At 60.4% G+C, this 55826-nt stretch carries 53 protein-coding genes, 1 tRNA gene and 3 pseudogenes (1 of these 57 only partly in view); 30 read left to right on the top strand and 27 right to left on the bottom strand.

Annotated elements, in window-relative coordinates; genetic code table 11:
* The 6 genes from U5G49_RS08025 to U5G49_RS08000 form a co-directional block, all read left to right on the top strand.
* Positions 1-83 carry the end of an ANTAR domain-containing response regulator gene (locus U5G49_RS08025; protein WP_018241751.1) on the top strand. Its footprint begins 505 nt before the window's first position, so the window shows 83 of its 588 coding nt (coding positions 506-588); its start codon lies beyond the left edge, outside the window; the stop codon is at positions 81-83.
* A 34-nt stretch (positions 84-117) separates the two neighbouring features.
* A complete protein-coding gene (locus U5G49_RS08020; RefSeq protein ID WP_193444227.1) occupies positions 118-1398 on the top strand; it encodes a CmpA/NrtA family ABC transporter substrate-binding protein in 1281 nt (426 codons plus the stop codon).
* Between the two features lie 481 nt (positions 1399-1879).
* On the top strand, positions 1880-3148 hold the full coding sequence (locus U5G49_RS08015; RefSeq protein ID WP_065276422.1) for an MFS transporter: 1269 nt from the start codon (positions 1880-1882) through the stop codon (positions 3146-3148).
* Between the two features lie 16 nt (positions 3149-3164).
* On the top strand, positions 3165-5615 hold the full coding sequence (nirB, locus tag U5G49_RS08010) for a nitrite reductase large subunit NirB (protein WP_193444226.1): 2451 nt from the start codon (positions 3165-3167) through the stop codon (positions 5613-5615).
* Between the two features lie 4 nt (positions 5616-5619).
* The gene (gene nirD / locus U5G49_RS08005) at positions 5620-5955 is read left to right on the top strand and encodes a nitrite reductase small subunit NirD (protein ID WP_018241748.1); all 336 of its coding nucleotides are present in this window, start codon (positions 5620-5622) and stop codon (positions 5953-5955) included.
* Positions 5956-8613 (top strand): nitrate reductase, encoded by a 2658-nt coding sequence (locus tag U5G49_RS08000; protein WP_193444225.1) that lies wholly within the window; start codon positions 5956-5958, stop codon positions 8611-8613.
* A gap of 37 nt (positions 8614-8650) precedes the next feature.
* On the opposite strand, the gene U5G49_RS07995 is transcribed toward U5G49_RS08000, so the two are convergent.
* On the bottom strand, positions 8651-9328 hold the full coding sequence (locus U5G49_RS07995; protein ID WP_130716268.1) for an HAD family hydrolase: 678 nt from the start codon (positions 9326-9328) through the stop codon (positions 8651-8653).
* 118 nt (positions 9329-9446) lie between these two features.
* A complete protein-coding gene (locus U5G49_RS07990) occupies positions 9447-9764 on the bottom strand; it encodes a hypothetical protein (RefSeq protein WP_193444224.1) in 318 nt (105 codons plus the stop codon).
* A gap of 213 nt (positions 9765-9977) precedes the next feature.
* Here U5G49_RS07990 and U5G49_RS07985 point away from each other — a divergent pair, with 213 nt between their 5' ends.
* The 5 genes from U5G49_RS07985 to U5G49_RS07965 all read left to right on the top strand — a co-directional run bounded on the left by U5G49_RS07985 (position 9978) and on the right by U5G49_RS07965 (position 15438).
* Positions 9978-10304: a hypothetical protein gene (locus U5G49_RS07985; RefSeq protein WP_193444223.1), complete on the top strand. Its 327-nt coding sequence runs from the start codon at positions 9978-9980 to the stop codon at positions 10302-10304.
* Positions 10305-10458: 154 nt separating this feature from the next.
* The gene (locus tag U5G49_RS07980; protein ID WP_130716266.1) at positions 10459-11910 is read left to right on the top strand and encodes a cryptochrome/photolyase family protein; all 1452 of its coding nucleotides are present in this window, start codon (positions 10459-10461) and stop codon (positions 11908-11910) included.
* Positions 11907-13238 carry an NAD(P)/FAD-dependent oxidoreductase gene (locus U5G49_RS07975; RefSeq protein WP_130716265.1) on the top strand — a complete coding sequence of 444 codons (1332 nt, stop codon included), beginning with the start codon at positions 11907-11909 and terminating at the stop codon, positions 13236-13238. The genes U5G49_RS07980 and U5G49_RS07975 overlap by 4 nt, the downstream gene beginning before the upstream one ends.
* On the top strand, positions 13235-14086 hold the full coding sequence (locus tag U5G49_RS07970; RefSeq protein ID WP_193444222.1) for a DUF1365 domain-containing protein: 852 nt from the start codon (positions 13235-13237) through the stop codon (positions 14084-14086). The genes U5G49_RS07975 and U5G49_RS07970 overlap by 4 nt, the downstream gene beginning before the upstream one ends.
* A gap of 92 nt (positions 14087-14178) precedes the next feature.
* Positions 14179-15438: an SAM-dependent methyltransferase gene (locus U5G49_RS07965; RefSeq protein ID WP_018241741.1), complete on the top strand. Its 1260-nt coding sequence runs from the start codon at positions 14179-14181 to the stop codon at positions 15436-15438.
* On the opposite strand, the gene U5G49_RS07960 is transcribed toward U5G49_RS07965, so the two are convergent.
* The gene (locus U5G49_RS07960) at positions 15439-16272 is read right to left on the bottom strand and encodes an SDR family NAD(P)-dependent oxidoreductase (protein WP_131604967.1); all 834 of its coding nucleotides are present in this window, start codon (positions 16270-16272) and stop codon (positions 15439-15441) included.
* A gap of 99 nt (positions 16273-16371) precedes the next feature.
* The gene (locus U5G49_RS07955; protein ID WP_018445695.1) at positions 16372-17031 is read right to left on the bottom strand and encodes a ChrR family anti-sigma-E factor; all 660 of its coding nucleotides are present in this window, start codon (positions 17029-17031) and stop codon (positions 16372-16374) included.
* Between the two features lie 225 nt (positions 17032-17256).
* On the opposite strand from U5G49_RS07955, the gene U5G49_RS07950 reads away from it, so the two are divergent.
* From U5G49_RS07950 to U5G49_RS07935, 4 genes are read left to right on the top strand one after another with little or no spacing between them, the layout of a single operon-like run.
* Entirely contained in the window at positions 17257-18294 is a 1038-nt protein-coding gene (locus tag U5G49_RS07950; RefSeq protein ID WP_018445696.1) for a cysteine synthase A, read from the top strand.
* Positions 18295-18300: 6 nt separating this feature from the next.
* Entirely contained in the window at positions 18301-19038 is a 738-nt protein-coding gene (locus tag U5G49_RS07945; RefSeq protein ID WP_130716261.1) for an alanyl-tRNA editing protein, read from the top strand.
* An 18-nt stretch (positions 19039-19056) separates the two neighbouring features.
* The gene (sseA, locus tag U5G49_RS07940) at positions 19057-19926 is read left to right on the top strand and encodes a 3-mercaptopyruvate sulfurtransferase (RefSeq protein ID WP_047622328.1); all 870 of its coding nucleotides are present in this window, start codon (positions 19057-19059) and stop codon (positions 19924-19926) included.
* 5 nt (positions 19927-19931) lie between these two features.
* On the top strand, positions 19932-20492 hold the full coding sequence (locus U5G49_RS07935) for a GNAT family N-acetyltransferase (protein WP_017963991.1): 561 nt from the start codon (positions 19932-19934) through the stop codon (positions 20490-20492).
* Positions 20493-20522: 30 nt separating this feature from the next.
* Here the strand turns inward: U5G49_RS07935 and U5G49_RS07930 are convergent, their stop codons facing one another.
* The gene (locus tag U5G49_RS07930; RefSeq protein ID WP_193444221.1) at positions 20523-20759 is read right to left on the bottom strand and encodes a hypothetical protein; all 237 of its coding nucleotides are present in this window, start codon (positions 20757-20759) and stop codon (positions 20523-20525) included.
* A 77-nt stretch (positions 20760-20836) separates the two neighbouring features.
* On the opposite strand from U5G49_RS07930, the gene U5G49_RS07925 reads away from it, so the two are divergent.
* Positions 20837-21340, top strand: a complete 504-nt coding sequence (locus U5G49_RS07925) for a DUF1203 domain-containing protein (RefSeq protein WP_193444220.1) — start codon at positions 20837-20839, stop codon at positions 21338-21340.
* A 126-nt stretch (positions 21341-21466) separates the two neighbouring features.
* On the opposite strand, the gene U5G49_RS07920 is transcribed toward U5G49_RS07925, so the two are convergent.
* The 5 genes from U5G49_RS07920 to ald form a co-directional block, all read right to left on the bottom strand.
* The gene (locus U5G49_RS07920; RefSeq protein ID WP_168299106.1) at positions 21467-21751 is read right to left on the bottom strand and encodes a DUF1330 domain-containing protein; all 285 of its coding nucleotides are present in this window, start codon (positions 21749-21751) and stop codon (positions 21467-21469) included.
* Positions 21752-21812: 61 nt separating this feature from the next.
* Entirely contained in the window at positions 21813-22361 is a 549-nt protein-coding gene (locus U5G49_RS07915; RefSeq protein WP_193444219.1) for a flavin reductase family protein, read from the bottom strand.
* A 66-nt stretch (positions 22362-22427) separates the two neighbouring features.
* On the bottom strand, positions 22428-23177 hold the full coding sequence (locus U5G49_RS07910) for an SDR family oxidoreductase (protein WP_193444218.1): 750 nt from the start codon (positions 23175-23177) through the stop codon (positions 22428-22430).
* A 256-nt stretch (positions 23178-23433) separates the two neighbouring features.
* Entirely contained in the window at positions 23434-24363 is a 930-nt protein-coding gene (locus U5G49_RS07905; protein WP_193444217.1) for a helix-turn-helix domain-containing protein, read from the bottom strand.
* A 225-nt stretch (positions 24364-24588) separates the two neighbouring features.
* Positions 24589-25707, bottom strand: coding sequence for an alanine dehydrogenase (gene ald / locus U5G49_RS07900; protein WP_193444238.1), 1119 nt, complete (start codon positions 25705-25707; stop codon positions 24589-24591).
* Between the two features lie 156 nt (positions 25708-25863).
* Here ald and U5G49_RS07895 point away from each other — a divergent pair, with 156 nt between their 5' ends.
* The 4 genes from U5G49_RS07895 to U5G49_RS07880 all read left to right on the top strand — a co-directional run bounded on the left by U5G49_RS07895 (position 25864) and on the right by U5G49_RS07880 (position 30014).
* Positions 25864-26325, top strand: a complete 462-nt coding sequence (locus U5G49_RS07895) for an Lrp/AsnC family transcriptional regulator (protein WP_112902639.1) — start codon at positions 25864-25866, stop codon at positions 26323-26325.
* 71 nt (positions 26326-26396) lie between these two features.
* Complete coding sequence (locus U5G49_RS07890; RefSeq protein ID WP_018445707.1) at positions 26397-27278, top strand: DMT family transporter; 882 nt, start codon at positions 26397-26399, stop codon at positions 27276-27278.
* Between the two features lie 85 nt (positions 27279-27363).
* The gene (locus tag U5G49_RS07885) at positions 27364-27768 is read left to right on the top strand and encodes a PilZ domain-containing protein (RefSeq protein WP_018241727.1); all 405 of its coding nucleotides are present in this window, start codon (positions 27364-27366) and stop codon (positions 27766-27768) included.
* A gap of 257 nt (positions 27769-28025) precedes the next feature.
* A complete protein-coding gene (locus U5G49_RS07880) occupies positions 28026-30014 on the top strand; it encodes a bifunctional 2',3'-cyclic-nucleotide 2'-phosphodiesterase/3'-nucleotidase (protein WP_193444216.1) in 1989 nt (662 codons plus the stop codon).
* Positions 30015-30062: 48 nt separating this feature from the next.
* Here U5G49_RS07880 and U5G49_RS07875 read toward each other — a convergent pair whose 3' ends face one another.
* The gene (locus U5G49_RS07875) at positions 30063-31031 is read right to left on the bottom strand and encodes a LysR family transcriptional regulator (RefSeq protein WP_018445709.1); all 969 of its coding nucleotides are present in this window, start codon (positions 31029-31031) and stop codon (positions 30063-30065) included.
* A 138-nt stretch (positions 31032-31169) separates the two neighbouring features.
* Between U5G49_RS07875 and U5G49_RS07870 the strand changes: the two genes are divergently transcribed.
* The gene (locus tag U5G49_RS07870; protein ID WP_018241724.1) at positions 31170-31784 is read left to right on the top strand and encodes an FMN-dependent NADH-azoreductase; all 615 of its coding nucleotides are present in this window, start codon (positions 31170-31172) and stop codon (positions 31782-31784) included.
* 48 nt (positions 31785-31832) lie between these two features.
* Here U5G49_RS07870 and U5G49_RS37090 read toward each other — a convergent pair.
* A pseudogene (locus U5G49_RS37090) lies at positions 31833-31922 on the bottom strand (TetR/AcrR family transcriptional regulator); the annotation flags it as partial.
* Between U5G49_RS37090 and U5G49_RS07865 the strand changes: the two are divergent.
* Positions 31923-32089, top strand: a pseudogene (locus U5G49_RS07865) (SDR family oxidoreductase); the annotation flags it as partial.
* 76 nt (positions 32090-32165) lie between these two features.
* Here U5G49_RS07865 and U5G49_RS07860 read toward each other — a convergent pair.
* From U5G49_RS07860 to ilvA, 4 genes are all read right to left on the bottom strand, one after another.
* The gene (locus U5G49_RS07860; RefSeq protein WP_018445711.1) at positions 32166-33359 is read right to left on the bottom strand and encodes an MFS transporter; all 1194 of its coding nucleotides are present in this window, start codon (positions 33357-33359) and stop codon (positions 32166-32168) included.
* Positions 33360-33707: 348 nt separating this feature from the next.
* Positions 33708-34979: a GGDEF domain-containing protein gene (locus tag U5G49_RS07855; RefSeq protein WP_018241721.1), complete on the bottom strand. Its 1272-nt coding sequence runs from the start codon at positions 34977-34979 to the stop codon at positions 33708-33710.
* Positions 34980-35216: 237 nt separating this feature from the next.
* Positions 35217-35543, bottom strand: coding sequence for an HlyU family transcriptional regulator (locus U5G49_RS07850; RefSeq protein ID WP_018241720.1), 327 nt, complete (start codon positions 35541-35543; stop codon positions 35217-35219).
* Between the two features lie 37 nt (positions 35544-35580).
* Positions 35581-36831: a threonine ammonia-lyase gene (ilvA, locus tag U5G49_RS07845; protein ID WP_193444215.1), complete on the bottom strand. Its 1251-nt coding sequence runs from the start codon at positions 36829-36831 to the stop codon at positions 35581-35583.
* A 236-nt stretch (positions 36832-37067) separates the two neighbouring features.
* Between ilvA and U5G49_RS07840 the strand changes: the two genes are divergently transcribed.
* Positions 37068-37442, top strand: coding sequence for a VanZ family protein (locus U5G49_RS07840; protein WP_193444214.1), 375 nt, complete (start codon positions 37068-37070; stop codon positions 37440-37442).
* A gap of 286 nt (positions 37443-37728) precedes the next feature.
* Here the strand turns inward: U5G49_RS07840 and U5G49_RS07835 are convergent.
* Together U5G49_RS07835 and wrbA are read right to left on the bottom strand one after the other, a co-directional pair.
* Positions 37729-37813 (bottom strand) — tRNA-Leu (locus U5G49_RS07835).
* A 219-nt stretch (positions 37814-38032) separates the two neighbouring features.
* A complete protein-coding gene (gene wrbA, locus U5G49_RS07830) occupies positions 38033-38629 on the bottom strand; it encodes an NAD(P)H:quinone oxidoreductase type IV (protein WP_018241717.1) in 597 nt (198 codons plus the stop codon).
* A 300-nt stretch (positions 38630-38929) separates the two neighbouring features.
* Here wrbA and U5G49_RS07825 point away from each other — a divergent pair, with 300 nt between their 5' ends.
* The 4 genes from U5G49_RS07825 (at position 38930) to U5G49_RS07810 (ending at position 42117) form a co-directional block, all read left to right on the top strand.
* Positions 38930-39706, top strand: coding sequence for a competence/damage-inducible protein A (locus tag U5G49_RS07825; protein WP_193444213.1), 777 nt, complete (start codon positions 38930-38932; stop codon positions 39704-39706).
* 108 nt (positions 39707-39814) lie between these two features.
* The gene (locus U5G49_RS07820; RefSeq protein ID WP_193444212.1) at positions 39815-40657 is read left to right on the top strand and encodes a universal stress protein; all 843 of its coding nucleotides are present in this window, start codon (positions 39815-39817) and stop codon (positions 40655-40657) included.
* 181 nt (positions 40658-40838) lie between these two features.
* Positions 40839-41333, top strand: coding sequence for a xanthine phosphoribosyltransferase (gene gpt / locus U5G49_RS07815; protein WP_018241714.1), 495 nt, complete (start codon positions 40839-40841; stop codon positions 41331-41333).
* A 193-nt stretch (positions 41334-41526) separates the two neighbouring features.
* Positions 41527-42117 (top strand): hypothetical protein, encoded by a 591-nt coding sequence (locus U5G49_RS07810; RefSeq protein WP_193444211.1) that lies wholly within the window; start codon positions 41527-41529, stop codon positions 42115-42117.
* A 186-nt stretch (positions 42118-42303) separates the two neighbouring features.
* Here the strand turns inward: U5G49_RS07810 and U5G49_RS07805 are convergent, their stop codons facing one another.
* The gene (locus U5G49_RS07805; RefSeq protein ID WP_155295871.1) at positions 42304-42585 is read right to left on the bottom strand and encodes a hypothetical protein; all 282 of its coding nucleotides are present in this window, start codon (positions 42583-42585) and stop codon (positions 42304-42306) included.
* Positions 42586-42706: 121 nt separating this feature from the next.
* Here U5G49_RS07805 and U5G49_RS07800 point away from each other — a divergent pair, with 121 nt between their 5' ends.
* Positions 42707-46522 carry a vitamin B12-dependent ribonucleotide reductase gene (locus U5G49_RS07800; protein ID WP_193444210.1) on the top strand — a complete coding sequence of 1272 codons (3816 nt, stop codon included), beginning with the start codon at positions 42707-42709 and terminating at the stop codon, positions 46520-46522.
* Between the two features lie 259 nt (positions 46523-46781).
* Here U5G49_RS07800 and U5G49_RS07795 read toward each other — a convergent pair whose 3' ends face one another.
* The 3 genes from U5G49_RS07795 to U5G49_RS07785 form a co-directional block, all read right to left on the bottom strand.
* Positions 46782-48047: a patatin-like phospholipase family protein gene (locus U5G49_RS07795; RefSeq protein WP_193444209.1), complete on the bottom strand. Its 1266-nt coding sequence runs from the start codon at positions 48045-48047 to the stop codon at positions 46782-46784.
* Positions 48048-48130: 83 nt separating this feature from the next.
* Positions 48131-49441, bottom strand: a complete 1311-nt coding sequence (locus U5G49_RS07790) for a COG3904 family protein (protein ID WP_193444208.1) — start codon at positions 49439-49441, stop codon at positions 48131-48133.
* A gap of 174 nt (positions 49442-49615) precedes the next feature.
* Positions 49616-49792 carry a hypothetical protein gene (locus tag U5G49_RS07785; protein ID WP_165506562.1) on the bottom strand — a complete coding sequence of 59 codons (177 nt, stop codon included), beginning with the start codon at positions 49790-49792 and terminating at the stop codon, positions 49616-49618.
* A 90-nt stretch (positions 49793-49882) separates the two neighbouring features.
* On the opposite strand from U5G49_RS07785, the pseudogene U5G49_RS07780 reads away from it, so the two are divergent.
* Positions 49883-50277 (top strand): annotated as a pseudogene (locus tag U5G49_RS07780) (MEKHLA domain-containing protein); the annotation flags it as partial.
* Positions 50278-50455: 178 nt separating this feature from the next.
* On the opposite strand, the gene maiA reads toward U5G49_RS07780, so the two are convergent.
* From maiA to hppD, 4 genes are all read right to left on the bottom strand, one after another.
* Positions 50456-51088 carry a maleylacetoacetate isomerase gene (gene maiA / locus U5G49_RS07775; protein ID WP_193444207.1) on the bottom strand — a complete coding sequence of 211 codons (633 nt, stop codon included), beginning with the start codon at positions 51086-51088 and terminating at the stop codon, positions 50456-50458.
* Complete coding sequence (locus U5G49_RS07770) at positions 51085-52110, bottom strand: fumarylacetoacetate hydrolase family protein (protein ID WP_193444206.1); 1026 nt, start codon at positions 52108-52110, stop codon at positions 51085-51087. Before U5G49_RS07770 ends, maiA begins: the two co-directional genes overlap by 4 nt.
* 40 nt (positions 52111-52150) lie before the next feature.
* Positions 52151-53512: a homogentisate 1,2-dioxygenase gene (hmgA, locus tag U5G49_RS07765; RefSeq protein WP_028732251.1), complete on the bottom strand. Its 1362-nt coding sequence runs from the start codon at positions 53510-53512 to the stop codon at positions 52151-52153.
* A gap of 63 nt (positions 53513-53575) precedes the next feature.
* Entirely contained in the window at positions 53576-54685 is a 1110-nt protein-coding gene (hppD, locus tag U5G49_RS07760; protein ID WP_028732252.1) for a 4-hydroxyphenylpyruvate dioxygenase, read from the bottom strand.
* Positions 54686-54814: 129 nt separating this feature from the next.
* On the opposite strand from hppD, the gene U5G49_RS07755 reads away from it, so the two are divergent.
* On the top strand, positions 54815-55315 hold the full coding sequence (locus U5G49_RS07755) for an Lrp/AsnC family transcriptional regulator (RefSeq protein WP_193444205.1): 501 nt from the start codon (positions 54815-54817) through the stop codon (positions 55313-55315).
* A 32-nt stretch (positions 55316-55347) separates the two neighbouring features.
* Here the strand turns inward: U5G49_RS07755 and U5G49_RS07750 are convergent, their stop codons facing one another.
* Complete coding sequence (locus tag U5G49_RS07750) at positions 55348-55809, bottom strand: Lrp/AsnC family transcriptional regulator (protein ID WP_003547665.1); 462 nt, start codon at positions 55807-55809, stop codon at positions 55348-55350.
* Between the last annotated feature and the right edge of the window lie 17 nt (positions 55810-55826).

Genomic DNA, 55826 nt, shown 5'->3' with positions numbered 1-55826 from the left:
TGCGCCAGACAGCGATGAACGAAAAGAAGAAGATGTCGGAAATCGCCCAGAGCGTCGTCACTGCCGCGGGGCTGTTGATGTAATGGCCGACCTGATGAATTTCCGGAGGAAACCGGAGTGGATATGATGACAACGACCTCCAACTCCGGCGGCGACATGCCCTCGCCCGTGCGGGTGAACAACGAAGGACCGAAAGTGCTGCGGGCCGGTTTCATTCCGCTCGTCGATGCATCGGTGCTGATTGCCGCCACAGAATTCGGCTTCGCGCGGAAGGAAGGCCTGACGCTCGATCTCGTCAAGGACGTCTCCTGGGCGAATGTGCGTGACCGCCTGGCATTCCGCCAGTTCGACATTGCCCACATGCTGTCGCCGATGCCCGTCGCCTCCATGCTCGGCCTCGGCTCCAATCCCTCACCGACGATCACGCCATTTTCGCTGGGGCGCGGCGGCAACGCGATCACGCTGTCGACGCGGTTCTTCGACAGGATGCGGAATGACGCGGGATTGCCGGAAACGGCAAGCGCGCTCGACAATGCCCGCGCCCTGGCAAAAATATTGGCGGCAATGAAGGCCCGCGGCGAGCCGCTGCCGACTTTCGGGGTCACCTATCCCTTCTCCTCGCACAATTACGAATTCCGCTACTGGCTGGCGGCCGGCGGCATCGATCCCGACAAGGACGTCAGGCTTGTCGTGGTGCCACCGCCCATGACTTCGGATGCGCTGGCAGCCGGTGCGATTGACGGTTTCTGCGTCGGCGCACCGTGGAACATGGTCGCTTCAGAGCGCGGCGTCGGCCGCATCGTCGCCGCCAAACAGGATATCTGGCCGTCGGCACCGGAAAAGGTAATCGGCATGCGGCCGGACTGGGCGGAAAGCCATCCGGAAACCGTTTCCCGGCTGATCGTGGCCCTCGACGCAGCAGCCCGCTGGTGCGACCGGCCGGAAAATCACGACGCGCTGGCGGCAGCTCTAGCCGACCCGCGCTATATCGCTGCCCCCGTCGAGATTATTCGCCGTGTGCTCGCCGGCGAATTCAGCCTCGACGCAAAAGGTAACCGCCGCATCATCACCGATTATTTCATGTTCCATTCCGGCTTCGCCAATTATCCCCGGCCAAGCCATGCGCTGTGGATTTACAGCCAGATGATCCGCTGGGGACAGGCCGAGGTCAGCCTTAACATGGCAAGGGCCGCAGCATCCGCCTACCGCCCGGATCTCTACCGGACGGCTCTCGGCGACGGCAACGCACCCGACGATGCCGATATCCGCATCGAAGGCGGCGACGAGGGCGACCGCTTCATGGACGGCCACGTCTTCGACCCGGCTAGGTTGCCTGATTATGTCGCAGGCTTTGCCGTTAAAAGCGCCCTGCCCTTCATGTCCGACGACGAGGCCTGATTGACGCCGGCCTGCACAAAACGCCAGCAAGGATCTGCCTGCCTCACAACAAGCGCACAAAAGATTTGCACGACTGATGGCGGCCTGAAAAACATGCATCCGTCAGATTTTTGAATAATATGATTTACATTCAATGGCTTGTACAAGTGACAACAAACTGGCACGCGGTTTGCATTGTCATTGTTGCACCGGTCAATGGCGATCAGCGCAGAATGAGCGCGCGATAGGCGCTCATAGGAGACACAGAGGTTACCCCTTCAGATCGAAGATGTAATCTAAGCTTGAGCAAGCCGGCATACGGATTGCTTCCAGGCAACAGGGCTAGAAGGCCCAAGAATTCGGCGTCCAACGGCGGGCGCCACCAGCAAAGCCGCTGATCAGGATGTTTCGCGCACCTCGTGTATGCGCGTCCTGACCAGCGGCTTTTTGTTTTAACCCTCAGCGATGGATCGGCACGACCTTGTCGGGCCCCGGAGAAGTTATGTCTGTCATCGAGAAAGCACATCCCATGTCGGCCGGCGAACCAGCCAAAGCATTGTGGATCTCCACTGTAGCCTTCACCCTCTGTTTTGCCGTGTGGACGATCTTCGCGATCATCGGCATTCGCATCAAGCAGGATCTCGGGCTGAACGAGGCCGAGTTCGGATTGCTGGTCGGCACCCCCGTGCTGACCGGCTCGCTCGTGCGCATCGTCCTTGGCATCTGGACGGGGCGCTACGGTGGCCGTCTCGTTTACACGCTCACCATGCTGGCCGCCGCATTGGCGACTTTCCTGCTCTCCTACGCCCAGACTTATACGCAGATGTTGATCGCCGGCCTTGGCGTCGGCCTCGCCGGCGGCTCCTTCGCGGTCGGTGTCGCCTATGTCTCGCCTTTCTTCCCGGCTGAGAAGCAGGGAACCGCGCTCGGCATCTTCGGTGCCGGCAATGTCGGCGCGGCTGTGACCAAATTCGCTGCGCCTTTCGTGTTGCTCGCATGGGGCTGGCAGGCGGTTGCCGAGATCTGGGCCGTCTGTCTGGCACTGATGGCAATCGTCTTCTGGTTCACCACGACCGATGATCCGGCCTACCGTCTCCGCCGCGAACGCCGCGTCGCCACCAAGAGTTTTGCCGAGGAATTCGCGCCGCTGCAGAACGTCCAGGTCTGGCGCTTCTCGCTTTACTATTTCTTCGCCTTCGGCGGTTTCGTCGCCCTGTCGCTGTGGCTGCCGCGCTATCTGGTCGGCGTCTACGGCTTCCACCTGGAAACCGCCGGCATGATCGCGGCCGCCTACTCCATCCCGGGCAGCATCTTCCGCGCCTTCGGTGGCGTGCTGTCGGACAAGAAGGGCGCGCGCAGCGTGATGTATACGATGCTTGCCGTATCGGCCGTGGCCACCCTCATCCTTTCGCTGCCGGCTGCTTCTGGGGCCGGGACAGGTCCGGCCTTCGGTATCACCCCCGTCATCTTCATCGTCGTCATCTTCGTGCTCGGGTTCTTCATGAGCCTCGGCAAAGCTGCCGTCTACAAGCACATTCCGGCCTACTACCCAGAAAACGTAGGCGCAGTCGGCGGCATCGTCGGGATGATGGGCGGCCTTGGCGGCTTCATCCTTCCGATCGCCTTTGGCCTCCTCAAGGACATGACCGGCCTCTGGTCCAGCTGTTTCCTGCTGCTCTTCGCGATCGTCGTGATCTCTCTCATCTGGATGCACCTGTCCGTCAAGCAACTGTCGCGCCAAGGGCACTCGGCGCCCCTGGCTGCAACCTGATCAAGGACCTGGAAATATGACCGAAAAACTTGTCATCATCGGCAATGGCATGGCGCCCGGGCGCATGCTGGAGCACCTCTTCGAGCAGGCGCCGGGTCGCTATGAAGTTACGATCTTCAATGCCGAGCCGCGCGTTAATTACGACCGCATCATGCTGTCGCCGGTTCTCTCAGGAGAAAAGGACTACGAACAGATCATCATTCACGGCGACGGCTGGTATATCAAGCATGGCATCATGCTCTACAAGGGCCACAAGATCGTCAACATCGATCGCGCCGCCAAGACCGTCACCTCCGACCACGGCGTCACCGAAAGCTACGACAAGCTGGTGATCGCAACCGGTTCCGTGCCTTTCATCATTCCCGTTCCCGGCAAGGATCTGCCCGGCGTCATCACCTATCGCGATCTCGATGACGTGCAGGCGATGCTGCTTGCCGCTCAATCGCGCGAAAAGGCTGTCGTCATCGGCGGCGGTCTGCTTGGCCTTGAAGCGGCAGCCGGCCTTGCCCAGCGCGGCATGGACGTCACCGTATTGCACGTCATGCCGACGCTGATGGAACGCCAGCTCGACCCCGCCGCCGGCTACCTGCTGCAGAAGGCGGTCGAGGAACGCGGCATCAAGGTCATCTGCAAGGCCAATACCAAGGCGATCGTCGGCAACGGCAAGGTCGAGGGCATCGAGCTTGACGACGGCCGCATCATCCCGGCAACGCTGGTCGTCATGGCCGTCGGCATTCGCCCGAGTGTCGGCCTGGCGAAGGACGCCGGCATTGCAGTCAATCGCGGCATCGTCGTCGATGCCGGCATGCAGACCTCGGATGGCGACATTCTCGCGCTCGGCGAATGTGCCGAGGTCGGCGGCATGGTCTATGGCCTTGTTGCGCCACTCTATGAAATGGCCCGCATCGCCGCCGCGCATCTCTCCGGCGATCGCTCGCCCGCCTTTGTTCACGCGGATACGCCGACCAAGCTCAAGGTCACCGGCATCGAGCTTTATTCACTCGGCGACTTCGCCGACGGCGACGACCGCGAGGAGATCGTGCTGCGCGATGCCAGCGCCGGCGTCTACAAGCGCCTGGTGCTGAAGGACAACAAGATCATCGGCACCGTGCTTTACGGTGAGACCGCTGATGGTGCCTGGTTCAATGACCTGAAGAAGAAGGCAACCGATATTTCGGAGATGCGCGAGACGCTGATCTTCGGACAGGCCTATCAGGGAGGGTCGCCGCTGGACCCTATGGCGGCCGTTGCAGCCTTGCCGGATGACGCGGAGATCTGTGGCTGCAACGGCGTATGCAAGGGCAAAATCACCTCGACGATTTCGGGCAAAGGGCTGACGTCGCTCGACGACGTGCGCGCCCATACCAAGGCATCCGCCTCGTGCGGCTCCTGCACCGGCCTCGTCGAACAACTCATGGCACTGACGCTCGGCGACAGCTACAACCCGGCTGCGGTCCAGCCGATGTGCACCTGCACCGAACTCGGCCATGACGATGTCCGCCGCTTGATCAAGGCGAAGGGTCTGAAGAGCATCCCTGCCGTCATGCAGGAGCTCGAATGGAAGACTTCCTGCGGCTGCGCCAAATGTCGGCCGGCGCTCAACTATTACCTGGTCTGCGATTGGCCCGACGAATATGCCGACGACTACCAGTCGCGTTTCATCAATGAGCGCGTGCACGCCAACATCCAGAAGGACGGCACCTACTCCGTCGTTCCGCGGATGTGGGGCGGCGTCACCAATGCGAACGAGCTGCGCGCCATCGCCGATGTCGTCGACAAGTTCGAGATTCCGATGGTGAAGGTCACCGGCGGCCAGCGCATCGATCTGCTCGGCATCGAGAAGGAAGACCTGCCCGCCGTCTGGGCCGATCTCGGCAAGGCCGGCTTCGTCTCCGGCCAAGCCTATGCCAAGGGTCTGCGCACGGTGAAGACCTGCGTCGGCTCTGATTGGTGTCGCTTCGGCACGCAGGATTCCACCGGTCTCGGCATCCGCATCGAGAGGTTGATGTGGGGCTCCTGGACGCCGGCCAAACTGAAGATGGCCGTGTCCGGCTGCCCGCGCAACTGCGCGGAAGCAACCTGCAAGGACATCGGCGTGATCTGCGTGGATTCCGGTTTCGAGATCCATTTCGCTGGTGCAGCCGGGCTCGACATCAAGGGCACGGAGGTCCTTGGGCTTGTCCGGACCGAGGACGAGGCGCTGGAGCATATCGTGGCACTGACGCAGATGTACCGCGAGCAGGCCCGCTATCTCGAGCGGATCTACAAGTGGGCCAAGCGCGTCGGCCTGGAGGAAATCCGCCGCCAGATCATGGGCGATGCCGAAAAGCGCAAAGCCTATTACGAACGCTTCGTCTTCAGCCAAAAATTTGCCCAGGTCGATCCCTGGTCGGAGCGTGTCTCCGGCAAGGACAAGCACGAGTTCAAGCCGATGGCGACGATCGGCTATCCGCAGGCTGCAGAGTAAGGAGATGGACATGAACTGGATCGCAATCGGTGACATCTCCGATATCCCGCTGCGCGGTGCGCGCTGCGTGAAGACGCCGCAGGGCAAGATTGCCGTCTTCCGCACGGCCGAAAACGAGGTCTTCGCCATCGAGGATCACTGCCCGCACAAGGGCGGCCCGCTCTCCCAGGGCATCGTCCACGCCAAGTCAGTCACCTGCCCGCTGCACAACTGGGTGATCTCGCTGGAAACAGGCAGGGCGCTCGGCGCCGACGAAGGCGAGGTCCGGACGATACCGGTGCTGAACGAAGACGGCCGGCTGTTCATCGCCTTGGAAAGCCTGATGATGGCGGCGGAGTAGATGGCGGCTGAGGTCAAAACCACCTGTCCCTATTGCGGCGTCGGCTGCGGCGTTCTCGCCACGATCGACGAGGCAGGCGCAGTCAGCGTCAAAGGAGATCCCGAGCATCCGGCGAATTTCGGCCGGCTCTGCTCGAAGGGTTCTGCCCTTGCCGAAACCATCGACCTCGATGGCCGGCTTCTCTACCCCGAGATCGCAGGCGAACGGAGCGACTGGGACGAGGCGCTTGATCTGGTCGCCCGGCGTTTTTCTGAAACGATCGCCGAACACGGGCCTGACGCGGTTGCCTTCTACGTCTCGGGCCAGTTGCTGACCGAGGATTACTACGTTGCCAACAAGCTGATGAAGGGCTTCATCGGTTCCGGCAATATCGACACCAATTCAAGGCTCTGCATGTCCTCTTCCGTGGCGGGGCATCGCCGCGCCTTCGGCGCCGATACGGTGCCTGGGACCTATGAGGATATCGAGCTTGCGGATCTGGTGATCCTGACCGGCTCCAATCTTGCCTGGTGTCATCCCGTCATCTACCAGCGGCTTGCCGCCGCAAAGACGGCGCGGCCAAACATGCGGATCGTCGTCATCGATCCGCGCCGGACGATGACCTGCGATATTGCCGACCTGCATCTCGCCATCCGTCCGGACGGCGACGTCGCGCTGTTCATGGGACTGCTTGCCCATCTCGCGACCAGTCCGGCAATCGACCAGAATTATATCGCCGCCCATACCGAAGGTTTCGCCGAAGCTTTTGCGGCGGCGGCAGCGCTTGATATCAACGATCTCCTGGAGCGGACCGGCCTGCCGGCCATGCAGATCAGGGAGTTCTTCCGCCTGTTCGAGACGACGCCGAAGGTCGTGACCTGCTACAGCCAGGGTGTCAACCAATCCTCCTCCGGCACCGACAAGGTCAATGCAATCCTCAACTGCCACCTGGCGACCGGTCGCATTGGCCGTCCCGGCATGGGACCGTTCTCGCTGACCGGCCAGCCCAACGCCATGGGCGGGCGCGAGGTCGGCGGTCTCGCCAATATGCTTGCCGCCCATATGGCGATCGAGAATGCCGACGATCGGGATCGCGTGCAGCGCTTCTGGAACTCGCCCGTCATCGCCGCAAAGCCCGGCCTGAAGGCAGTCGACATGTTCCGCGCCGTGGCCGACGGGCGCATCAAGGCGCTCTGGATCATGGCGACCAATCCCGTCGTCTCGATGCCGGATGCCGACAGCGTCGAAAGCGCGATCGCCGCCTGTCCCTTCGTCGTCGTGTCGGACATCCTCAAAGAGACGGACACGACCCGGCACGCAGATGTGCTTCTGCCCTCGCTCGGCTGGGGCGAGAAGGATGGCACCGTCACCAATTCCGAACGGCGCATTTCAAGGCAACGGCCGTTTCTCGACATTCCCGGCGATGCGAGGGCGGACTGGTGGCAGCTTGCAGAGGTCGGACGCCGCATGGGATTTGCTGGCGCCTTCGATTTTGATGCGCCGGACGCAATCTTTGCGGAGCATGCCGCGCTTTCGGCCTTCGAAAATAACGGCAGCCGCGATTTCGACATCGGCGCGCGCGCCGGCATGAGCGGCGGCGCCTATGAGGAGCTGTCGCCCTTTCAGTGGCCGCACGCCGCAGGGACCGCACCCAGCGTCACCCGCTTCTTTGCCGAGGGCGGTTTCTTCCATCCCGATGGCAAGGCGCGCTTCGTCGCGGTCAAACCGCCCGCAACCGATCGCACCAATGCCGAGTACCCCTTCACGCTGAATACCGGGCGCATCCGCGACCAGTGGCACACGATGACGCGAACCGGAAAAAGCGCGCGGCTTTCTGCCCATATCGCCGAACCTTTTGCGGAAATCCATCCGCGCGACGCGATCGAGACCGGTATATCAAGCGCGGGCCTCGTCGAAATCGACAGCCCGCACGGCAAGGCAATCGTCAGGGCGCTGGTCACCGATCGCCAGGCACGCGGCGGCATCTTTGCGCCGATGCACTGGAACGACCAGTTCGCCGCAAGAGCGCGGATCGACGCCGTGGTCGCACCGATCACCGATCCTGTTTCCGGTCAGCCGGCATCGAAGAACGTTGCCGTCGCCGTCCGGCCGTTTCGCGCCACCCATTACGGTTTCGCCGTCTCCGCCACAAAACCCGCCACGCCTGACGCCGCCTATTGGGCACTGGCAAAAGCCGCCGGCGGCTGGCGGCTGGAGCTTGCTTTCGGCGAAAACGTCGAAGACTGGACGGCCTGGTGCCGCGCGGTTTTCGCCATTCCGGCAGAGATCGAACCGCTTGGTTATGCCGACCGGCAATCCGGCGACCTGAGGCTCGCCTTCTTCGATGGCGAGGTCTTGCTTGCCGCGCTGTTTCTCGCCCGCGAGCCCGTCGCCGTCGCACGCAACTGGGCGATCTCGCAGCTTTCAGCCTCGCATGGCGACCTCAGGAAACGCTTTGCGCTCGTTGCAGGCCGTCCCGGCGCCGGCAGGCCGGATCCAGGTGCCACCGTCTGCTCCTGCTTCAGTGTCGGGGTCAACCAGATCGCTGCTGCCGTGCGCGGCGGATGTCACAGCGTCGAGGCGGTCGGCAAGGAAACGAGCGCTGGAACCAATTGCGGCTCCTGCCGCAGCGAAATCGGCAGGATCATCGATCGCTGTCTTGCCGCAGCCGCGGAATGAACCGTACAAAAGCAAGCAGGACGCAGCCGGAGCATTGTCAGGCCCTGTTCGGGACGATCAGCATCCTGTGTTCGGCCGCGATGCGGACCGAGACCTCGTCATAGGATGAGAGGGTCGGGTGCGGCGTCTCCATCTTGTGGTGATGTGTTGCCGTGATGACCATGACATCGGCACCCGCCGCCTCGCCGGCGGTGATGCCGGCTGCGACATCCTCGAACACCAGGCAATCCTGCGTGCTGACGCCGAGGCGTTCGGCTCCGAGAATATAACATTGCGGGTCGGGTTTTCCGACCTTGACGTCCTCAGCCGTCACCATAAATCTCGGCACCGGCAAGCCTGCTGCCTCCAGTCGCCGGTGAGCAAGGCGCAACGGCGAGGAGGTGACGATCGCCCAGCGATCCGGGGGCAATGAACTCAGAAAGGTCGCGGCGCCGGGAATGGCAACGACATCCCTGACATCGGCGATTTCAGCCTCGGTCACCAGTCTTGATTCATGTTCGGGATCGACGCCGGGCAGGTTCAGCCGGGTGATCGTGTCAATGCCGCGCGACCCATGCATCTTCGGCAAAAAGGTGGCGACATCGAGCCCATGGCGCCTTGCCCAGTCACTCCATGCACGCTCGGCCGCATGGATCGAATTGAGGATGGTGCCGTCCATATCGAACAGGAAGGCGGCATAGGGCTTCTCGAAGCCGCGGGGCATCGGCATAGACAAAAGGCTGAATCCTTCAGGGAAAGAGTCGAACGGTGGTCGCTGTCTCGATGAAACGGCAAATCATGGCGTTTTGCAAGCTTTCGGGAGGATGGCGGTGACGCCTTCCAACCGCCTTCGCCTAGAAGGCCGCCGTACCCGAGGTGACGATCAAGTCGCAGGAAAGCCGGAGGCCAATCGGGTCGTGGCAGAGGTCATCGGCACCATCGGCGAGTTCCAGTGCGGCCGAAGCATCGGCGCGCAGGTAGGCTTGCGTAGCCGGATCGACGCGCATCGGTGCGGCGGTCCAGAGCGAGGGACGGCTGACGTCGATTGCGGAAATTTTAGCCTTGTCATTCCTGACGGCGTAGGAGGCGACCGCCATGCCACCCATCGTTAGGGTGAGCACAAGTGCGATCTGGAGACCGAGATCTGCGGCTTCGCGAAAGGAGATGAACATAGCGGCCTCATGCCACGGTTTTTTAGTATCTCCGCATGCAAGTAGGACATGCGCCGGCGCCGATCCAGCGACATCGCCCGTTAAGGTTTACGCATAACCATGCCGGGTACGCAGCGAGGCTTGAATGCATGTTTTCGGCAAATTTCGGAACAATGATTCCGTCATCCAGTTACCCCTGGGTCATCCAAGATGAAAATCCAAGGAGGATATCCCATGTCTAAGCCCCTTATCGCCGCTTCGCTGCTTGCGATCGGCATGGCATCGTCAGCCTTTGCCCAGTCGAACCCCGATCCAATCGGGCCGACGAATGGCGGCTCGACTGATCCGAATTCGGGTACCTATTCATCCGACTACACCAACGATGACAACGGCATTCGTCCGGTACCCGTCTCGCCGGTCGATCCGACGACGACACAGAGCATCAGCCAGCCGAGGACGATGGAATGCCCCGGCATGCCGCAACAGATGTCCGGCGTCGACACGCGCGGTGGCCAGAGCGGCGCATCGATCAGCGAAGCCTGCCGCGAATACGACAACTAACCGACAGACTGCCGCTCTCACAAAAGGCCGGTTCACGCCGGCCTTTTTTAATGTCGCGAAGGCCATGAAAAGCTTTTCCGCCGGATGAAACTTTTGATCCGCGCGCTCCGTACATCCGTAGCAGATTGAAAAGAACACGAACGGAACGGCTTCATTGGCAAAGGACACCGCAAAACCTGTTATCCTCTGGTTTCGCAAGGACTTGCGCCTTGACGACAACCGGGCTCTCGATGCCGCCCATCGCTCCGGGCGTCCTATCATCCCCCTCTATATAAGCGAGCCGGAGGCAGCAGGCACCGGTCCGCTGGGCGCTGCGCAGGCCTGGTGGCTGCATCATTCGCTGGAAGCGCTCGACAGATCGCTGCGCAAGCGGAGAAGTCGGCTGGTGCTGGCAAGCGGCGAGGCGTTCGAAGTGCTCCGCGCCTTCATCAGGGAGAGCGGGGCCGAAGCCGTCTTTTGGAACCGGCGCTACGATCCAGCCGGCATCTCCATCGACGTCCGTATCAAGCACGAATTGGAAAAGCAGGCGATCGAGGCAAGAAGCTTTGGGGGCCAGTTGCTGCACGAACCTTCCCGGCTGATGACCGGCAACGGCACGCCCTATCGCGTCTACACGCCATTCTGGCGCGCGCTGGAGGGCGGCGGCGAACCGGAGCCGCCACTGGAGGCGCCGGCAAAACTGCGGCTTGCGTCGCAACTTCCGAAATCAGAAGCGCTGGAGAGCTGGAAGCTGCTCCCGACGAAACGGGACTGGGCAGGCGATTTTACCGATCTCTGGACACCCGGCGAAGAGGGCGCGCATGAGAAGCTGCGTGCCTTCATCGAAGACGCGCTCGACGGCTACAAGGAAAACCGAGACTATCCTGCGAGACCCGCGACGTCGATGCTGTCGCCACACCTGGCGTTCGGCGAGATCTCCCCTGCCCGCATCTGGGATGCCACACGCGGCCTGTCGAAACGGGTCGCAGCGGCCGATGTCGTGCATTTTCGCAAGGAGATCGCCTGGCGCGAATTCTCCTATCACCTACTTTTCCACTTCCCGCGTCTTGCCTCGAACAACTGGAACGAGCGTTTCGACGGCTTCGAATGGCGCAGCGACGACGACGATTTCAGGGCGTGGCGCCGCGGCATGACCGGCTATCCGATCATTGATGCCGGCATGCGCCAGCTCTGGCGCCATGGCTGGATGCACAATCGCGTGCGCATGATCGTCGCCTCCTTCCTCATCAAGGATCTGATGATCGACTGGCGCCGGGGCGAGGCCTGGTTCCGGGATACGCTTGTCGATGCCGATCCCGCCAACAATGCGGCAAGCTGGCAATGGGTGGCGGGCTCGGGAGCTGACGCCTCGCCGTTTTTCCGCATCTTCAATCCGGTGCTGCAGGGTGAAAAATTCGATCCCGACGGCAAATATGTCAGGAGCTATGTGCCGGAGCTTCGAGAGCTCGGGGCAAAATACATCCACCGGCCGTTCGAGGCGCCGAGGAGCATGCTCGACGAGGCCGGCATCGCGCTTGGCCAGACCTATCCGAAACCGATCGTCGATCACGCACTCGCCCGTAACCGGGCGCTCGCCGCCTACAATGCCACGAGGGATGCCGCATGAACGCGCACTTCCGTCCAGCCCCACGCCGGCTGAAGATCGCCGTCATCGGCTCCGGCATCTCGGGCGCCTCCGCGGCCTGGGCTCTAAGCCCAGTGCACGACGTTACGCTTTATGAAAGCCAAGCGCGGGCCGGGGGCCATACGGCGACCGTCGACGTGGATTACGACGGGGTTGAAATTGCGGTCGATACCGGCTTCATCGTCTATAACGAACAGAATTACCCCAACCTGACGGCGCTGTTTGCCGAGCTCGGCATCGCGACACATGCAAGCGATATGAGCTTTTCGCTCTCACTGGATCGCGGCAGGCTGGAATGGAGCGGCGGCGGGCTGTCCTCGATCTTTGCGCAAAAGCGCAACCTGCTGCGGCCATCGTTTCTATGGATGATCCACGAGATTCTGCGCTTCAACCGCAGTTGCCTCGAAGATCGCGCTGCCGGCCATCTCGCCTCGCGCTCGATCGGCGATTATCTCGACTGGCGCGGCTTCTCGCCCGGATTCACCAACAACTATCTCGTGCCGATGGCGGCGGCGATCTGGTCGACACCATCAACCCGCATGCTGCAGTTTCCCGCCGAGCATTTCGTCAATTTCTTCGACAATCACCGGCTGATCTATCGCCGCCAGCACCAGTGGCGCACAGTGACCGGCGGCAGCCGCACCTATCTCGACCAGCTGCTTCGGCCGCTCGGCGAACGCGTGAAACTTTCCTGCGGCGTGCGCAGCGTCATCCGCTCCGAGCGCGGCGTCACGATCATCGACGAGACGGGGATCGCACACCCGTTCGATAAGGTGATCTTCGCCTGTCACAGCGATCAGACAGCCCGCCTGCTCGCCGATGCCACCGATCGGGAGAGCAGGCTGCTCGCCGCCATCCCCTATCAGCCGAACCGCGTCGTCCTGCACCGCGACCAATCGCTGATGCCGCAGCGGCGCAGGGTTTGGGCCTCATGGAACTATCTCCGTTCAAGCCGTGAAGATGGAAAGGCCGACGTCGCCGTGACTTACTGGATGAACCGGCTGCAGGGCATCGACGATCAATTCCCGCTATTCGTGACCCTCAATCCCGACCGCGAGCCGGCCCCCCATAAAGTGTTTGCCGAGTTCACCTATGAACATCCGCAATTCTCGGCGGACGCCATGGCCGCACAGCAGGCGCTCGCCGTCATTCAGGGAGAGAACCATTGCCATTTCGCCGGTGCCTGGACGGGATACGGTTTCCATGAAGATGGCCTCGTTTCCGGTCTGGCGGCCGCAGAAGCCTTGGGCGGGATCATACCCTGGCGGACTGCCCGAACTTGGGAACCTCAACCGGACGTGGCGGCATGACAGGGCACGGCGAAAAACTTGGCATGAACGCGGTAGCCAACGGCGCTCCACCGGATGCCGCCGCAGCACTCTATGTCGGCGAGATCATGCATCAACGCATGAAACCGTTCGGCCATCGCTTCCGTTACCGTGTCTTCTCGCTGCTTGTCGATCTCGACAGACTGGACGAGGCCGGCGGGTTATCGGTGCTGTTTTCCGTCAATGGGCCCAATCTCATCTCGTTTCACGAGAGGGATCATGCCGATACCAGAGACACATCACTGCGTGCCTATGCCGACCGGCTGCTCGCCAAGGCGGGGCTCGACCGAGCGGACAGGATCCTGCTCGTCTGTTATCCCCGAATTCTCGGCTATGTCTTCAACCCGCTCTCTGTCTATCACGCCTATGATGCCGGTGGCGCAGTCGTCGCGATGATCTATGAGGTGCGCAATACTTTCGGCGAGCGGCACAGCTATATCTGCCCCGTCGGCCGTGGCGAGATGTCGGAGAGCGGGCTTCGCCAGAGCTGCGACAAGCTCTTCCACGTCTCACCCTTCATCGGCATGGCGGCGCGCTATCATTTCCGCATGCTGCCGCCCGGCGCCGAAATCCGCTGGCGCATCCTGGAGAACGACTGCGAAGGCCCGCTTCTCTCGGCGACATTTTCCGGACGACAGGTGCCGTTGACCAGCGCCTTGCTGCTGGGGTTGACGGCGCGCATCCCCTTCCTCACCTTCAAGATCATCGCCGGCATCCATTGGGAAGCGTTGAAGTTGTGGCTGAAGGGCGCGCGCTACGTCCGGCGTCCTTCGCCCCCGCCTGAAGTCAGCGTCCGCCAGCCCCGCCCGCTTGCGGAAGCGGCGGAATGACATTAGCGTTCGATGCAATGGCGGGGGGCGGCCGCGCGTATCATCAAGGGTGCTTCGTCCCTAACCGGCAGGAAAATGCTGGAGGAGGAGAAATGAGCAAGGCGCAGGACTGGAATCTGCTGGCTCGTGATGCAGTGACGCTGACGGCCGAAAACATGTCCCGCATGGTGAAGGGTCTGCCCTTCAAAGCAAAGCTGGCCCTGCGCGGACTTCTGCACATGCAGCACGGTTCGCTTGCCGTTACCCTTCCCGACGGCCGCAGGCTGCTGGTCGAGGGCAAGAAGGCCGGGCCAAAGGCGGCGCTCAGCCTCCACAACTGGAACCTTGCCTATCGGGCGCTGACGAGCGGCACGATCGGGGTCGCCGAAACCTATATGGACGGCGATTGGGACAGCCCTGATATCGCCGCCTTCCTCGAACTCTTCCTCGTCAATGGCGAGGCCGCGTTCAGCTATGCGCATGGCAAGGGCGGTCTTGGCCGCCTCTTCGAGCGCGTCCGCCATTGGATGAACACCAATACCAAAACGGGCTCGAAGCGCAACATTTCCGCCCATTACGATCTCGGCAACGATTTCTACAGGGAATGGCTCGATCCGAGCATGACCTATTCCTCAGCACTCTATTCCACCGGCGCCAACGATCTGCAATCGGCCCAGAACGCCAAATACCGGGCGCTTGCCGAGGCGACCGGCATCGGGCCCGGCGACCATGTGCTGGAGATCGGCTGCGGCTGGGGCGGTTTTGCCGAATTTGCCGCAAGCGAGCTGAAGTGCAAGGTGACAGGGCTGACGATCAGCCGCGAGCAGCTTGCCTTTGCCGAGGAGCGCATCCACAAGGCCGGCCTCGATGACCGCGTGGAATTCCGCTTCCAGGATTACCGCGATGAAGCAGGGCTCTACGACCGGATCGTTTCGATCGAGATGTTCGAAGCGGTCGGCGAAAAATACTGGCCGTCCTATTTCTCCAAGCTCAGGCAATGTCTGAAGCCGGGCGGCAAGGCTGGCCTGCAGATCATCACCATCCGGCCGGAATCCTTCGACCAGTATCGCAGCAACCCTGACTTCATCCAGAAATATGTCTTTCCAGGCGGCATGCTGCCGACGCGCAACCATCTGGCCGAACTCGCCGGCAAGGTCGATCTGTCGCTGGTCAAGGACTTCGGCTTCGGGCTCGACTACGCCCGCACGCTTGCCGAATGGCGCGAGCGCTTCTGGTCGGTCTGGGAGCGCATTCGCCCGATGGGCTTCGACGAGCGCTTCAAACGGCTCTGGGAATTCTATCTGTTCTATTGCGAGGCCGGCTTCCGCGCCCGCAATATCGATGTCCGTCAGGTCGTGTTTTCGCGTCGTTGATCATTCCGCCGCATGCGGTGTCACCGGATGGTGACCAGGCAATGGCGGCCGCTCCCGCCAGCCGGTCACGCGGTTCACCAGCGTGAAATAAGCGCCATAAGGGAGCAGGCGCGCGAGCTTCAGCATGGTGGTGAAGCGCTTCGGGAAAGTGATCTCGAAGGTCTGCGATTTCAATCCGGCAGCAATCTCCCGGGCGGCTTCCTCGACCGATACCAGGGCCGGCATCGGAAAGGCATTTTTCCTCGTCGCCGGCGTATCGACGAAGCCCGGGCTGACGAGCTGGATGCGGATGCCCATCTTGTCGAGATCGAATTTCAGGCTTTCGGCCATATTGATCAGCGCCGCCTTGGTGGCGCCATAGGCAGCTCCTGTCGGCAAGCCGCCATAGCCGGTGACGGAGGAAACGATGGCGATCTGTCCCTGCCCTTTCGCCTTCATATGGCGGATCGCGGGCAACAGACAGTTGACGACGCCGGAGAGATTGACGGCAAAGCTCTTTTCGAAATCGCTGCGGTTCAGGTCCTCGGCGTGGACCGGCAGATAGACGCCGGCATTGAGGATCGCCATGGCGAGCGTCCCGTGCTCATATTCGATGGAGGCCATGACATGTTCCATGTCCTCGGCATCGGTGACGTCGCCGTCGAGAACGACAATGCTGCCGGAAAGGCCGCGGGCTTCGGTCTGCAGCTCCACCAGCTTTTCGTGACTTCTGGCGGTGACGGCGACCTTGTATCCTTCGGCGGCGAGCTTTAACGCAAGCGCCCGGCCAATGCCTGAACTCGCGCCTGAAATCCAGACGATTCCATGTTCGGGATGGGCAATGAAATCACGCATGACATGTTCCTCCGGGCCGCCTGATCAACACGAAAACAGGTCCGGAAGTTTCTCTGCTCCTCCCGGATTTAGGGCTCTATCACACCATTGTGGCTGCTTTCAGCCGATCAGGTCGCCGATCATCTGACGAAAGGATCCGGTGAGCTTGACCGGCCCGTCCGAAACGGCAAAGGCGATGCAAGGCCTGTCCTTTTCGGCGACCGGCCGGTGGTCGACCGTCTCGTCGGCAATGGAGATGTCGCCGGGACCGAAACGGCCGCGTTCATCGTTGAAGGCGCCGTCGAGGATGAGGATCAGTTCCATGCCTTTATGGGTGTGCGCCGGCAAGGCGCGGCCCGGCCGGATCCACATCAGGCTGACCTCGCAGCCGTCCATGTCGAGCGAATATTCCCTGAAACCGGGCAATCGCCGGCGCCAGGGCACATCCTCGGCCTCGAAGCCCAAGAGAGCACGCAACGCTTGAGGAAACAGCGCATTTTCCGGTCGCGTGGCCGTCTGCGCCGCCGGGACGGGAGATGCAGAGGAAAAGATCGCCGCAAGCCGTCCGTCGCGATCGGCAATGGCGACTTCAGGCGCGTTTTCCAGAGCTTCGCCTGCCAGCAGCTCGAGGCTGTTTACCAGGCTGCGATTGTCCGGTTTCATTTCCAGATGAGACTGCACCAGCACACGCGCCGGCTCAGGCAAGGAGCCGGCGACATAATGCGCCATCAATGCATCGATCGTGTCGATCTGCTCGTGAACCATCTCGGTTTCGGTCACGCCCTGTTGCCGCGCTCCGTTTTCGCTTTGTCGTCATCCGTACGGGGAAAGTCAATCTTCGGATCACCCCGCACACGGCGGGATTGCGGGGCCATAGTCATTTTGGGGAGGAAAGCCAAATTTTATCGCGTCCGACAGAGGTGTGGAATAGCTTTTCTTGCCAACTCAGCCTTGTGAAGGGAAAAGACCGTTCTTAAAGTAAGAGTTCGAATAGAGGCAGATTCCATGACCTTCCACCCCTCCGTCCTTGAAGCCATCGGCAACACGCCCCTGATCAAACTCAAGGGCGCCTCAGAGGTGACCGGCTGCACCATTCTCGGCAAGGCGGAGTTCCTGAACCCCGGCCAGTCGGTGAAGGATCGCGCCGCGCTCTACATCATCCGCGACGCAGAGCGGAAGGGATTGCTTCGTCCGGGCGGCGTCATCGTCGAGGGTACGGCCGGCAATACCGGCATCGGACTGACGCTGGTCGCCAAGGCGCTCGGTTATCGCACCGTCATCGTCATCCCGGAAACGCAGAGCCAGGAAAAGAAAGACGCGCTGAAGCTGCTTGGCGCCGAACTCGTCGAAGTGCCCGCCGTTGCCTACAAGAACCCGAACAACTACGTGAAGGTGTCCGGGCGGCTCGCAGAGCAGCTGGCGAAGACCGAGCCGAACGGGGCGATCTGGGCAAACCAGTTCGACAACGTCGCCAATCGTCAGGCGCATATCGAAACGACCGCCAAGGAGATCTGGAAAGACACCGACGGTAAGGTCGACGGCTTCATCTGCTCGGTCGGCTCCGGCGGCACGCTGGCAGGCGTGGCTACCGGCCTCAAGGCTTTCAAATCTGACGTCAAGATCGGCATCGCCGATCCCGACGGCGCCGCTCTCTATGAATTCTACCAGAACGGTGCGCTGAAATCCGAGGGATCCTCAATCACCGAGGGCATTGGCCAGGGCCGCATCACCGCCAATCTCGAGGGTTTCACGCCTGACTATGCTTATCGGATCTCGGATGCCGAAGCGCTTCCCTATCTCTTCGACCTCGTCGAGAACGAGGGCCTCTGCCTTGGCGGCTCGACAGCGATCAACATTGCCGGCGCGGTCAATCTCGCCCGGGATCTTGGACCTGGTCACACGGTGGTGACGATCCTCTGCGATTACGGCAACCGCTATCAGTCTAAGCTCTTCAACCCGGATTTCCTTACCTCGAAGGGGCTGCCCGTTCCGGGCTGGATGGCCAAGTCGCCCGAAATCCACGTTCCCTACGAACCCGTGTGAAAACCCATGCCGGTCAATGCCCTCTATCGTGACGACTTCTATCTCTCGACGTGCGAGGCGGTCGTCACCGCCGTTCACGAAGACGGGGGCATCGAACTGGACCAGACCTGCTTCTATGCGACATCAGGTGGCCAGCCTGGTGACACCGGCCAGCTCGAACGTGCCGACGGCAGCAAGATCGCGCTCAGTCAGACGAAGCATGGTCCAAGCAAAGATATCATCATCCATGTGCCGCTCGAAAACGAGCCGCGGCCTGCGGTCGGCGAGACGCTGGTGTTGCATGTCGACTGGCCGCGCCGCTACAGGCTGATGCGCATGCACACCGCCTGCCACCTGCTTTCCGTCGTCTGCTCCTATCCGATCACCGGGGCTGCCGTCGGCGAGGAGGAGAGCCGCGTCGACTTCGACATGGCCGAAACGATCGACAAGGACGAGGTGACGACCAAACTGATGGAACTGGTCGAGCAGAACCATCCGGTCTATCTGCAATGGATCACCGACGAGGAGCTTACGGCCAATCCCGACATCGTCAAATCGAAGAACGTGCGCCCGCCGCTGGGGCTCGGGCGCGTCAGCCTCGTCTGCATCGGCGAGAACTCCTCGATTGACAGCCAACCCTGCGGCGGCACACATGTCTCCGAGACTCAGGAAGTCGGCCGGATCCATATCGCCAAAATCGAGAAGAAGGGCAAAGAGAACCGGCGCTTCCGCATCCGCTTCGGCACGCCCGGCGACGAAGCCTGACCATCAAGGGAGACCATAATGAGTGAGACCAAGAGCCGTTTCGTCGTTTCGGCCGACTGGCTGCAGTCCGAGCTCGGGAAAGCTGACCTGCGCGTGCTGGACGCCTCCTTCTATCTGCCGGCGCAGAAGCGCGATGCCGATGCCGAATATGCGGCCGGCCATATTCCCGGCGCCATCCGCTTCGATCAGGACAAGATCGCCGATCATTCAACGTCGCTGCCGCACACGATCCCCTCGCCCGATTATTTTGCCGCCGAAGTCGGCCGGCTCGGCATCAGCGAGAATGATCGGATCGTCGTTTATGACGGCATCGGCCTGTTCGCCTCGCCGCGCGTCTGGTGGCTGTTCCGGGTGATGGGCGCGAAAAACGTCTTCGTTCTCGACGGCGGTCTCGACGGCTGGAAGGCCGAGGGCCGTCCGCTGGAAACCGCAGCACCCAAGCATGTGCCGACGACCTTTACGCCGAATTTCGATGAAAGCCGCGTGGTGACGCTCGATACGATGCGCGACATCGTCTCCAGCGCCGCGATGCAGATCGCCGATGCCCGCAGCGCCGGCCGCTTTGCAGCCGCCGAACCCGAACCGCGTGTCGGCATGCGCTCCGGCCATATGCCCGGCGCCCGCAGCCTGCCCTCCGGCGTCTTCGCCAACCAGGGCCGGTTCAAGTCGCTGCCCGAACTCAGGCAGACGATCGAAGATGCCGGCATCGATCTTTCAAAGCCTGTCGTCACGTCCTGCGGCTCGGGAATCACCGCCGCCATTATCACGCTGGCGCTGGAATCGCTCGGTCATCACGACAACAAGCTTTATGACGGCTCGTGGAGCGAATGGGGCAGCCGTGACGATACGCCCATCGTCACCGGTCCGCCGACGCCGGTCAAAGCCTGATCGCCATGGGGAAGACACCCGCTTCGCTGAAAGCTCACATCACCCGGCTCGAAATGACGGCGCCGCCGAAGGCAAGCATGCCGGTGCCCGTCAATATCCAGACGGCGATCATGCGCGCTCCCGAGATCCCATTGCCCTTCTACCGCTATCTCTACCGGCAGGTGGGTGCGCGCTGGCAATGGGTGGATCGGTTGCGCATGAGTGACGAGCAGCTTGCCGAGACGCTGAACGACAAGCGCAACAATATCAGCGTTCTCTACGTGAACGGCGCGCCCGCCGGATTCTACGAATATTTCTGCGAAGACGAGGATATGATCGAGCTCAGCCATTTTGGCCTGATTGAACATGCGCTCGGTCTCGGCATCGGCAAATGGTTCCTGCTGCAGGCGCTCTATGCCATCTGGTCGCTCAATCCGAAGCGGGTCACCACCACCACCAACAATCTCGACCATCCGCGTGCGCTGCAGCTCTACCAGATGTACGGCTTCTCCCCCGTTTCGACCGGTACCGGCATCGTCCGCCCGCTCAGCGACAAGGAGCTTCTGGAGATTGCGCGGAAAAGCTGACGGCTTCTTTCCCGACGTCAGCGGAGGTGGCTAACGCTGCGTCAGGCTGTTCGGGCGGCGCGGGTCGTTTCGGCGTTCGAAATCGAGCGTGCGGCCCGACTGTTCCTTCAGTTCCGCCACTTCCCGGCGCAGAGCCCTGAGCTCTTCCAGTATTTCTGCATTCTGTTGCGCCAGCAGCGCCAGATCGATGTCGGCCAAGGCCTTCTCCTTTCGCCTTACAACGTACGCCCGGAAGATACTCCGCTTTTCACTCTCCGGCGATCTCATATGCAGACGCAGGCAAGAATCGGGTGGCTTGCCCGCTCGTCCAGGTGCATTTCATGGCAATCACAAAAGGATCTGCCATGACCGCCATTCGTTTTGTTGCCATGCCGACGACCGACGCCGAACGCCTCTGGAACGGCGGCCGCGACGCCTATGACAGGCTGCCCGAGACGATCGTCTCCGATGGTCCCGGCCATCCCTGCCGCCATTGCCTTCAGAATATCGATGCGGGCCAGGCGTTGCTGGTCTTTGCCTACCGGCCCTTCCCCGAGCTGCAGCCCTATGCCGAAACCGGTCCAGTCTTCCTGCACAGGCAGCCTTGCGCACGCTATGCCGCCGAAGAGATCATGCCGCCGATGCTGACGACGAGCCGTGACTTCATCGTCCGCGGCTACAGCGAGAACGACCGCATCGTCTACGGTACCGGCGCGGTGACTGAGATCGGCGATATTCCGGCCTATTGCAAAGAGCTGCTGGGACGATCTGATATCGCCTATGTGCATGTGCGTTCCGCGCGCAACAACTGCTTCCAATGCCGGATCGATAAGGTAAAGGCGCCGGCCCTGGCGGAGACCGGCGCCTGATAGGCGGAGGGCAAAGCGCAACAGGAAGTCGTCAACTCGCCCGCACGCTCCTTCTGCAGTGATCGGCGAGGCGGTTTCGGTTTCCCCCTGACCAATGCTGTCGGGATCGCGCCCCCTCGAATCTTATTAAAAGCCGCGCAAGGCAATGATCCGCGAACCTGCGGCTGCCTGCCGTTGGTGTGCGAGCGGCGCATATTCGGGCGATGCAAAGAGACCACGGATGGCATCCATATCGAGAAACTCGATGATCAGCATATTCGTCGCCTGCCAGCCTTCGAGTTCGAGCGGCGCGTCATCGAGAGCAATGAGGCGGCCGCCGGCCTTTGCCACCAGAGGCAGGGCCTTGGAGCGGTAATCGGCAATGGCTTCGGGGTCGTGGATATCGAGATCGACAACGAGATAGGCGGACATGTTCATATCCTTTCAATCAATGTGAAGTTTAGGGATGTGTGTTTGCGTGGAGCGGCGCGCCTTATGGCAAGTGCCGCCACTTGACCATGCGCTTCCGGAGATCGAGTGTGCCGCCATCCACGGTGAAGCTGCCGTCACCGCGATGATGCATGGTCCGTCGTTCCTTGCGGCTCTCGTCGATCCAGATCCTCTTCGCTTCGAGGATGAAGAGATTGTATCGATCGACGAAGCTCGGATCGGCAACACGGCATTCGATATTGGCAAGGCAGTCCACCAGCAACGGCGCCGCGACATCCTTTGCTGGACGAGTCCTCAGGCTGAACCGCTCGAACTTGTCCACCGTGTCACCGGAGCAATTGCCGATGTCCACCACGGTTTCGGCAAGATCGACGGCTGGAATCGCAATCACGCATTCGCCGGTCTTTTTCAGGTTCCGGTGGCTGAAGTCCCAGGGGCCGATGACGCAACCGATCAGCGGCGGTGCATGCTGGATCATCATGTGAAAACCCATCGTCATCACATTGGGCGTTCCCTCAAGGCTCGTCGTCACAAGAACGATCGGACCGGGTTCGAGCAGGCGATAGGTCTGGGAAACGGAAATCTCATTCATCGTCCGGCTCCTTCGCGAGTCTCTTCCCCGCATGTATGCGGGGAAGCTGAAAGACCTCTGGTGTGGTTACCAGCCCTGTTCGACCGGCAGAACGAAGAGTTCCGCGACATTCACATGGGCAGGCGCCTGCGCCGCGAAGACGATGGTGTCGCCGATGTCTGCGCCCTGCAGGAACGTCATCTGCTTGGCAAGGTCGTCCATCTGCTTGATATAGCCAGGCTCCGTGATGTGATCATACAGCTCGGTCGCCACGGCGCCTGGCTGGATGCAAGTCACCCGAATGTTGTGCTTCTGGCCCACTTCCATGCGCAGGCCGTCGGAGAACGCGGCCACCGCATGTTTGGTGGCGCAATAAACCGACAGGCCTTTGAAGACCTTGCGGCCAGCAATCGACGACATGTTGAAGATGTGGCCCGAATGTTGATTGATCATCTGCGGCAGAACTGCAGCAGTGGTGTTCAGCAGGCCTTTCACATTGACGTCGACCATCCGGTGCCATTCGTCAACTTTAACCTGATCGACATCCGAAAGCGGCATCAGGCCAGCATTGTTGACGAGAATGTCGATCGAACCATAGGCACCCACCAGCTTTTTGACGCCGGCTTCGACGGAGGCTGGATCGACCACGTCCATTTCGATCACGAGGGCTTCACCGCCTCCAGAGGCGATCTCCTTTTGGAGGCCTTCAAGTTTGTCGGTGCGACGGGCGGCGATACCGACCTTTGCGCCGGCCTCGGCGAGCTTCAACGCGGTAGCGGCACCGATGCCGCTCGAGGCGCCGGTGACCAGCGCGATTTTTCCATTGATATTCGTCATGGTTTATCTCCTTGACTGGGCGCCCTTCCAACCGAAAGGACGGTCGTGTTCGACAAGGAGGAACATAAAGAGGAGTGATCGATCCCTCTCTCGGGACCTTGCGAGACCTGTCGGGATCTTGCTCAAATCCACAAGGACCAAGCTGAAATACTAAAGCATGTCGCACAAAAGTGTGCAGCGGTTTTGCGACAACGACATGCGTAGAAACCAAGACCTAAAGCGCAATGAGCGAATCTGAAAAAGATCGCGACGCGCTTTAACTGCGACGGTAGTCGCTGGGGGAGACGCCAGCCTCCCGGCGGAAAATTTGAGCAAAATGGCTAGGGCTCGAATACCCCACGGACATGCCGATCTCGATGATGCTGGTGCTGGTTTCCTGCAGAAGTTGCTGGGCTTTAGCTATGCGTTGGCGAATGAAATAATGGGATGGAGAGAGGCCGGTGGCCTTCTTGAAGAGGCGGCTGAAGTGAAAAGCGCTCATGCCGGCCGTTTGCGCCAGACGTGCGAGATCAAACGGCTCTTGAAGGTTGGCTTCCATGAATGCGATCGCCCGCCGTAGCTTGGCGCCCGGGAGGGCATTTGACGGCCGTGCCTCTGCGTCGAATGTTGCATATTGTCGGATAAGGTGAACAGCGAGCGTCTGCGCCAATCCCTGCACGAAGAGCCGACTTCCCTGCCCTTCTGCCGTCAGTTCAGCATGGATCAGTTCCAGCATGCTGGAGAGATGTTGGTCGCGGCCGCCCGATATGTCGCGCAGGCGCATGGCGCTGGCAGCCTTGCCGAGAACCCCTTCCGCCACCCGGTCAAACAACGGAACGGAGAGATAGAGATGCATTACCTGGAAAGGTTCGTCTCCCTCGGCGTGCCAGCGCATTTCGTATGGCGTGGGCGACCGCGTCAGAAAAAAGTCCCCGACTCTGACTATATTGGCCTCCCACTCCCCGCCCAGATCGCGTTCCTCGACACATGCCTGACCTGAGATCACCCAAACAACGAGAGGCTCGGCGACCGCTGGGACAAGAAAGGGATGTTGCACCTTCAGGCGGGAAAATACCTGCACGAATATATCAGTCCAAGCCGGTCCATCCCCGCTGACGAGTGTTCTGCCGGCAATATATGTTTCGAGGCCGATAGGTGATGTTCGAAGCGGAACCGGCGATGTTTGCTCTCGACTATCAACCGTCATTGCTGCTCCGTTTAGATGGCGACTGCCCATCGGCATGATACGATGGCAACTGATCGGGCGGGACACAACTCGTCGCGCTGCGTGACAAGGAAAGCATACCTCCAACGCCGCCAACGGTCGCGGTCCGATTACAGGTCGCCGTCATACAAAGAAGGCGGCATCCCTTCGGATACCGCCCTGCCGGCCGAAAATAGCGCAGTAAGTCGTCACCTGGAGTCAGCTAGCCTACGCTACGTTCAGCACGCTCTCCGGCGCAAAGGCTTCGTAGCCAAGTGCGTCGGCGACCGGCTTGCTGGTGATGCGGCCCTTGTGCACGTTGAGGCCGTTCCTCAGATGCTTGTCTTCGGCGATGGCGCGCAGACCGCGATCGGCAAGCGCCAGGCCATGAACCAATGTTGCATTGTTCAGCGCGTGCGCCGAGGTGACAGGCACTGCGCCCGGCATGTTGGCAACGCAATAATGCACGACGCCGTCGACTTCGTAGGTCGGATCGGAATGGGTGGTTGCATGCGAGGTCTCGAAGCAGCCGCCTTGGTCGATGGCGACGTCGACGATGACGGAGCCCTTCTTCATGCCGGAGAGCATCTCGCGGGTGACGAGCTTCGGAGCAGCAGCGCCGGGGATCAGCACGGCGCCGATAATGAGATCGGCCGAGAAGACTTCCTCCTCCAGCGCCTGGATGCTGGAATAACGCGTGTGGATGCGGCCCGAGAAGATATCGTCAAGCTGGCGCAGGCGCGGTAGCGACTTGTCGAGAATGCTGACATCTGCGCCAAGGCCGGCGGCCATCCGGGCGGCATGCAGGCCGACAACGCCGCCGCCGATGACCGTGACCTTGGCCGGCAACACGCCGGGTACGCCGCCGAGCAGGACGCCAAGGCCGCCATTGGCCTTCTGCAGCGCGGTCGCTCCCGCCTGGATCGACAGGCGTCCGGCGACCTCCGACATCGGCGCCAGCAACGGCAAGCCGCCGCGCTCGTCGGTCACCGTCTCATAGGCGATCGCGGTAACGCCCGAGGCGATGAGACCCTTGGTCTGTTCGGGATCCGGCGCCAGATGCAGATAGGTGTACAGAAGCTGGCCGTCACGGAGCTGCGCCCATTCGGCGGGCTGCGGCTCCTTCACCTTGACGATCATGTCGCACTTTTCGAAGATATCCTTGGCGGAGGCGGCGATCCTCGCGCCGGCCGCGGCATAGGCGGCATCATCAGCGCCGATACCGACGCCAGCTTTGGTCTCCACCCAGACCTCGTGGCCGTGGGCAACATATTCGCGCACCGAAGCCGGCGTCAGACCGACGCGATATTCATGATTCTTGATTTCCTTCGGGCAACCGACACGCATGCGCGTTCCTCTCAATTTTATCTCCGCGGCCGCGGATTTTTCAGATGAGGAATCCAACCATCAAGGCAGTGAAATGTCCTTGCAAAGACGATTTGCGAAGAGGCGATTTTTCGGCGATTATTGCGTTCATTCTATCTTTTTTCGAAAGTTCTTCGAATGGCCGATCTCGACACCATCGATCTTGCGATTCTTAAGGCGCTGCAGGCCACTGCCCGCATGACCAATGCCGAGCTTGCCGAAAGGATCGGACTGTCGCCTTCGGCCTGTTCGCGCCGGCTCGATATCTTAGAAAGAAGCGGCGTCATCGGCGGCTACCATGCGCGGCTTTCACACAAGGCGCTCGACTACAAGATGATCGCTATCGTGCATATCTCGCTCTCCGGCCAGTTCGCCAAGACGCTGGCGGAATTCGAGGCAGCGGTGAAGCTCTGCCCGAACGTGCTCGTCTGTTACCTGATGTCAGGCGAATACGACTATATCCTCAGGGTCGCCGCCCGCGACCTCGAGGACTATGAGCGCATCCACCGCGACTGGCTGTCGGCCCTTCCCCACGTCGTCAAGATCAATTCGAGCTTCGCGCTCAGAGAAATCATCGACAAGCCGAATGTCGGCCTTTGAGGCCTTGCATCTTTGCCGAAAGCCTGTCCAGACTTCGATGCGCGCGGGCGTTTCCCGCTCATTGGCAAGTCATGACATCGAAGACCCAAGGCTATATTTTCGCGCTGTTGGCGCTCACCATTTTTTCGCTGCAGGACGCCATCTCGAAACATCTGGCGACGGCCTATCCGCCAATCTTCGTGACGATGATCCGCTACTGGGCCTTTGCGCTTTTCACGATCATCATCGCGTCAAAGATGCGCGGCGGGATTAAGACGACGGCCCGCACCAAACGCCCCTTCCTGCAGGTGACACGCGGCGTTCTGCTTGCGGTTCAGGTGGTTCTGGCCATCACCTGTTTTGCCGTGATCGGCCTTGCCCGTTCACAGGCGATCTTTTCCGCGACGCCGATCCTGATCGCACTGCTGGCGATGCCGATCCTCGGCGAGCGGGTCGGGTGGCGGCGGTGGGCAGCGATCGGCGCCGGACTTTTCGGGGTACTGCTGATCCTGAAGCCGGAAGGCGAGTTTTTCGACGTGAAGCTGCTTCTCGCCGTCATTTCCTGCTTCAACTTCGCCTTCTACGTTATCGCCACCCGCCTGGTCAGCCGCGACGATTCGTCGATGACCAGCTTCTTCTATACCGGCGTCGTCGGCGGCGTCACGATGACGCTGGTCGGGCCGTTCTACTGGAGTTGGATGGCGCCGGGCGACTGGGGCTGGATGGCGCTCGTCTGCATGACCAGCATCTCCAGCCATTATTTCCTGATCCGCGCCTACGATGTTCTCGATGCCGCCGCCGTCCAGCCGCTGACGTATCTGTCACTTGTCTATGCCTCTATCATCGGCATGGTGATCTATGGCGAAACGCTCAGCTTCAACATGATCGTCGGCTCGGCGATCGTGGTTGCCGCCGGCATCTTCACCGTCTGGCGCGAACATGTGGTGGGACGCAGAGCGGCCGCCGCCAACTGACGGTTTCACTGCAATTTTAGCCAAGCCCCTAAAACCATTTCAATTTTCCGGCGCTATGCTCCCCGGCTGTACCAAGGGAGACAGTATGACCCGCAACTTGAAAATCACGGCCCGAAAGGCCGACCGGAAAAACTGCCGCGTGTTCGGCCATGTCAAATATCTGAACAGCCAGGTGGATGCCCGCATTCTCAACCTATCGCCGACCGGTGCCGCCCTGGAGATGAAGGGGCCGCTCCATGCCGCCTCCGGCAGCAAGGTACGCATCGAGGCCGAAAACCTCGGCCTGCTCGAAGGCGTCATCCGCTGGAAGCACAATGGCCGCGTCGGCATCCAGTTCGACGTGAATTCGAATGCGCGGGCACAGATCTCCTCCTATTTCCGCTTTTTCCACAAGGAGATGCGGCCTGTGCTGGCGGTACGCCCGCTGGTTAGAACCGCCACCAACGTCGAGCGGACGCCTCACTTGGCGACATCGACGCTGAAATCGTAAGGCTGCACCGCCTTTGCGCCGAAGGAGCGGCTGAGATCGTTCCAGTAGCTGCGATCGACACCGACCGCCGAGGGTGACCGTGGCCTTACGTCTGCGGCAGCCGGGCGCCGAGTGACTGCACCATAAATTGCATTTCAGAGCCACGACGCTTTTCCGGCGGATTGTTTCGACGTCCTGTCATTTTCGCAGTGTACTCCTCGCCAAATCGTCCTAATTCTGACGGGCCGGACGATGCATGATCCTGAAGGAGAGTTTCCATGTCTTCCATTTTCGATGTTGGTGTAATGAGCCGCCGTTCGCTGCTCGGCGGCCTGGCCGCCACTTCCGCCCTGGTGCTGCTGCACCCTTTCAGCGCGCGCGCCAGCGCCAACCAGGCGCATCTCAGGCTGATGGAAACGACCGATATTCACGTCAACGTCTTTCCCTATGACTATTATGCCGACAAGCCGAACGACACGATGGGCCTGTCGCGCACCGGGACGATCATCGACGGTATCCGCGCAGAGGCCGTCAACTCGCTGCTGATCGACAATGGCGACGTGCTGCAGGGCAATCCGATGGGCGACTACATGGCCTATCAGCACGGCATGAAGGACGGCGACGTCCATCCGGTGATCAAGGCGATGAACACGCTCGGCTATACTGTGGGCACGCTCGGCAATCACGAGTTCAACTACGGCCTCGACTTCATGCTCAAGGTCCTATCAGGCGCGAACTTTCCCTTCGTGTGCGCCAACCTGACCAAGGGCCAGCTCGCCTCGGACCCGAAGCAGGACGATCTCTTCTTCAAGCCCTACATCATCTTGGAAAAACAGATCAAGGACGGCGCCGGCAACGAAAGCCCCGTCAAGATCGGCTTCATCGGCTTCGTTCCGCCGCAGATCATGCTCTGGGACATCAAGAACCTTGAGGGCAAGGCGCACACGCGCGATATCGTCGAGGCGGCCAAGGCCTGGGTTCCCGCCATGAAGGAAGCCGGCGCCGATATCGTGATTGCGCTCTCGCACTCCGGCATCGATGGCAGCGCACCGTCCGAAAAGATGGAAAACGCCTCGCTGCATCTCGCCGCCGTCGATGGGATCGACGCGATCTTCACCGGCCACCAGCATCTCGTCTTCCCAGGCCCGAAGAGCTGGGACGGCGTCGCCAATGCCGATCCCGTCAAGGGCACGCTGCACGGCAAGCCCGCCGTGATGGCCGGTTTCTGGGGCTCGCATCTCGGCCTTATCGACCTGCTGCTCGAAAAAGACGGCAACAGCTGGAAGATCGTCGATTTCACCTCGGAAGCACGACCGATCTATCATCGCGACGACAAGAAGAAGGTGGTTGCCGACTACGCCGACAAGAAGGAAGTGGTCGAAGCCGCAAAGGCCGAGCACGAGGCGACACTGACCTATGTCCGCACCCCCGTCGGCAAGACATCCGCGCCACTCTATTCCTACTTCGCACTGGTCGCCGACGATCCCTCCGTGCAGGTCGTCAGCCAAGCCCAGACCTGGTACATCAAGCAGATGCTCGCCGACACCAAGTTCAAGGACCTGCCGGTGCTTTCGGCGGCGGCCCCCTTCAAGGCCGGCGGTCGCGGCGGCGCCGACTACTATACCGACGTTCCGGCCGGCGATATCGCCATCAAGAACGTCGCCGACCTCTATCTCTACCCGAACACGGTCCAGGCTGTTGCCATCACCGGCGCCCAGGTGAAGAACTGGCTCGAAATGTCAGCCGGCATGTTTAATCACATCGAGGCCGGCTCGAAGGATGCGGCGCTGCTCAACAACGATTTCCCGTCCTACAATTTCGACGTGATCGACGGCGTCACCTACCAGATCGACCTGTCGCAGCCGCCGAAATATGATTCGTCCGGCAAGCCGATCAATCCGGACGCCAACCGCATCCAGAACCTCGCCTTCAACGGCAAGCCGATCGATCCGGCTCAAAAGTTCGTCGTCGTCTCGAACAACTACCGCGCCGGCGGCGGCGGCAATTTCCCCGAGATTACCGCTGATAAGGTGATCTTCCAGGCGCCGGATACCAACCGCGACGTCATCGTCCGCTATATCCATGATCAGGGCACGATCAATCCGTCGGCAGACGCAAACTGGACCTTCAAGCCGCTCCCGGGCACGACCGCGACCTTCGAAAGCGGCCCGAAGGCGAAGCAGTTCCTCGCCGAGGTCAAGAGCGTGAAGATCGAGGATGCCGGCGAAGGGGCCGACGGCTTCTCGAAATTCAGGCTCGTCCTTTAGGCGAAAAAATATGTCGACGAAGGCGCGGCGCCTGCGCCTGCGCTTTCGTCATTCGGCCGCAAGCGGCATACCGGGCTCGCGCAGTTCGGCGATCTGAGCATTGAAATCGGCGTGGCTTGGGCAGGCGGAAAGCCTCGTGCGGAACGCATCGATCATCCAGGTGGCAGCGGGTCCGGGCGGGTTAGCGAGCTGGCGCACGGAATAGATGGCATATTCCCCCTGTTCGTAGGCATCCAGATCGAGAGGGACAAGCGCGCCGCTCACGAGATCATCACGGATGAGCGAGGCCGGAAGGCCACCCCAGCCAAGACCGGCCTTGATGAGCTGATGCTTCGTCGCAATATCGCTGACGCGCCATGTCTTGTAGGACAAAACATTGAAATCACGCCCCTTTGTCAGACCCGACGCATCGGTGACGACAAGCTGCACTTCCTCGCGCACGTCGCCGAGCATGAGCGGCCGGTCGATCGCAACAAGCGGGTGGTTGCGCGCGGCAACCGGCAGCATGAAGGAATGACCGATCCGCTCTGTGACGACCGAATCGTCCTGCTTTAGAACTGCGCCGCCGATCCCGATCGTCGCCTTGCCGCTGAGGACGAGATCCATGACCATCCCAAGTTCGCCGACGTTGAGGTTCAATGAAACGGACGGAAACATCTCGCGAAATTCGCGCAGGACCTCCACCAGGGCCCGCGAAGGCACCATGACACTGATGGCGACGGAAACCTCCGCTTCGAGCCCTTCCCTCAGGCTCTTGACGCGCGCCCGCATGACCTGCAGGTCGCCGAGAATGCGTCGCGCATCCTCCAGCATTGCCTTGCCTGCCTCCGTAAGCTTCGGCTGGCGCGCACCGGAGCGCTCGAAAAGCGGCACTTCTAGCTGCGCCTCCAGGTTGGCGATCGTATAGCTCACAACCGACTGGGCACGGTTCAGCGCCCGCGAAGCGGCTGAGAAGCTGCCGGTCTCGGCAACGGTCAGAAACACCTGCAATTGGTCCAGAGTCGGGTTGGGCAGCATCTTCTATCCATTCCATCGATAGTTTCGATCGACATTATCACCGTTTTTTCGATAGCAGGCCAGACCTATTTTCGCTTCGAGACTGCGGCTCACCTCCCAGCAACGGGCCGTTAAATTCCATTCGAAAGGAAATGCACCATGTCGTCCATCCTGCTTCTGACGTCCAGCCCGCGTGCCGAATCGCTCTCGACGCCGATCGCCGTCGATCTCGCCGAAAAGCTGAAGAGCCAGAACCCGGGCAGCGTCATCGTTCGCCGCGACCTTGCCGCCAACCCGCTGCCGCATATCGATGACCTCTTCACCGGCGCGATCCGCAAGCCGCCCGAGGCCCGCACCGCTGAGGAAAGCGTGGCCGTCGAGACCTCCGACAAACTGGTCAACGAACTGCTTGCCGCCGACACGATCGTCATCAGCACTGGCCTCATCAACTTCAACATCTATTCGTCGCTGAAGACCTGGATCGACAACGTCGCCCGCGCCGGCCTGACCTTCAAGTACACGGAAAGCGGTCCGGTCGGCCTCGCAACCGGCAAGAAGGTTTATGTCGTGCTCGCTTCGGGTGGCGTCTACTCGCAAGGACCGGCCGCCCCCCTGAACCATGCCGTGCCATACCTGAAGTCGGTTCTCGGCTTCCTCGGCATCACCGACATCGAGACCATCTATGTCGAAGGCCTGGCCTTCGGTCCGGAAGCTGCCGAGAAGGCCATCGACGCCGCCAAGTCGCGCGTCCAGGAAATCGCACTGGCCGCCTGATCGGCTTTTCAACGCTCCATGGAACGGCCGGCTTTTGCCGGCCGTTTTTCATTTGTCGATACCGGCGACAAAATCCCGGACCGTCACCAGGATTTCGGCGGAGAGTTCCTCATCGGACGAAATCCTGGCAAGGCCGACGGCGGCATGAGCCCGCTCGGCCGCATGAGCGAAGCCGACGAAATCGCCAAAAGGCGGCGCTCTATCTGGCATCGGATGATGCGACCAATGTCACCTGCATCGAGATCACCGTCAACGGCGGCATGACGAGCGCGCCCTCCGGCGCCAAGATCTTCCGCGCCGCCTGAGCGAGCCGGGCCGAGCAACTCAAACTTGCCCGGCCCCGCGCCAATTTCGTTTCTATTCTATCCTGGGACGTTCTGCTTAGCTCTGACGCGTCGCGCGGTGGGCAAGACGAAACAGGACGATTGCCAAATTCAGGACGGCAAGCAGAAGCAATACATAGAGCATGGTCTGGATGCCGGAGGAAACGATCAGATTGCCGGCCACCAACGGAAAGCCGAAGACGCCGATCATATAGGCCAGCGAGAATAACAAAAGCGACTGCGGCATAAGGCCAGCTGGAGCCTCATTTGCAGCCAGGCCGTTGATGACGGAATAGGTCAACCCATAGCCCACCCCCAGCATCGCTGCGCCTCCCAGATAGGCAAGCTGATTTGATGTCAGCATCAGGAACAGCACGATCGATGCCAGCGTCAGACTTGTCAGGACCAAAAGCGAATAGAGTGGGTCTTTCTTGACCACATATCCCGCCACGAACAGCCGGCTCAGAATCGCGGCGGACATGAAGCCGATGAAGAACAGGGAGTAGTCGAACCCATGCGCATTGGCGTAGCTGGTCTGAAAGCTGGACAACCCGCCGAAAATCGCGCCGCCGATGCCGACCATAATGATGGAATAGACGGCCCGCGAACCGATCACCTCACGCGCTGAGGCAAATGAGATCTTGTTGACATGAGGCAAAATCTTGCCGGCATTGGTCAGCCGGATATGGAGCAAAAAGTAAAGCGCACCGCCGGCGAGGCTGGCAAGGAATGCAAATGCGAAGGCCGCCTCGATCGGCATCGACCAGCCTGTGGCAATGCGGCCAATGATCGGTCCGGCGCCGATGCCCGACATCATCGATCCGGAAAGTAGAGCAAAAAACCTGATGCGGTGCTCGGGTTCGACGATAGCGGCGACCAGAATGGGTCCAAGCGCATAGAAGGTGCCCCAGCCTATGCCGAGGATGAAGCCGACCGTCATCAGACTCAGCCCAGCTGAGGGAACCATGGCGAATCCCAGCGCTGACGCGGCAAGAAACAGTCCCGAAACAGCCACCGCCCGCGCCGAGCCGATGGCATCCGCGATGTGCCCGGACAGGATCACGAGAATGACGGTGCTGACAGTCGCGGCCGAAATGATCAGGCCGGCCAGCGCCTCGTCGCCGCCACGCTGGCCAACCAGCACCGGAACCAGAAAGGTCACGCCGTAGGCGATCGAAAGAAGAAACCCTCCAATACACAAAGCGGTAAACTCGCCGCCATCGACTTTCTTCCGTGCAATTGAATCACTCATGTCTCCACGCCCCTCGCAGGAAAACTGATCTGGGATATTTCCGCAACGGAGATCACGTTTGCATTTCACGAACAAGCCGTTTTTATATTGCTCATAACCTATTGAAAAGACATAGACAGACGGGCAAATGTTTCGGTTTAAGCAACATCCTCAACATCCCCGGTCGACGCACTGCATCGATCGATGATTAGGAAGCCGCCTCCCGACGTCCGCGACCTCGCGCGCCATCAGCGATGCGAATTCTCAGGAATACCTATTGGGTTGACCACGTTCAGCCAAATGGAGAAGAGCCTCAATCGGGGCCAGCCGAGCCAACTGGGTTGCTCGGGCTAACTGGGTCTGGCTGAGCTAACTGAGTTTCACCACACCGGAGCGGCCGACGACGCAATTGCGGCCGCTCTTCTTTGCCGCGTAGAGCCTGCCGTCGGCCGCCGTCAGCACGGCGGTGAAATCGACGCCGTCCTCATCGGCGGTCGCAACCCCGATACTGACCGTGACCGGCCTGTCATCCGGCGTCTTGACGCTGGTCGCGATCGTCCAACGCAGGCGCTCGGCAAGCAGCAGCCCTTCTTCGTGGTCGGTGCCTGGACAGACGGCAACGAATTCCTCGCCGCCGAAGCGGAAGACGCGGTCGCTGGAGCGCAGCGTCGTGCCCAATCGGGCGGCGATCGCCTTCAGCACCTCGTCGCCCTGGAGATGGCCGTAGCCGTCATTGACATCCTTGAAGTGATCGGCGTCGATAATGAGGACGGTGGCGAATAGCCCCTGCTTCAGTGCCTCGAGCAGCATCAGCGGCGCTTCCATTTCCATGCGCGTCCGATCATAGACGCCAGTGAGCATGTCGCGGCCAGTGCGCTCCAGAAGATCGTTGTAGCGCTCGCGGAACGTCAGGTCGCCGAACACGTCGCTGATCGAACGTGCGGACCCGGCTGCGCCGATACGGCGAATGCGATATTCATAGAATGCGAACATCGCCGCGTAGAGGCAGACGGCAAGCATTTTCGCCTTCCATCCGCCCCAGAATGCGGCGATCGGTACATCCAGGAAGTAATGCAGCGCGGCGAAGAAGCCGATCTGGTCGAAGGTCAGCAGCACGAATCCCGAAATCAGGAAGCGCAGGACGACGCGGCGGCGAAAGAAATCGCCGAGTTTTTCGTAGAGCAGGATGATGCCGAGCGAATCGACATAGAGCAGCGCCGTGCCCCAGACCATCAGCCAGCCCATCTCCTTGAGAAAATCGACGTCGGGTGTGTGGCCGGTCGACATCTGCAGCGGCTGGTGCATCTGCAGCACCCAGGCAATACCGACGGTGAGCAGGTTGCCGAGGAACAGGCCGTAGATCGGCTGGCGCACCGTCGCGGCATCCTCCTGCAGGTAAAGCATCAGGATCATCATCAGCTTGCCGGAGAAGAAGACGGATGAACCCGGCGACACATCCCCGAACGGCAGCGAGACATAGAAGACCGCCGCCAGATAGGTCTCCATGAAATGCATGACGCCGAGCGCCGTCAGGAAAACCCCGAGACCAAGCCGATGACGGAAATGCAGAAGCGTTACCATCAGCACGAAATAGGCGATGGCTTCGACGACGAAGAGAAGGAGGTTGAGTGTCTCCATCATGAGACCTTGGCGCCGGACGTTCGGCGTCCTGCCGGCGCGGCGATCGCGACAGCGAATCCTTTGGTCAATCGTCCGAAACAGTCAAACACGGGGTGTGTCCTGCAAATCCTGCAGGCGATACCTTTCACTGCAATCCTTTAAGATTGCGTGAGTGAGAACGCGCTCGCTGGAGAGCACCCGGGTCACACACAGGAATAGTTACAGCCGGTATCAAGGACCTATGCCCGGATCCCGATTTCAGACCTGACGAAGCTTCTCGCCGTCACCAAAGAGCGACGAACCATGCTGATCGATAATCTGCTGCGCCTTGCGCACCGTGCATTCGATCGCATCGTCGGAGGACGTAAACAGATCTGCACGGATGAAATTGCGCACCAGCACCTCGTCGCCGACCTTCTTTTCGATGCGGCCGGCCAGGCGATACTGGCTGCCTTCCCTACGCGGTTCGGCATAGATCGTGCAATCGCCGTAAAGCTGCGGCTCGCCGGAAGGGCCTGCCGCTTCCGTGGCCGGTTTGCCGCCGCCGGAGAACATCGAAAAGAGATTTGAAATGAACGAAGCCATGCTCCGCCTTTAGCACGACGGCATCGCTATCGCCAAGTCAAATGATCAGGTTGGCGAGGATCTCGTTTTCGGTAATATCCTCGTAACCCATGCCGGCGGCTTCGAAATTTCCGACCAGCCGGGCGAAATTCTCAGGCGCCTTGGTTTCGATGCCGATCAGGATCGAGCCAAAGTTGCGTGCCGATTTCTTCAGATATTCGAAGCGGGCGATATCGTCGTCGGGGCCGAGCAGATTGAGGAAATCGCGCAGCGCGCCAGGGCGTTGGGCGAGCCGCAGGATAAAGTATTTCTTCAGCCCTGCGTAACGCATGGCTCTTTCCTTTACGTCAGGCAGGCGCTCGAAATCGAAATTGCCGCCGGAGACGACGGCGACGATGGTCTTGCTGCGGATCGCCTGGCGATCCATCGCGGCGATCGCCGTCAGTGACAGGGCGCCGGCCGGCTCCAGCACGACCCCCTCGACATTCAGCATCTCCTGAATGGTGACGCAGATGGCGTTCTCCGGCATCAGTTGGACTTGGCTTGCCGGGAAATCGCGAAGAGCGGCGAAATTCAGCTCGCCGATGCGGGCGACGGCGGCGCCATCGACGAAATTGTCGACCTTGGCCAGCGTCGTCACCTTGCCCGCCTCGATACTGCGCTTAAGGCTTGGCGCGCCGGCGGGCTCAGTGAAGACGAAAGCCGATTTCGGCACGGTGCCGTCGAGATAGCCGGTGATGCCGGCGGCAAGTCCGCCGCCGCCAACCGGCAGGACGACCATGTCGGGCACCGTTCCCTCAGGCAGCTGCTGCATGATTTCGGCGGCGACCGTCGCCTGCCCCTCAATGATGTCCCCATGGTCGAAGGGCGGCACCATAACGCCGCCGACCGCCTCCACATGTTCACGGGCGGCCTGGTAGCACTGGTCGAAGAAGTCGCCGAACAGCCGGATGGTGATGAATTCAGCGCCGAACATGCGGGTCTTGTCGATCTTCTGCTGCGGTGTCGTCACCGGCATGAAGACGACGCCTGGCACGCCGAAATGGCGGCAGACGAAGGCAAAGCCCTGGGCGTGATTACCGGCCGAGGCGCAGACGAAGGTCTTGCCGGCAGCACCCTGCCCGATCGCCTTGCGGAAGAAATTGAAGGCGCCGCGGATCTTGTAGGAGCGCACCGGCGACAGATCCTCGCGCTTCAGCCAGATATCGGCACCGTAGCGGGCCGATAAATGATCGTTGAGCTGCAGCGGCGTTGCCGGAAACAGGCTGCGCATTGCCTCTTCGGCGCTTTCGACATCAAGTCTCGTCACGGGTATGGTCCATTCTCACGTTAGCCACCGCCGCTATGGCACAGGCCGGCCGGCAAAAGAAGCTCGTTTGGGCCATTTCCAGTTCGTTCCCGCATCGTTTCACTCCGCGGAGCCGGGTTCGGCCCTGGGGACAGGTTCTGCTCCCGAGGAAGGCCTTTCTTAAGCCAATAGCGAAATTGGCGGCACATGAACTGATTTTAACTGTCAATAAAAAGGACGGCCACTAATATGAAGCTATGATGACATTCAAATTCGCAAGACCGCTCGCCTGGCTGCTGCTGGCCTTCATCATCTTCGTCACCGTTTCGCCGATCGGAGAGAGGCCGAATACGGTCACGATGGTCGATGTCGACCGCGCGGTCGCCTATCTTCTCCTTGGCTTCGCCTTTGCGCTGGCCTATCCGAAACAGTGGAAGATGGTCGCCATGCTGCTGATCGTCGGCGCATTCGCCATCGAATATCTGCAATACTTCTCGCCGACCCGCCATCCGCGCCTCCATGACGCAGGCATCAAGGCCATGGGCGCCGCCCTCGGGCTGCTAGCCGGATGGGTGATCAACAGATGGCGCGAGACCAAAGCGCCAAACGGTCTACCCTTCGCAGAACGGTGATTATCCCAGGTTAGAAACCGCGCAACTGCACTGCCCAGAAGAGCAGTGGTATCGCAGCCATCCCAGTTCCCAGAACAAGTGCGACACTGGTCTTTAAGATCCGGATGCGCCGAACCTTCGCCCCACTCCAATCGTAAACCATCGTCTTACTCCCACAAGACAACACTTACTCAGCCGCCGCGGCGCAATACTTGCATCGAAAATGCCATTGTCAAGCGGCAACTCGCTTTTGTGCACAATATGCAGGCAGATTCAATACTGGCATATTCCAACGGCATTATGAAAATGGTGCGGGCGACGGGGCTCGAACCCGTACAGCCAAGGCCGAGGGATTTTAAGTCCCTTGCGTCTACCAGTTTCGCCACGCCCGCTTGCGGCGTTTTCAATATCTTGCGTCATGGGCGATGGGAAGAGCCGCAAGGCGTAAAAAATAGTGCCTGTTTGCCGGCAGCACCGTCGAATGATCCGTCACACATTTTCCGCCCGAAAGCCGCGGCCGATCAGGGAGCACTCGGTCTGTCGCGGGAGAAAGCGGAAAAGGCGCGGCGAGCCTCACGCCCGCCGCGCCTCTGTCATTTCAATATCGAAGATCAGGCGAGCTTGGCGGCAAGCTTGGCGACATGGGCGCCCTGGTATTTGGCACCTTCCAGCTCGATCTCGGAAGGCTGGCGCGAGCCGTCGCCGTTGGTGATGGTGGAAGCGCCGTAGGGCGATCCACCTTTGACTTCCTCGGTGCCCATCTGGCCCTGGAAGGCATAAGGCAGGCCGGCAACGACCATGCCCTGGTGCAGGAAGGTGGGGAGGAAGCCGAGGATGGTCGATTCCTGTCCGCCGTGCTGGGTTGCCGAGGAGGTGAAGACCGAACCGAGCTTGCCGACGAGCTTGCCGGCGAACCAGAGGCCGCCCGTCTGATCCCAGAAATTGCGCATCTGCGAGGCGACCGTGCCGAAGCGGGTGCCGGCACCGACGATGATCGCGTCGTAGTCGGCCAGTTCGTCGACGGTGGCGATCGGAGCCGCTTGATCGACCTTGTAATAGGAAGCCTTGGCGACATCTTCCGGAACCAGTTCCGGAACGCGCTTGACGGTGACCTCGGCACCGGCCGACTTCGCGCCTTCGGCAACGGCATAGGCCATGGTTTCAATATGGCCGTAAGCCGAATAATAAAGGACGAGAACCTTCGCCATCTTCAATCTCCCTTGGAGCACTGGTTGAATTTCGTGACCGAGGGAGTTCTATCAGCGGGTATTTCCGAACACAGCCATGCCTTGAAGAACTCAGTGTTCAACATCCGTAGACGAAAATTCACTTGCGTTTTCATTTCAGCAAAAATGAACGTATCGCAGAACAGCATTCAGATTTCAGGCTGGCCCGGCCTAAAATCTGAATGCTGTTCCCACTTGCACTTTTCGGCATCATGCCGTGGCTGTTTGCAAAGCGACCGAACGGCACTACCTATTCACCAGCCTCAGATCACGGAACATCCCATGAGCCAAAACATCGTCGTCACCGCCGCCATGCTCGCCATCGGCGACGAACTTCTTTCCGGCCGCACCAAGGACAAAAATATCGGCCATCTCGCCGATCTGCTCACGCTTTCCGGCATTGATCTCAAGGAGGTGCGCATCGTCGCCGACGACGAAGAGGCGATCGTCGAGGCGCTGAACGCCCTTCGCGGCAAATATGATTACGTCTTCACCTCGGGCGGTATCGGGCCGACGCATGACGACATCACCGCCGATGCCATCTCCAAGGCTTTCGGCGTGCCTTGCGAATATGACGAAGCGGCAATGACACTGCTTGCCGAGATGTATCGGCGCCGCGAGATGGAATTCACCGAAGCGCGCCAGCGCATGGCGCGCATGCCGCGCGGGGCCGTGCATATCGCCAATCCGGTCTCGACCGCGCCAGGCTTCATCATCGGCAATGTCCATGTCATGGCCGGCGTGCCGCAGGTCTTCCAGGCGATGGTCGACAATGTGCTGCCGACGCTTCGAACCGGCACGCCGGTGCTTTCGCTCGCCATCGCCTGCCCTTACGGCGAAGGCGAGATCGGCACGCCCTTGACCGCGATTCAGAAAGCACATCCGGAAACCAGTATCGGCTCCTACCCGCGCTATGTCGGCCAGAAATTCTCGACCGAGATCGTCGTGCGCGGCCGCTCGCAGGCGGTTATCGATGCGGCCGGCGCCGAAGTCCGGGAGATGATCGACGCCATCCGCCGCAGGAAGGACATCGCCGAAAACCATTCCGCCGAGGCTTGAGGGAAACGCCGGAACTCAGGGCCATCCTTGATCCCCATCAAGGAACAGCAGAACGGTCCGGTGCATTCCTTTCCTCGCGCAAGCCATTTCAGCGCAAGGAGAATTGATATGTCTTACAAAACCATTCTCGCCATTCTCGATACATCAGACAATAGTGCTGCGGTTGCCGATTTCGCCTTTGCCTTGGCCGCTGAAAGCGGCGCCCATGTGATCGGCCTGCATGCCGAAATCATCTCCGCCGTGCCGCTGGTGGCGCCGATGGAAATCCCCGATCCCGTCGCCGTGCAGGCGCTGCAGGACATGGCGCACAGCGAAACGATTGCGGTTGAGCGCATCTTCAGGGCGAAGGCGGAGGCATCAGGCGCCTCCTCCGAGTGGCGCAGCTTTGCCACATCAACCGGATACGGCTCCGCACCGCTGATCGAAAGTGCGCGCAGCGCCGACCTCTTGATCGCCTCACAGGCCGACCCGGCCAGACCTTCCGACAGCCACGTCGACGTCGACAGCTTCCTCTTCGAAAGCGGCCGGCCGGTGCTGATGATCCCCTATATCATCCGCCAGCCGAAGCCGATCAAGCGCGTGCTGATCGCCTGGAACGGCTCGAAGGAGGCGGCGCGCGCGACCTTCGACGCGCTGCCGATCCTCAAAGCCGCCGACGAGGTGGAGATCTTTTCGGTCGATCCGGCCGACACGGCGCTGCAATCGCCGCTGACAGCAGGCGCCGACATCGCCGCGACGCTTGCGCGTCATGGCGTGAAGACGACGCTTTCGACCGCGCAAAGTGTGGACAAAAGTGCGTCCCATGTCATCGAAAACAGGCTATCGGACAGCAGCATCGATCTTCTCGTCATGGGCGCTTATACGCATTCCTGGCTCTGGCAGATGATCTTCGGCGGCACGACCAAGACCCTGCTGCAATCGATGACGGCACTGACCCTGTTATCGCGTTGATTGGCTGCTCTTGCCTTTTGCCGGCAAATCCCGCTAATTGCGGCGACCGATGACAGCTTCGAGCCTCGGCCCCATCTCGCGCAGTTCCGGCTGCGCGATTTGCGTTTTGCCAATCGCCGCTTCAAGCCCGTCCGGTCGCCGGCAAACGGCGTGTCGTTTTTTCATGCCGCGGAGCAGCCCGATGTCCCTTCCCGATAAAGCCTTTCCCGTTTCCTGGGATCAGTTCCACCGCGATGCGCGCGCGCTTGCCTGGCGGCTTGCCGGCCTTGATCAGACGTTCAAGGCGATCGTCTGCATCACCCGCGGCGGCCTCGTTCCGGCAGCGATCATCTCGCGCGAACTGAACATCCGGCTGATCGAGACCGTCTGCGTCGCGTCCTATCATGACTATGTGAACCAGGGGGACATGGTGCTGCTCAAGGGAATAGCGCCCGAACTTCAGGAAAATGGCGGGGAAAGCGTGCTCGTCGTCGACGATCTGACGGATACCGGCAAGACCGCCGCACAGGTGCGCACGATGCTGCCGAAGGCACATTTCGCCTGCGTCTATGCCAAGCCGAAGGGCGTACCGACCGTCGACACCTTCATCACCGAGGTGAGCCAGGATACCTGGATCTACTTCCCTTGGGACATGGGCTTCACCTATCAGGAGCCGATCGCCAAGGGCGCGCGCTGATCGCCACCGATCCCAACGCGCATCCTTCGCATTTACCACTTGAAATTGTTCCAGATTTTGTCGGCGAGGTTTTCTGAATCCGCTATCGGGATCTGCACATCTATTTTATCTTATTCGCATAAACTCGGCAGCTGCGAATCGCGTCAAATTGCGCTTAAAGCGTGCAACAAACGGTGCGATATAAGGAAGCAAGATGGCGCGGTGGGGGCATATCGGGGCGGTTGTGACCGTCGGGTTGGCGACCTTTCTATTTCCGCCGGCGCCTGTCCGCGCTGAGCCTGCCTACATTCCCCTCGTGCGCGACTACGTCGAGAAGCAGGTCCGGCCGATGGTGGAAACGCCCTTGGTGCTGAAAGCCATTGCCGAACAGAATGCGAAATTCGGCAATGTCAGCGAAATGGATATGCGGGTGCTCGACGAGACCTACCGGTCGGAGGTCGATCAGCACCAACTGCACATGGTCACGCTGCTGCTCGACAAATCCGTGTCGCATTACCTGAAAGCCAGGCAGGACACCTCACAAGGGGTGATCCTCGAATTTTTCGTCACCGACTCGCATGGGCTGAACGTCGGTCAGAGCACCGTCACCGCCGACTATTGGCAGGGCGACGAGGAGAAATATCTCAGAACCTTCGCCAACAGCTCCCGGGAGATCTTCATCGACCGGGCCGAACGCAACGAATCCACCCAGAATCTCGAAACGCAGGCGAGTTTCGTCGTCATGGACGAAGAGAACAGGCCGATTGGCGTCGCCATTGTCACCATCGCCATCGATGCGCTCTGACAGGCACTTGCACCCGTGCGAATCGGCATGCCCATTTGCACCGGAAATGCCATCACAAGATTTGCCGCGGGACGCCTTTTTGCCGTTCCGACGTTTTCCTTAGCCGGCAACACCTGCAAGCCATTGTAATATCAGCGCTCCCTGGCTTTCCCCAATCTCCACAGGCGCATCCACAACATGTTGTGGTTAGCAATCAATTAAAAGCCAGCCCTTGACGGAATCAGCTGTTTCAAACTTTACTGTTTCTGATGTTGCGGCGGCGACAGGACCGGAGGTAACGAGCCCGGTTCCCTTTTGAAAATTAGGACGCGGAATCAGGGCGATGGACCGGGAACGGTTCAGGCCTGACAGGATTTTTGCGCGGTTTTCAGCCTCCAAAAAAAGTGACATCGGGGCTGGCGATAATAAGCTGTTAATACTATATTTAGTGTTTGCAGCCACCATCACCACAAGATACAGGAAGATCATCTCCGGATGACACCCCTGTCACGATACGGAAACGAGACTGGCTGCGCGACGACAAAGTGCCGCCGGATAGGAATTTTGCGCCGAGGTCGCGGGGACCGGGCGCCAACACGAGGTCAAGACCATGCGCATCGAACGTCGTTTCACGAAGGCCGGCCAAGGCGCCTATGCGGATATCGAATTCCGCAAGGCGACGAGCGAGATCAAGAACCCTGACGGTTCGGTCGTGTTCCGCCTCGAGAATATCGACGTTCCCGCGCAGTTCTCCCAGGTCGCGACCGACGTTCTGGCGCAGAAGTATTTTCGCAAGGCCGGCGTTCCCACCCGGTTGAAGAAGGTCGAGGAAAACGATGTTCCTTCCTTCCTGTGGCGCTCCGTTCCCGACGATGCTGCGCTGAAGGCCCTGTCTAAGGATGAGCAGACCGGCTCCGAAATCGATGCGCGCCAGGTCTTCGACCGTCTTGCCGGCACCTGGACCTATTGGGGTTGGAAGGGCGGCTATTTCTCCTCCGAGGAAGATGCCTCGGCCTTCAAGGACGAGCTTGCCTATATGCTCGCCACCCAGCGCGTCGCCCCGAACTCGCCGCAGTGGTTCAACACCGGCCTGCACTGGGCCTACGGCATCGATGGTCCCGGCCAGGGCCATTTCTACGTCGACCCTTTCACCGGCAAGCTGACCAAGTCCAAGTCGGCCTACGAACACCCGCAGCCGCATGCCTGCTTCATCCAGTCTGTCGAGGACGACCTCGTCAACGAAGGCGGCATCATGGACCTCTGGGTGCGTGAGGCGCGCCTCTTCAAATACGGCTCTGGTACAGGTTCCAACTTCTCGATGCTGCGCGGCGAAGGCGAAAAGCTTTCCGGCGGCGGCCGTTCCTCCGGCCTGATGAGCTTCCTGAAGATTGGCGACCGCGCCGCCGGCGCCATCAAATCGGGCGGCACGACGCGCCGCGCCGCCAAGATGGTGGTCGTCGATATCGACCATCCGGATATCGAGGAATACATCAACTGGAAGGTCAAGGAGGAGCAGAAGGTCGCGGCTCTCGTGACCGGCTCGAAGGTCGTCGCCAAGCATCTGAAGGCGATCATGAAGGCCTGCTTCAACTGCGAAGGCGGTGACAACGGCGATTGCTACGATCCCAACAAGAACCCTGCCCTGAAGCGCGAAATCCGCGCCGCCAAGAAGGACCAGGTTCCTGAGAACTACGTCCAGCGCGTCATCCAGTTCGCCCGTCAGGGCTACAAGGATCTCCAATTCAAGACCTACGACACGGATTGGGACTCGGAAGCCTACCTCACGGTATCCGGCCAGAACTCCAACAACTCCGTCTCGATCAAGGACGACTTCCTGCGCGCCGTCGAGAATGATGGCGAATGGAACCTGACCGCCCGCAAGGACGGCCGCGTGATGAAGACGCTGAAGGCCCGCGATCTCTGGGAAACGATTTCCTACGCTGCCTGGGCTTCGGCCGATCCGGGCATCCACTTCAACACGACGATGAACGACTGGCACACTTCGCCGGCCGGCGGCCCGATCCGCGGCTCGAACCCGTGCTCGGAATACATGTTCCTCGACGACACGGCCTGCAACCTTGCCTCGCTGAACCTGCTACAGTTCAAGGACAAGGCCACCAAGCGCATCAACATCGCCGATTACGAACATGCTGTTCGCCTGTGGACCGTCGTGCTCGAAGTCTCGGTGATGATGGCGCAGTTCCCGTCGAAGCGCATTGCCGAACTCTCTTACGAATACCGCACGCTCGGCCTTGGCTACGCCAATATCGGCGGCCTGCTGATGTCGTCGGGCATTCCCTATGACTCCACTGAGGCCCGCGCCATTGCAGGCTCGCTGACCGCGATCATGACCGGTGTCTGCTATGCGACCTCGGCCGAAATGGCTGCCGAACTCGGCCCGTTCCCGAACTTCGCGCCGAACCGCGAGAGCATGCTCAGGGTCATTCGCAACCATCGCCGCGCCGCTCATGGCGAAACCTCCGGCTATGAGGCCCTGTCGATTAACCCGGTCGCGCTGATCCATTCGGAAAACCCGGACCAGGATCTCGTCGCCCACGCCAAGTCGGCCTGGGACAAAGCGCTCGAGCTCGGTGAACAGCATGGCTACCGCAATGCCCAGGTCTCGGTCATCGCGCCCACAGGCACGATCGGTCTCGTCATGGATTGCGATACCACCGGCATCGAGCCCGACTTTGCCCTCGTCAAGTTCAAGAAGCTCGCCGGTGGCGGCTACTTCAAGATCATCAACCGCGCCGTGCCCGACGCGCTGCGCACGCTCGGCTATTCGGAAAGCCAGATCGCCGAGATCGAGGCCTATGCCGTCGGCCACGGCAACCTGAACCAGGCGCCGGCTGTCAATCCATCGACGCTGAAGACCAAGGGCTTCACCGACGAAAAGGTGGAAGCCGTCAACGCCGCGCTGAAGAGCGCCTTCGACATCAAGTTCGTCTTCAACCAGTGGACGCTCGGCGCCGACTTCCTGAAGGAGACGCTGAAGGTTTCGGACGAACAGCTGGCCGACATGAGCTTTAGCCTGCTCGACCATATCGGCTTCTCGAAGAAGGACATAGAAGCTGCCAACATCCACGTTTGCGGTGCGATGACGCTGGAAGGCGCGCCTTTCCTGAAGGCGGAACACCTGCCGGTCTTCGATTGCGCCAATCCCTGCGGCAAGATCGGCAAGCGCTACCTCTCTGTGGAAAGCCATATCCGCATGATGGCGGCTGCCCAGCCGTTCATCTCGGGCGCAATTTCCAAGACGATCAACATGCCGAACGAGGCGACGGTCGAGGATTGCAAGAACGCCTACATGCTCTCCTGGAAGCTTGGCCTCAAGGCCAACGCGCTCTATCGTGACGGCTCTAAGCTGTCGCAGCCGCTCAATGCCTCGCTGATTGAAGACGAGGACGACGAGGATGCGCTGGAGGAACTGCTGCAGGCGCCCCTCGCCGCCCAGGCCGTCACCGTCACCGAGAAGATCATCGAGCGGGTGGTCGAACGAGTTTCGCGCGAACGCGAGAAGCTGCCGAACCGCCGCCAGGGCTATACCCAGAAGGCCGCCGTCGGCGGACACAAGGTGTATCTTCGCACCGGCGAATTCGGCGACGGCCGTATCGGCGAGATCTTCATCGACATGCACAAGGAAGGCGCTGCCTTCCGTGCGATGATGAACAATTTCGCCATCGCCATCTCGCTTGGCCTGCAATATGGCGTGCCCCTCGAGGAATATGTCGAGGCCTTCACCTTCACCAAGTTCGAGCCGGCCGGCATGGTCATCGGCAATGACGCGATCAAGAACGCCACGTCGATCCTCGACTATGTCTTCCGCGAGCTTGCCGTTTCCTATCTCGGCCGCCACGACCTGGCCCATGTCGATACGTCTGACTTCTCGAACACGGCACTCGGCAAGGGCATCCAGGAAGGCAAAACCAACCTGCTCTCCACCGGCTGGACCCGCGGCTACAAGCCGACACTGGTGTCCGGCACCGGCGGCGAACGCCAGGCAGGCGAACCCAAGGGTGCGGCCACATCAGCCCCTGCCCGCGCCGCCTCCACCGGCACCGTGACTGCCTTTGCAGGCAGCGCTGCCCGCAAGCTGGAGCCGACGATTGCCGTCTCCACCTCCGAAATCGTCGCCTTCAAGCGCGACTATGAGGAGCGCGCCAAGGAGTTGGCGGAAGAGATCGCCGAAGAGGTGACCGAGGAAATCACCAGCGACGCAACGGCCCTCTTCTCCGACAAGGCGGCGGCCGACGCGGCAACGGCGAAATCCGAAGCGAAGAAGCGGGAAGCCGAGCGCCGCCAGCGCTCGATCATGCAGGGCTATACCGGCAACATGTGCTCGGAGTGCCAGAATTTTACGATGGTGCGGAATGGCACCTGCGAGAAGTGCGACACGTGTGGTGCGACGAGCGGGTGCAGCTGAGTAGGCTCTTCCTACTCTTCTTCGGTTCTAAAAATATCGTGGGAGGTCCGGGCAACCGGGCCTCTCATACTTTCATAAACAATATTGAAGTTGGAACTTTGGGGCCCTTCAGCTTCGCCGCCGAAGGGAGCCAGAAACAACCGAACATCGTACCGGTCGATACGTTCGTTCATCCTCAGGCTTAATGTAGGATTTTCGACTGCTGGTGCAATCTCGCCGGATCCCGCTGGCCCCGCATTAACCGGCCCCCGGCTTTCGTTTAAAAGGGAAGAAGGTCGAACAGGCGCTTGCTGGCCCTCGCCGCCCAAGCCGGCTTCACGGTTCCGGCAACCAATGGCGGGCCGGACGATGGAGCCAAGGGCGATTGATAGAACCGGTTGAGCATCGCGTCGCACACGTAGTGCCCCCAGTTCGCCAGATACTCCGTCTCCTTCGCGCCCAGAAAATGGAGATAGGTGCCGACCTCCGAGGGAACGACCGACGACGGCGGCAGCGTGTAGGACGCGTAGGGCTTGAGCTCGACGTCCTTGCTGTCGATCGACCAATAGACGCCGCGCGTTCTCGCGCGCAGAGCCGATTTCGCGAGATCGTCGAGGCCAAGCCCATCAGCCTGTTTTGCGGCCTTGAAGCCACCGATCAGGTCTCGGCGCCTCAACGACCGCACCTGATTGTCGGTGGTATCGAGAACGCGCTTGAGCTGGGAGAGATAGTTCCAGTATCCGTGGGTCGAGGATCGCCAAGGCGCTCCGGCATCGCTGACAAACAAGCAATCGCAGCGTTTCAGCGCCGGCTCGATGCCGTGATTGTCATAGATGCCGCCGTCGCTCAATATTGCCCTGCCCGGAGCAACCGGTTCGCCAACACTGTCGTCGAGCTTTTCCCTTTTCCAGGAAAACTGCGACAGGTCCAGTCGCAGCGGTGACAGCACGGGCGGGAATGCCGCCGAAGCGGCAACCGCGGTCGCGAGCGAAAGTGTCGGATGAAACGACACCCCGATCCTGTAATCCGCGAGATAGCGGTTGGACATCCGGAAGAGTGAACCGGTGCTGAGATTGCTGGAGCAAAATACGAACCAGGGCGATCTCGGAAGATCGCTCAGGCTTGGTGATTTTCCGTCGAAGAGATGCCGCTCGTAGAGTTTAGCGGCTTCCTCCGCCGCGCTCGAGAAGGGCTTGAACACGCCCTTCAGGAAGCACGGCCCATCCGCGAACACCTGACTGAAGGCCAGAATGCGATTGAGGTATTCAGTCTTGAAGTTGACGGCGACCCCGTTCTCGAAGACCAGCCGGGGCCACACATAGGCCAGCAGGCCGGACGCGATAGATCCGCCCGAGACCGACGAGAGCATATCGAGTTTCGCCAGAAGACCGGCCTCGTTGAGCCTCGCAAGCGATCCCGCATGGAAAAGCATGGCCCGATAGCCGCCGCCCGAAAGGCAGAGGCCGAGTTGGTAGCGGTCGGCCGGCTTGTCGGGTTCGTCGGATCCCGGCAGGATGGCATTCGATGGGGCATGCTCTTCTGACATGCTCACCCTCACTCAGGAATATGAGTTTCCCAACATTTCTTCCTCCCGGCAAACCAACGGTCGCTCGTCTTTGGGCCTGCGCGCTACTGACTCGTATATCGGCGGGAGTTGGCATCGCATTTGTGCCACTCCCAGTTTATTCCGGCTTCGTCCTTATGGCCATAACACCAGTCCGCGCGATCGAGCAGCGGACCGAGTTCGTCGCGCCGTTTGCATGCCCGTAGCGTCTCGGGCCCGTCGCGATCGACACTCGTGCGGCAGATATCGTCCAGTCCTGTCCACTGATGGATCAACCGATCCGGTGCCTTGGCCCCCTTGTCCGTGGCGAGCACCTTTCCGGTCTCGGACTCGATCTGCAGAGCGGCCGTGTTCCACACGAAAGAGAATTCCGCCATCCCGGCGGACGTCTTACCCGTGTCCCTGTTTCCGGCAAACCACTCGACAATTCCCGACATTTCGCATTTTCCGGCACAGCTGGCAGTTACGGAGCCCGGCTTGACGCTGTAGATGCGCTCCGGCCAGCGTTGGGCGAAGGCGGCCTTTTCCTTCAGGACAGCGTCTTTGTCGACCGAGTTTCCGAAGAAGGAGACCTCGTCCGCATAGACGCCCTTCATAAAAGCCAACGCCGAGGCACTGTCTTTTGACCATTCGTCATTGTATCGGTTGACGAAATCAACTGCCTCCGTGGTCAGGTCGCCGGGTTCGGAGGCCGCCACCTCCTCGGAAGCGCTGGGGTCTGACGGCATGTCGGCGGGTGTTGCGCTCTCCTGCGGCGCTGCGCCGGGCGGGGGCGGCGCGCTTTCCTGTGCCGAGGGCATATCCTCGGGCGTGTTGATGTTCCAGTCTCGCATTTCCGCAGCGGTGAGATACCGTATATCGGTGCTGTCGATCGACAGGCTGAGCTGCAGCAGATTGGGGCTTACTCCCATGTCGGTGAGATAGCCGATGATCTCGCCGGTCATCAATTGAACGGTCGAGACTGCCAATTTGTTGTCCATGGGGACATCGTCGGATAGGGAAATCCGATGCACGCCGATCGAGCCCGGCTCGGCGAACCTTTCGACGCCACCGACGAAGGCGAAGGCGCAAGCCGATGCACATTCCAAGGCTCTGATCTGGAGCGTTCTCGCATTCAGTGCGCGGATGGCGCGGCCGAACCTGATCGCGGTGACCACGTTTCCGCCGGGCGAGTCAAAGCTGATATAGTCCGTTTGGTACTGCGTGTATTCGTCGACAAGCTGCATCGGATCGTCGGAGAATTCAAACACGCCCTTTATTACCAGACCACGTCCCGGGGCGCCGTCCACACGTTGGTAGGAAATTGCTGCATGCCCCTCTCCGGCCATGGCGACGAACGCCAGCAGCAGCGATATCAACGAGACGAATTTGCGCATTCTTACCCACCCTCGAGCACCTGTATTTCTCCTGTCGTCATTCGCAGCATAGCTTGGCAGCTCTGTATAGCCGGATGATGAAATCACCTGCCCGTGAAGCCCGACCTCATCGGCGACCGCCGACGCCGATTACGGTCAGAAGAACAATAGCTTCGCAGAGAATGTTGATACCGATCAATGCACAAGGGGCGATCTTCTGGCAAGCGGCACAATCAGAAGTGATGACACAAGGTAAACGCCGGTTCCTCGCACAATCGCGAGATCCCTGTCCGCATTCGTCGGGACGCGCCGGCTGAACGCCAGCAGTTCGAAGCCCTGCCATCGATATCCGCCGCGCTTGAAATCGACCATATTACTTCCCGAGCGGCGGGCGTTGTAGACCGATGCAATGAATATCGATTATGTCACTTGCATCCAAGCATTCGACCAACGAGGCACTTCGTGACTTTTGCCTTTGACAATCACGCCCTCGATCTGAGGAGCGATGCCGATTTCTTCTCGCTCCTCACCGGAAGCTATCTGCGCATCACCGGCCGTCGTCTTGTCCAGGACGGGCAAGGGCCGAACTGGCTCTACAATGACGCACCTTTCGTGGTCCTCGCTCACAACACCGCGCCCGACCCGCGCTTCATCTACGCCAACCGCACCGCGCAGAACTGCTTCGAATACAGCTGGGATGAATTTACTGCGCTGCCGTCGCGGCTTTCGGCCGAGCAGCCTGATCGCGCCGAGCGCCAGCGGCTGCTGTCACGCGCGACGGTTTTGTCGACAATGCGCGCGGTGTCAGGATCGCGAAATCGGGGCGCCGTTTCTGGATCGAGGATGTGACCGTCTGGCAGCTCATCGATGAAACCGGCAAGCGGTTGGGCCAGGCTGCGATATTCCCTTCGTGGCGGGACGCGTAATGTCGCCGTCCCGGGGGGAGCGGCAAACGTAGCTTAGCGGTTCTTGCTATACGCTCTCTGCTCCCTCATTCCTGTCCTCGGACTTGATCCGAGTTTTATCGCAATGAAGCTACGGTTTCACGCGGTCAGGATGCGCCGCCTGAAATGCCGGCAGTTTGGCGCATTTAGCGTCGATATCGACGATGCCTTTGAAAGCGGTCATATCTACTCCCCAGCGGCGGGCGTTGTAGACCTGAGGAACCAGACAGAGATCCGCCATCGTCGGCCTGTCGCCAAAGCTGAATGCTCCATCAAATTCGCCGATCATGGCTTCCAGTTTGCGCAGTCCGTCGGCAATGAAATGCTTCATCCATTCCTCGCGGGCATCGGCCTTATCCGTCATGGTCATCAGATGCGACACGACATGCAAGTTGCAGATCGGATGGATGTCCATGGCGGCCGCATAGGCAAGGGCGCGGACTTTCTGGCGATCGGCAATGTCAGGTGGCAACAATCCGCATTCCGGCCGAAGCTCGGCCAGATATTCGATGATTGCCAGCGACTGGGTCAGTGTTTTCCCGTCGATCACCAATGTCGGTACGAAGCCCTGCGGGTTGAGCGTGAGATAGTCCGGCGTCCTGTGCGCGCCCTCCAGCAGGTTGATGGGCACGATCTTATAATCGATGCCCAAGAGATTGAGCGCGATGCGGACGCGATAGCTCGCCGATGATCGCCAGTAGTCGTAAAGAACGACCTCGTTCATCGCGGGTCGGCCCGTTGGTATTTTTCGACAGTCTGCTCGATCGCCCCGAAGATCGAATGACCGGCCTTATCCTTCATCTCTATGCGGACCTGATCCCCGAACTTCAAGAAGGGAGTCCTCGGGGATCCGGTGTCGATGGCCTCGATCATCCTGAGTTCGGCGAGGCAGGAGTAGCCGTCTCCTCCCTCTTCCACCGGCTTGCCGGGGCCGCCGTCGAGCTTGTTGGACACTGTTCCCGAGCCGATAATCGTTCCGGCCAGGAGGTTACGGGTTTTGGCGGCATGGGCGATCAGTTGGCCAAAATCGAAGGTCATGTCGATACCGGCGTTGGCTTTGCCGAATGGCTTGCGGTTCCAGCTCACCAGCAGCGGAAGATGTAGCTTGCCGCCGTCCCAGGCCTCTCCGAGCTCGTCCGGCGTCACCGCGACCGGAGAAAATGCCGATGCCGGCTTCGACTGGAAGAAACCAAATCCCTTTGCCAGTTCGCCCGGGATCAGACCGCGCAGCGACACGTCGTTGACGAGCATCAGCAGGCGGATGGCGCCGCGTGCGGCTTCTGGGCTGGAACCCATGGCGACGTCGCCGGTAATGACCGCGACCTCGCCTTCCATGTCGATCCCGTAAGCCTCGTCAACCGCCACGATCGGATCGCGCGGCGCGAGGAAAGCGTCCGACCCGCCTTGATAGATCAGCGGATCGGTCCAGAAGCTTGCAGGCATCTCGGCGCCGCGCGCCTTACGCACCAGTTCGACATGGTTGACGTAAGCGGAACCATCGGCCCATTGGTAGGCCCGCGGCAAAGGTGACGTAGCGTCATGTTCGTGAAACCGGATCGTCGGCTGGGCTCCGGTCTCGACGCCTTCGGCAATCAGCTGAAGTCTCGGAGCCACATGCTCCCAGTCGTCGAGCGCCGCCTGCAGGGTCCGGGCAATGTGACCGACCTCCGAACAGCGGGTCAGGTCGCGGGAAACGACGACGAGCCGGCCGTCCCTCGTGGAGTCCTTCAAGGTCGCAAGCTTCATATCTTAATTCCAGTGCCGGAGGGTGCCTTTGCTTGATGCATCACTTGAGCCCGGGGGTTCCGTCGAATTTGCGTTCCAGGCCGTCCCAACATTCGAGGTAATTTTCCTGCAGCGTTTCGAGCTCGGCTGCGTATTTGGTCAGTTGCTGCGGGTACCTGGTCTCGAACATGAAGGCCATGGTGTGATCAAGCTTCACGGGCTTGAGTTCGGTGTTGGATGCCTTTTCGAAGGCGAGCGCATCCGGCCCATGGGGAAGCATCATGTTGTGCAGGCTCATACCGCCCGGCACGAAGCCCTCCTCCTTGGCGTCATATTGGCCGTGGATCAGGCCCATGAACTCGCTCATGATGTTGCGGTGGTACCAAGGCGGACGGAAGGTGTGTTCGGCGACCAGCCAGCGCGGCGGAAAAATCACGAAATCGACATTTGCCGTGCCGGCATCTTCGGTGGGCGCGGTCAGTACCGAAAAGATCGACGGATCGGGATGGTCGAAGCTGATGGCGCCCACCGGAGAAAATGTCCGCAAGTCGTATTTGTAAGGCGCGTAATTGCCGTGCCAGGCGACCACATCGAGGGGCGAGTGGCCGATGTCGGTGACATAGAATTTTCCGCACCACTTCACATGCACGCGGCAAGGCGTTTCCTTATCCTCGAAAGCGGCAACGGGTGTCTTGAAGTCGCGCGGGTTTGCCAGGCAGTTGGCGCCGATCGGTCCGCGGTCCGGCAGCGTGAATTTCGCGCCGTAGTTCTCGCATATATATCCCCGCCAGACCGTCTGCTCGCCACCCTTGAGAACCTTGAACATCATGCCACGCGGGATGAGGCATATTTCCAGGGGCTCGACATCCATGATGCCCATTTCGGTGAACACTCTGATGGCGCCGAGCTGCGGCACGATCAGCAGTTCACCGTCGGCGTTGAAGAAGTAATCGTCGACCATGTCCTCATTGAAGACGTAGGCATGGGCTGACATGCCCACCTGGGTGGTGGCATCGCCTGCCGTCGTGACTGTCCGCACCCCTTCGAGAAAGGTCAGTCTCTCCGCGGGCACGGGGATGGGATCCCAGCGAAGCTGGCCCAGAGGAAGCGAGTGCTCGTCGAGGCAAGGCGCCGTTTTCCAGAGCGGATAGGATGCGTTGGAGAAGCGGCGGGTGTGACGCACGCTCGGGCGAATGCGATAAAGCCAGGACCTTTCGTTCGTCCCGCGCGGCGCGGTGAACGGCGAGCCGGAAAGCTGCTCCGCATAAAGACCGTAATTGCATTTCTGCGGGCTGTTCTGGCCTTGCGGCAAGGCACCGGGAAGCGACTCGGTTTCGAAGTCATTGCCGAAGCCCGGCATATATTTCAGCCTGTTTGCCGTCGCGGCTTCACCGTCGGACGTCTGGATCGATGTCTGGTCCATTGCTCACTCCTCCCGTAACCCTCCTGCGCCGCGCACCTTTCCAGACGCGCGGCGCTGCAGAGTTTACTCCGCTGCAGTACCGATGACACCACGCTTGATCTGATCGGCCTCGATCGACTCGAAGAGAGCCCGGAAATTGCCTTCGCCGAAGCCCTCATCACCCTTGCGCTGGATGAATTCGAAGAAGATCGGGCCGATGACGGTCTTGGAGAAGATCTGCAGCAGGATTTTCGTCATGCCGCCATTCACCACACCTTCGCCGTCGATGAGGATGCCGTGTTTCTTCATGCGCTCGATCGGTTCGCTATGGCCGTTCACGCGTTCATAGGACATGTCGTAATAGGTCTCCGGCGGACCCGGCATGAAGCGCAGGCCGTTGTCGGCAAGCCTGTCGGTGGCGTCGTAAATGTCCTCTGTTCCAACGGCGATGTGCTGGATGCCCTCGCCCCGGTACTTCTTCAGATATTCCTCGATCTGGCTGGTGTCGTCCTTCGATTCATTCAGCGGAATGCGGATTTTGCCGCAGGGCGAGGTGATGGCGCGGCTCACCAGACCGGTGATGCGGCCGTCGATGTCGAAGAAGTGGATCTGCTTGAAGTTGAACAGGTTGCGGTAAAAATCCCACCACTTGTCCATGTTGCCGCGGAAGACGTTGTGCGTCAGATGGTCGAGATAATAGAAGCCGATCCCCTGCGGATGCGGGTCGCGCTCGCCAAGCCAATCGAACTCGGCTTCGTAAGCCGATCCCTTTTCCCCATAGGTCTCGACGAAATAGAGCAGCGAGCCGCCAATGCCGACAATCGTCGGGACGTCGAGCGCCTTGTCGTCCCCCTCATAGGGAACCGCACCTTTTGATACCGCGTGGTCGAAGGTGTGCTTGGCGTCGACGACGCGCCATGCCATCGATGGGGCGCAGGGGCCATGGTTTGCGACGAAACGGGCGGCATGACTGCCGGGTTCGGCGTTTAGCAGATAGTTGATGTCACCCTGGCGCCAAACGGTGATGTCTTTCGTCTTGTGCCTGGCGACCACGACGTAGCCCATGCGTGTGAAAAGCTCGCGCAGTTTCTCAGGCTCGGGATGGGCGAATTCGACGAATTCGAAGCCGTCGGTGCCGGCCGGATTGTCGGCGGTGATTTCCGAGGGCGGTGCATCATGTGGGAAGGGACCCATTTTATTTCCTCCAGAGGAGATTGCATTTCTATGCAAAGTGTGGCCCAAAACGCGTGCAAAGTTCTTGCATTCTTTATGCTCCAGGAAGAGATTATGCACGATCCGTGAGTATTTTGGAGATTTCGCGCAATGGATGAACCGCTCGACAGATTGGATTTGCGCCTGCTCCAGGAACTTCAAAAGGACGGCAGGTTGACGAACAACGAGCTGGGGGAGCGGATCGCGCTTTCACCGTCGCAATGCTCTCGCCGGCGAACGAGACTCGAGGCTGAGGGATATATCCGCAGCTACCGCGCCTACCTCGATCGGCAGAAGTTGGGTCTGGATATGCTGGTGGTTATTTCAGTGACGCTTGCGACCCATAACAGAGACAATGCCCGCCGGTTTTCGCAACTGATCAACGCGTTGCCTGAAGTTCTCGAAGCCTATGCGCTGACCGGTGAAATGGATTATCACCTGACGGTCGCGACCCGCGGGCTCGCCGACCTTTCCAAATTCGTCAACGACGTTCTGTTGCCCCATGAGTCCGTACAGCACGTGAAGACGTCGATCGTGCTCGACACGTTGAAAACATTCGAAGGCTTTCCGGTGCTCATGCCGGGACACTGGCATGGCGACAGCACGCGGTGATGTGACGGTATCGCCCTGCGCAGATATCTAAATCAGAGCGGCAGTTCGGTCGAGAATTTCAGCTCGCGCAGCACAAAGCTCGAGACCACTGTGCGCACATGCGGGTTGCGCATCAGATAGCGGGTCATGAAGGCTTCGTAGCTTTCCACGTCGCTTGCCCTTATCTTCAGCATGTAGTCGAAGGCGCCTGATAGGGCATAGCACTCCATGATTTCCGGCCGCTCCAGCACTACCGAAGCGAAAGACGCAACCGCCTCTTCGTGGTGATCCTCCAGCGTCACATGCGCGATGACGCAGAGCTTGAGATCGAGTTTGCCCGGATCGAGCAGTGTCACACGCTTGCGGATGACGCCGTCGGCTTCCAGCTCCTGGATCTTCCGCCAGGCAGAGCTCTGCGACATGCCGGCCTTTTCCGCCAGGTCTGCCAGCGAAAGGCTGCCGTCGGCCTGGACGAGTTGCAGAAGCTTGCGGCGGAAATTCCCAGGTTCTTTCATTTTATGCGTCACTTTCG

Origin of the sequence: Rhizobium indigoferae (assembly GCF_034554815.1) — a bacterium.
GTDB classification, from domain to species: domain Bacteria; phylum Pseudomonadota; class Alphaproteobacteria; order Rhizobiales; family Rhizobiaceae; genus Rhizobium; species Rhizobium leguminosarum.
The sequence above is the reverse complement of the archived record's forward strand: the minus strand, read 5'-3'. Positions and strand labels throughout refer to the sequence as shown.

Excerpts from the sequence above, each read along its gene's own strand:
- U5G49_RS07770 (WP_193444206.1), bottom strand. The coding sequence starts at position 52,110 with ATGAAGCTTGCGACCTTGAAGGACTCCACGAGGGACGGCCGGCTCGTC.
- U5G49_RS07870 (WP_018241724.1), top strand. The coding sequence starts at position 31,170 with ATGTCGTCCATCCTGCTTCTGACGTCCAGCCCGCGTGCCGAATCGCTC.
- U5G49_RS07915 (WP_193444219.1), bottom strand. The coding sequence starts at position 22,361 with ATGAATGAGATTTCCGTTTCCCAGACCTATCGCCTGCTCGAACCCGGT.
- hmgA (WP_028732251.1), bottom strand. The coding sequence starts at position 53,512 with ATGGACCAGACATCGATCCAGACGTCCGACGGTGAAGCCGCGACGGCA.
- U5G49_RS07880 (WP_193444216.1), top strand. The coding sequence starts at position 28,026 with ATGTCTTCCATTTTCGATGTTGGTGTAATGAGCCGCCGTTCGCTGCTC.
- U5G49_RS07820 (WP_193444212.1), top strand. The coding sequence starts at position 39,815 with ATGTCTTACAAAACCATTCTCGCCATTCTCGATACATCAGACAATAGT.
- U5G49_RS07930 (WP_193444221.1), bottom strand. The coding sequence starts at position 20,759 with ATGAGATCGCCGGAGAGTGAAAAGCGGAGTATCTTCCGGGCGTACGTT.
- wrbA (WP_018241717.1), bottom strand. The coding sequence starts at position 38,629 with ATGGCGAAGGTTCTCGTCCTTTATTATTCGGCTTACGGCCATATTGAA.
- U5G49_RS07950 (WP_018445696.1), top strand. The coding sequence starts at position 17,257 with ATGACCTTCCACCCCTCCGTCCTTGAAGCCATCGGCAACACGCCCCTG.
- U5G49_RS08015 (WP_065276422.1), top strand. The coding sequence starts at position 1,880 with ATGTCTGTCATCGAGAAAGCACATCCCATGTCGGCCGGCGAACCAGCC.
- U5G49_RS07910 (WP_193444218.1), bottom strand. The coding sequence starts at position 23,177 with ATGACGAATATCAATGGAAAAATCGCGCTGGTCACCGGCGCCTCGAGC.
- U5G49_RS07965 (WP_018241741.1), top strand. The coding sequence starts at position 14,179 with ATGAGCAAGGCGCAGGACTGGAATCTGCTGGCTCGTGATGCAGTGACG.
- U5G49_RS07750 (WP_003547665.1), bottom strand. The coding sequence starts at position 55,809 with ATGAAAGAACCTGGGAATTTCCGCCGCAAGCTTCTGCAACTCGTCCAG.
- U5G49_RS07810 (WP_193444211.1), top strand. The coding sequence starts at position 41,527 with ATGGCGCGGTGGGGGCATATCGGGGCGGTTGTGACCGTCGGGTTGGCG.
- U5G49_RS07945 (WP_130716261.1), top strand. The coding sequence starts at position 18,301 with ATGCCGGTCAATGCCCTCTATCGTGACGACTTCTATCTCTCGACGTGC.
- ald (WP_193444238.1), bottom strand. The coding sequence starts at position 25,707 with ATGCGTGTCGGTTGCCCGAAGGAAATCAAGAATCATGAATATCGCGTC.
- U5G49_RS07825 (WP_193444213.1), top strand. The coding sequence starts at position 38,930 with ATGAGCCAAAACATCGTCGTCACCGCCGCCATGCTCGCCATCGGCGAC.
- U5G49_RS07895 (WP_112902639.1), top strand. The coding sequence starts at position 25,864 with ATGGCCGATCTCGACACCATCGATCTTGCGATTCTTAAGGCGCTGCAG.
- U5G49_RS07755 (WP_193444205.1), top strand. The coding sequence starts at position 54,815 with ATGGATGAACCGCTCGACAGATTGGATTTGCGCCTGCTCCAGGAACTT.
- U5G49_RS07985 (WP_193444223.1), top strand. The coding sequence starts at position 9,978 with ATGTCTAAGCCCCTTATCGCCGCTTCGCTGCTTGCGATCGGCATGGCA.
- U5G49_RS07840 (WP_193444214.1), top strand. The coding sequence starts at position 37,068 with ATGATGACATTCAAATTCGCAAGACCGCTCGCCTGGCTGCTGCTGGCC.
- U5G49_RS07970 (WP_193444222.1), top strand. The coding sequence starts at position 13,235 with ATGACAGGGCACGGCGAAAAACTTGGCATGAACGCGGTAGCCAACGGC.
- nirB (WP_193444226.1), top strand. The coding sequence starts at position 3,165 with ATGACCGAAAAACTTGTCATCATCGGCAATGGCATGGCGCCCGGGCGC.
- U5G49_RS07925 (WP_193444220.1), top strand. The coding sequence starts at position 20,837 with ATGACCGCCATTCGTTTTGTTGCCATGCCGACGACCGACGCCGAACGC.
- U5G49_RS07885 (WP_018241727.1), top strand. The coding sequence starts at position 27,364 with ATGACCCGCAACTTGAAAATCACGGCCCGAAAGGCCGACCGGAAAAAC.
- U5G49_RS07920 (WP_168299106.1), bottom strand. The coding sequence starts at position 21,751 with ATGTCCGCCTATCTCGTTGTCGATCTCGATATCCACGACCCCGAAGCC.
- U5G49_RS07990 (WP_193444224.1), bottom strand. The coding sequence starts at position 9,764 with ATGTTCATCTCCTTTCGCGAAGCCGCAGATCTCGGTCTCCAGATCGCA.
- U5G49_RS07935 (WP_017963991.1), top strand. The coding sequence starts at position 19,932 with ATGGGGAAGACACCCGCTTCGCTGAAAGCTCACATCACCCGGCTCGAA.
- U5G49_RS07800 (WP_193444210.1), top strand. The coding sequence starts at position 42,707 with ATGCGCATCGAACGTCGTTTCACGAAGGCCGGCCAAGGCGCCTATGCG.
- U5G49_RS07890 (WP_018445707.1), top strand. The coding sequence starts at position 26,397 with ATGACATCGAAGACCCAAGGCTATATTTTCGCGCTGTTGGCGCTCACC.
- U5G49_RS07805 (WP_155295871.1), bottom strand. The coding sequence starts at position 42,585 with ATGATCTTCCTGTATCTTGTGGTGATGGTGGCTGCAAACACTAAATAT.
- U5G49_RS07875 (WP_018445709.1), bottom strand. The coding sequence starts at position 31,031 with ATGCTGCCCAACCCGACTCTGGACCAATTGCAGGTGTTTCTGACCGTT.
- U5G49_RS07905 (WP_193444217.1), bottom strand. The coding sequence starts at position 24,363 with ATGACGGTTGATAGTCGAGAGCAAACATCGCCGGTTCCGCTTCGAACA.
- maiA (WP_193444207.1), bottom strand. The coding sequence starts at position 51,088 with ATGAACGAGGTCGTTCTTTACGACTACTGGCGATCATCGGCGAGCTAT.
- U5G49_RS07795 (WP_193444209.1), bottom strand. The coding sequence starts at position 48,047 with ATGTCAGAAGAGCATGCCCCATCGAATGCCATCCTGCCGGGATCCGAC.
- U5G49_RS07975 (WP_130716265.1), top strand. The coding sequence starts at position 11,907 with ATGAACGCGCACTTCCGTCCAGCCCCACGCCGGCTGAAGATCGCCGTC.
- U5G49_RS07790 (WP_193444208.1), bottom strand. The coding sequence starts at position 49,441 with ATGCGCAAATTCGTCTCGTTGATATCGCTGCTGCTGGCGTTCGTCGCC.
- nirD (WP_018241748.1), top strand. The coding sequence starts at position 5,620 with ATGGACATGAACTGGATCGCAATCGGTGACATCTCCGATATCCCGCTG.
- hppD (WP_028732252.1), bottom strand. The coding sequence starts at position 54,685 with ATGGGTCCCTTCCCACATGATGCACCGCCCTCGGAAATCACCGCCGAC.
- gpt (WP_018241714.1), top strand. The coding sequence starts at position 40,839 with ATGTCCCTTCCCGATAAAGCCTTTCCCGTTTCCTGGGATCAGTTCCAC.
- sseA (WP_047622328.1), top strand. The coding sequence starts at position 19,057 with ATGAGTGAGACCAAGAGCCGTTTCGTCGTTTCGGCCGACTGGCTGCAG.
- U5G49_RS07855 (WP_018241721.1), bottom strand. The coding sequence starts at position 34,979 with ATGATGGAGACACTCAACCTCCTTCTCTTCGTCGTCGAAGCCATCGCC.
- U5G49_RS07960 (WP_131604967.1), bottom strand. The coding sequence starts at position 16,272 with ATGCGTGATTTCATTGCCCATCCCGAACATGGAATCGTCTGGATTTCA.
- U5G49_RS07785 (WP_165506562.1), bottom strand. The coding sequence starts at position 49,792 with ATGGTCGATTTCAAGCGCGGCGGATATCGATGGCAGGGCTTCGAACTG.
- U5G49_RS07860 (WP_018445711.1), bottom strand. The coding sequence starts at position 33,359 with ATGAGTGATTCAATTGCACGGAAGAAAGTCGATGGCGGCGAGTTTACC.
- U5G49_RS07850 (WP_018241720.1), bottom strand. The coding sequence starts at position 35,543 with ATGGCTTCGTTCATTTCAAATCTCTTTTCGATGTTCTCCGGCGGCGGC.
- U5G49_RS08000 (WP_193444225.1), top strand. The coding sequence starts at position 5,956 with ATGGCGGCTGAGGTCAAAACCACCTGTCCCTATTGCGGCGTCGGCTGC.